Source organism: Collinsella sp. Sow4_E3, assembly GCF_052116285.1.
Taxonomy (GTDB): domain Bacteria; phylum Actinomycetota; class Coriobacteriia; order Coriobacteriales; family Coriobacteriaceae; genus Collinsella.
This window is the reverse complement of the sequence record NZ_JBQKLJ010000008.1, coordinates 1-57,671: the sequence shown is the minus strand read 5'-3', so window position 1 is coordinate 57,671 and position 57,671 is coordinate 1. Positions and strand designations below refer to the sequence as shown.

Here is a 57,671-nt window from a genome sequence, read left to right as displayed (position 1 = left end):
GCCAAGCGTTTTAAAACGAAAAACACGACGACCGTCTGCGGCACGCTCAAGGGCATCGGATCGGACAATGGTCCGCTCCGCAGCTGCCCCGGCTGCATCGACGACGCCATCGAGATCGCCTGCGATGTGCTAAAGCAGCTCGCCGAGTAAACGGCGGCAACAGAAAACGACGGCCGGCGTGCTTGGGATTCATCCAAAAGCACGCCGGCCGTCGCCGTTAGAACTCGGCAAATTTGGGAGCGCCGACCTCAATCTCCTCGCGCCCCGCCATAAGCTCGCGCATCTTAGCGCAAAACGGCTCCTGCTCCCCCGCCTTAAACACCAAATGAATCGTCACGGCATCCGCGTAATCGGTATCCGAAACCTTGGCACCCAAATCCTGCGCCAAACGAAGCACCTGCTCATACTGCGGATAGGCCACGTGCACGTCAACAGGCACGACGCTCGTCATCTCAACAACCTGCCCTGCCTCCTGAGCAGCTGCCACCGCCGCCTGCGTCGCCGCGGTATAGGCGCGCACCAAGCCACCGGGCCCCAACAGCGTGCCGCCAAAATAGCGCGTCACCACGCAGCAAACATTTTTGAGCCCAGCGCCGCGCAACACCTCGAGCGTCGGCATGCCGCTCGTGCGGCTCGGCTCACCGTCATCACTCTGACGCTCGCGTCCATCGACCAAAATCCACGCGGGAACATTGTGTCGAGCGTCGTAATGACGCTTGCGAACCATCTCGATGAAGGCATTCGCCTCATCCTCGGATTCAATATGGACCAGCTGGGCAATAAACCGGCTCTTGCGATCCACAAACTCGCCAGAAGCCTCAATATTCGATCGCAGAGTAAAATAGCTGTCCAACAAAGCCCCTCAACAAAACTAAGCGCGGCAACAAACAGCCTCAATAATACGGCAAAGGCCGTACCGATAATCCCGGTAAATAGAACGGCAACGCCAATGACCAGGCAAAAACAGCGAGATGCCAAAAACGGAACCGCCGATGATTCCGCCAACGAAAGCAAGAACCCGTCAGCGCGAGCAAGGTGCCTTGAAAGACGAGATTACAACAAAAAAGAGGGCGTTTATGACCAGGCAAAGAAAGCGAGACGGCGTCAGCTGAGTCGATTTGGCCCGAAAGAGGAGGGAGCACGCCTTATGGCGGCGACCGACGAATGAGCGCCAAATCGGCCAGCTGACGCCGTCGCAGCGTCGACAAGAAAGCTGAGTGGGCCTATAAGCCGGGTTCTGTCATGAACGGTCATTTATCTTGTCTGCACGTTACCGTGCAGCTCCACGCACGCTACCCGAACGCGGACCGGGCCGGCCCATAGCGTTCCTATTCGCGCTTGCTCCGGATGGGGCTTGCCAAGCCGCCGTGTTGCCACGACGCTGGTGGTCTCTTACACCACCGTTTCAGCTTTTCCCTTTACGCCTTGCGGCGCAGGTGGGAGTCTTCTTTTCTGCGGCGCTTTCCGTCGGATCACTCCGCCCGGCCGTTAGCCGGCATCCCGCCCTCTGGAGCCCGGACTTTCCTCACGCGTGCCGCAAGCAGCACATCGCGCGACCGTCTGGCCCACTCAGCAGTGCAAGAGTGTAACACACCGTTGCCGCAGGCAAAGGCACAACACAAGCGTTCGACACGATATACCAAGAACCATGCCATGCGGTACAATAGGGTCGTCGATGGGCAACGTCGCCAGTCGAGACGCGACCGCGCTCCGCACCCCTCCGTCTACTCGGTGCGTTCCCGCCTCCTCCCCGAGGCGGGATGTCGGCATTTTCATGCACCGACAACCCAATAGCCCCCGTGAACAGCCCGGACAGCATTGCGCACGAGTAGCATTGCGCACCTCACCGGCAAACGCAAAAAGGGACCCGTCCATTGCGGACGGATCCCTTAAAGCAAGTGATCGTCAAACCGATTTACTCGGCGTCGGTCTCCTCGTCCTTCTTCTCGGAAGGCAGCGGGGTAACCTCGATCTCGACGCCCAGAGTCTCTGCAGCGGACTTCATAGACAGGGAGATACGACGACGGTCGAGGTCGATCTCCATGACCTTGACCTGAACCTTGTCGCCCACGTGGGTGACCTGAGAAGGCTGGTCGACGTGCTTGTTGGCCATCTCGGAGATGTGCACCAGGCCCTCGATGCCCTCGCCCAGATCGACGAAAGCGCCAAACGGGACAAGCTTGGTCACAGTGCCCTCGACGATAGCGCCGACGGGGTACTTCTTGACCAGTGCGCGCCACGGATCCTCGGTGGTCTGCTTGAGACCCAGGGAGATGCGCTCGCGGTTGAGATCGACGTCGAGAACCTCGACCTCGACCTCCTGGCCGACCTTGACAACCTCGGAAGGATGGTTGACGTGGTTCCAGGAGAGCTCGGAGATGTGGATGAGACCGTCGATACCGCCGAGGTCGACGAAGGCGCCGAAGTCGACGATGGAGGAAACGGTGCCCTGGAGACGCATGCCAGACTTGAGCTTGGACAGGATCTCGGAACGCTCGGCCTTACGGGACTCCTCAAGCACGACGCGACGGGAGAGAACGACGTTGTTGCGGTTGCGGTCCATCTCGATGACGCGGGCCTCGATGCGGGTGCCCATGTAGGAGGTGAGGTCCTTGACGCGACGGAGGTCGACGAGGGAAGCGGGCAGGAAGCCACGCAGGCCGATGTCGAGGATCAGGCCGCCCTTGACAACCTCGATAACCTCGCCCTCGACGTTCTCGCCGGAGTTGAACTTCTCCTCGATGCGGTTCCAAGCACGCTCGTACTCGGCACGCTTCTTGGAAAGGACCAGACGACCGTCCTTGTCCTCCTTCTGGAGAACCAGGGCCTCGATGGAATCACCGAGTGCAACGATGTCTGCAGGGTTAGCGTCCTTGCGGATGGACAGCTCGCGGACCGGGATAACGCCCTCGGACTTGAATCCGATGTCAACGAGCACCTCGTCATGCTCGATCTTAACGACAGTACCGTTAACGAGATCGCCCTCATCAAAGTCGGTAATCGTACCGTCGATGAGGTTGTTCATCTCCTCCTCGTTGACATCGTCAAGAGAGAAAATGGACGAGTTCTGAATCTCACTCAAAGGTGGACCCCTTTCGAACTACGGGGCCCCGATTGCTAGGACCTACAGAAGGGTGCGACAAGCACACAACGTTTAGGAACACTCGGGAGCCGACAGATACTAATGTGACGCTTATGCAATCACGTTCGTATAGGTTACGTGGAAATCACTTCGATTTCAAGCGTGAACTGCGATTTTTTACTCGTATGGAGACTTTTTCGCAATCTTGTGAACGACCGTCTCCATAAGTTGACGATAAGCAGTTGAGTATACGGCTTTGGGGTAAAGTATCCGGAGCCAACGTTCTAAACGATTTTTCGAGAAAGGTGCCCGCGTGCTCAAAGCAGTCGTTTTCGATATGGACGAGACGCTTCTCAGCATCAATCTCAACGCGTTTATCCTTCGCTATTTTAAGGATGTCTCGTCAATGCTCGCGGATATCGGACGATGCAGCCGCGGTGGCACGATGGCACGCCTCGGCACCATCCTGGTCGACCTCAACGCCAATCGCCGAAGCGGCACGGACAATCGCACCAATCTTGAGTTTTACCGCACCGAGGTCGAGCGCAGGTGCGGCATCTGCCTCTCGGACCCACTCATCTACGAGGCTTTTACCTACTATGAACGCGAAGTTCTCCCGTACAAGAATGACGATGCCATCAATGCCCACGCCATGCCGGGTGCACATGCCGCACTCCAGGCTGTACGGGACGCAGGACTGCGTTGCGCACTCTTTACCAACCCCAGCTTTCCCCAGGGGGCCATCGAATGCCGCATGGGTTGGGGTGACCTGGCCGACGCCCCCTTTGAGCTCGTGACGCACATGGGAAACGCCACCCGTTGCAAGCCCGATGCCACCTATTACCTGGAGCAGCTGCAGGCCATGGGGCTCGAACCGCACGAGGTCCTTATGGTGGGCAACGACCCCAAGCGCGACTTCCCCAGCCCCGCCTGCGGTATTCAAACTGCCTATGTTGGCCAGGGAAAACCCAGTCGAGCCACCTGGCGCGGAACCATGGAAGACTTCGCCCGCGACTTTAACGCCGTAATCGATGCCTTCTACGAGCACCAAGTAGCCAACGAATTGTCCTAACAAACTTGGGTTTTGCCGATCATGATGTTGAGGATTTCGACGTCAGTGTCCTTCATACCCACGCGACCCACATAGCCCATGCTGGCGATCGTCTGCTCAACGGTATCTTGGATCAGGCCCTCGCCGGCGCGGAAGCCGCGGCCCTGCATGGCCATATCGTGGCCCAGAATCGCCGCATCAACGGCTGCGGAAATCTTGGCGGCACAGCTCGCCTTGGCGCCATCGCACACGATGCCGCCCACGTTGCCGAGCGTATTCGAGACCGTCGCGCCGATCTGATCACGCGTGCCACCGCACAGCCAGGTAATCGCAGCGCCGGCACCGCACGCGGCGCAAATAGCACCGCAAAACGCCGAAAGTGCACCAATATAGCTTTTGATATGCACGGCAATAAGATCGGACAGCATCACGGCGCGCACCAGGCGCTCGTGGTCGCAGCGCAGATACTCGGCATATTCCATAACGGGCAATGCACAGGTAATGCCCTGATTGCCCGAGCCGCACACAATGGCGACCGGCAGTGCGCAGCCGTTCATGCGGGCGTCGGACCCGGCGGCTGCACGGGCACGGGCACGGCAGGCGACGTCATCGGCACGAGCGCCCAGCAGCGTACGGCCCACCTCGGCACCCCAAGCGTGCGCCAAGCCCTCTGCGCTAATGGCGCCGTTCAGCTCGATCTGACGCTCAACGGCAGCGCGAGCACCCTCAACATCGCCGTCCTCAATAAAGTCGATGATGGTCTCGATCGACATGGGCGTGTCGGCGCTATCTGCCGCGCGCTCGGCCACCACGCGCTCGGCGCAGGCGGCACACTCCCCCACCGACTTGCCGCATACCGGAATACCGTCGAGTGTATGGCACGTGACATTGGTGTGGTGGTCGGTAATCTCGACGACCGCGGTATGCCCCCCGGCCGTGGCAGTCACCTTGATGTAGAGGTTGGGCACGCCCTCGACAAGCGACACATCGCAGTAGCCGGCATCGGCGAGGAGCTCGGCCACGCGAGCACGGTCTTTATCGTCAACACTCTCGAGCACCTCGAGCGCGCTCTTGGCGTCGCCGCCCACGGCACCCAGCACGGCCGCGGCTTCAATACCATGCATACCGCCCGAGTTAGGCACGGTCACGCTCTTTACGTTCTTGATGATGTTGCCCGAGCAGGCAACATCCATATGATTGGGTTCGCAACCGAGCGTCTGGCTCGCCAGCGCCGCTGCATAGGCAACGGCAATGGGCTCGGTGCAGCCGAGCGCACAGACAAGCTCACGGTTCAAAACATCGCAAAACGCGGTATCACGAAGGGAATCGGCAGGCATAGGTATCTCCTACTTGTATAACGGCTGGGCTCTCAAAATAGTTCGCTATTGTATTTGATAACAATGCATCAAAAACCACAACCATGGTTCCGGCGGACGGCGCTCGAACACAAATTGGCGGCATTATTCATGAGAAGCCGGTCTTATTGCATGCTAAAGCGTTTGAGCAAAAAACGCCCGAGCGTTTACACAAAAGTCGCGCTATCATGCAGTCGAACGCGGTAAAACCTTTAGCAATCTCGCCGCACAGACCAGAGAGGAAGCATCCATGAAGATCGGTATCGGTAACGACCACGCCGCCGTCGAGCTCAAGAACATCATCTCCGAGCACCTGAAGGAGCGCGGCTGCGAGGTCGTGAACTTTGGCACCGACACCTCCGAGAGCTTTGACTACCCCATCGCCGGCTACAAGGTGGGTAAGGCCGTTGCCAACGGCGACGTCGACCTGGGCATCCTCATCTGTGGCACCGGCGTCGGGATTAGCCTGGCTGCCAACAAGGTCGAGGGCGTACGCGCCGTCGTGTGCTCCGAGCCCTTCAGCGCCAAGCTCTCCCGCATGCACAACAACACCAACGTGCTCGCCTTTGGTGCCCGCGTCGTGGGCTCCGAGCTCGCCAAGATGATTGTCGACGAGTGGCTCGACGCCGAGTTTGAGGGCGGCCGCCACGAGCGTCGCGTCAATCTCATCAACGAGATCGACCAAACCCGCGGACTCAAGGTCGTCGACGAGGCCTAAAGACTTACAACACCATACGTTAACGACAGCCCCCGTCCGGAACACACATCCGGACGGGGGCTGTTTAGTAGATTTTTGGGATATACCTAGAAATCTACTGGAATAAAAAGGGCGCCACGGATGGAATTCCGCGGCGCCAAAGCCACACGCTAACAGCTTTGAGGAGTCAAAGCTGGTTTAGCCAAAGAAGCGCTTGATCTCGATCTCGGCGTTCTCCAGGCAGTCGGAGCCGTGGATCACGTTGGCGTTGACATCGACAGCGAAGTCGCCGCGGATGGTGCCGGGGGCAGCGTCAAGCGGGTTGGTAGCGCCCATAAGGGTGCGCATCTTGGAGACGGCGGAGAGACCGGAAACGACCATCTTGACGACCGGACCGCTCGTCATAAAGTCGCAGAGACCGCCAAAGAAGGGCTTGTCCGCCAGATGGGCGTAGTGCTCCTCGACGGTAGCACGCTCGAGCGTGGTCATCTCCATGCGCTCGATGACAAGGCCGCTACGCTCAATGCGAGCAACGATCTCGCCAATCTTGCGATCGCGCACAGCGTCGGGCTTAATCATGATGAAGGTCTTCTCGATAGCCATAAGGTAGCCTTTCAAGTAGGTTCGCGCGTGCCCAAGTCCCATTCCGGCACCCGCCTGGACTGCATCGTAACAGAGTTTTAGCTGCAGTTAAACAAAAAACTGTTTATTGAAACACTACAATTAATTAAAACGTTCCATATGTGTCACTTCTGTTTCGAAGCCCGATTAGAGTACCATCCGACCGCGCATCAACCGCACCGAACCGAGCGGACGGTCGGTTGCCGCCCGTGAACGTAGCCCCTTCACAACCTGCCCAAAGGTCCTACAGAAGTTATCGACAAGCCCCTTCCCCATTGCAACAAAATACGGGCGTCCGCTGCAGCGGACGCCCGTAAAAGCAAAAACGATTTATCAATAAATGGCCAAAGCCGCTTCAACTAAACCCTTACTTTGCCCCGTGGCCCATCTCGACGACCTTGGTCAGCGATCCAAGCACACCTTCGTCGGCAACGAGTTGTGCCTGGGCACGCTGCAGCTGCACGGCAACGGAGGCAGGGGCGGTACCGCCCTCGGTCGTGCGTGCAGCGACAATCGACGGGATGTCGAGCGCCTCGGTAATGTCGTGCTCAAAGAGCGGGCTTGCCTCTTGGAACACCTCAAACGGCAGGTCCTCAAGATTGCAGCCGCGCTTCTCGCACATCAGGACCAAATGGCCCACCACGGCGTGGGCCTCGCGGAACGGCAGGCCACGCTTGGCCAGGTAATCGGCAACATCGGTGGCGGCAAGGTGCCCCACGCCGCACTCGCGCGCCATGGCATCCTCGTTGACGGTCCAGGTCGAAATCATACCGGCCATAACGGACAGGCACTGCATGAGCGTATGGGCGGTATCGAGCGCGCCCTCCTTGTCCTCCTGCAAGTCCTTGTTATAAGCGAGCGGCAGGCCCTTCATGGTCACGAGCAGCTGCACCAGGTTGCCATAGACTCGGCCGCTCTTGCCGCGGATAAGCTCGGCAAAATCGGGGTTCTTCTTCTGCGGCATGATGGACGAGCCAGTGGAATACGAGTCGGAAAGCGTGATAAAGCCAAATTCGGAGCTCGACCACAGCACGATCTCCTCGGAAAGACGCGACAGGTGCATCGCCATGACGGAGCCGGCGTAATGCAGATCGAGGAGGAAATCACGGTCGGAAACCGCATCGAGCGAGTTGGGAATCACGCCCGCAAAGCCAAGTTCGGCGGCCGTCATCTGACGATCGAGCGGATAGCTCGTACCGGCAAGCGCGGCAGCGCCCAGCGGGCAGTTGTCGGCAGCATCAAAGGCGGCCTTCAGGCGTGTAAAGTCGCGCGCGAACATCCAAGAATACGCCAGCAGATGATGCGACAGCAGCACGGGCTGAGCATGCTGCATGTGCGTGTAACCCGGCAGAATCACCTTGTTGTACTGTTTGGCCGCATCCACCAGCACGTGGCGCAGCTCAAGATTGGCCTCCATGAGCTCCTTGGCCAGCGCCTTGACGCCCAGGCGCGTATCGGTCGCCACCTGGTCGTTGCGCGAACGCCCGGTATGCAGGCGCTTGCCCGCCTCGCCGATGCGACGGGTCAGCTCGCTCTCGATGGACATATGAATGTCCTCGTCGTTGATATCGAAGGTGAAGTTGCCGGCATCGATATCCTGTTCGATTGCGGTCAGACCCTCGGCAATCGCCTGCTCGTCCTTTGCACTGATAATGCCCTGGGCCGCCAGCATCTTGGCATGTGCCTTAGAGCCAGCGATATCCTGCTTATAGAGATGTTTGTCGACCGGCAGCGACGCGCCAAACTCCTGCGTGACCTTGGCCACGCCTGCCTCAAAACGACCGCCCCAAAGAGCCATGGAACCGTCCCCTTTCTCTAAATACCAAAACAAGCGCCCAAAGCAAAGCGCCATGTCGCTAAAGCGATTTATCAACCGCTAGTTTTGCACATTCCCCACCGAGCGCGAGACCATGTGGCTAATTTGCAAAGAAGTGACGCACCAGGCACTTGGCGCCCATCGACTCCCGCCAGCCGTTGCTTGCCGAGCCGTCAATCCATGCCTTCGGGCTCATAGGGACATCCTCGACCTTTGCAGCATCGAACTCGAGCGCGAGGGCAAGTAAAGCATGCGCGATAGCATTGAACATAATGGATACTCCTCATATAAATAGGCGCAGAGCCGCCAAATTGATAGAAGGAGCCCCGCCGGACAACCCCGGCGGGGCTCGGACTCAGCCGCAGGCGCGGCATCATATATGCGGGCGGAATGTAGGGGCCACCGATGTTAAGAAGTGTCAGCAAGCATAACGAAAGGTAGGGACCCCATGCGCCCGTTATGTATCACGCGGATGGGCCGCGCGGATACCAAGGGAGAAAGACTTAAGCCTGGGCGGCAGCAGAGCTGGGACCCTGGACCTTGGCCCACGTCTTGAGCGACAGCGTGTCGATCTCGATAAAGCCGGCGCTGGCCTTCTCGTCAAACGTGGTGTCGCGGTCGTAGGTGGCCAGACCGTAGTCATAGAGGCTGAAGGGGCTCTTGCGGCCGACAACATGGCAGTTGCCCTTAAAGAACTTCAGGCGGACGGTACCGGTCACGAACTTCTGGGTATCGGCCATAAAGGCGTCGAGTGCGTTTTTGAGCGGGCTGTACCACTGGCCGTTGTACACGGCGGTGGCCCAATCCTGCTCGAGCTTAATCTTGGTCTTGAGCAGATCGCCCTCGACACAAATATCCTCGAGCGCCTTGTGGGCGGTGATAAGCGTCAGGGCGCCGGGAACCTCATAGCACTCGCGGCTCTTGAGGCCCACCAGACGATCCTCGACCAGGTCGAGACGACCAAAGCCGTTATCGCCCGAAATCTTGTTAAGGGCGATGACGATCTCGGAGAGCTTCATCTTCTTGCCGTCGACGGCGACGGGCTTGCCGGCCTCAAACTCAATCTCGGTGTAGGTCGGGGTGTCGGGCGTGTCCTCGGGATTCTTGGTCATAACCCAGGCGTCGTCGAGCGGCTCGTTCCAGGGATCCTCCAGGTGGCCGCACTCAATGGCACGACCCCACAGGTTGTCGTCGATGGAATAGGGGTTGTCGTTGGCACCCTCGGGAACCGGCACGTTGTGGGCGTGAGCATAGGCGACCTCGTCGGGACGGCACTTCAGATCCCACTCGCGAACCGGGGCGATAACCTTAAGCTCGGGGTCGAGGGCCTTGACGGCAGCCTCAAAACGAACCTGGTCGTTACCCTTGCCGGTGCAGCCGTGGGCGACGTAGGTCGCGCCAAACTCGTGGGCGACCTCGACAAGCTTCTTGGCGAGCAGCGGGCGAGACAGAGCGGAAAGCAGCGGGTACTTGTTCTCGTACATGGAATTTGCGGCGATGGCCTTGGTCAGGAACTCATCGGAGAACTCATCGCGCAGGTCGAGCACCTGGCAATCAAGAACGCCCAGGTCGAGCGCTTTCTGTTTCTTGGCATCCAGGCCGGTCTCCTCCTGGCCCACGTTGCCGCAGACGCAAACGACATCGAGATTCTTCTCGTCCTGGAGCCACTTGACACATACGGATGTATCAAGACCACCGGAATATGCGAGAACGACTTTTTCCTTGCTCATGGCTGTTTCCTTTCGCCCTTGGTAGCTAGTTAGAACATCGGTCAGTTGCAAGTCATTTCAAGGTCACATGTCGTGCAATATCAGGTTAAATAGCAAAAATCAGCACATACATGCCCTAGAAACATGCAGCAATGTCGTGCTAAAACCCAACGACCTTAAAATGACTCTGTTGAGGCAATTCGCCCCATGCGGACAGAGACGATTGTTATCGTCGTCGGGAAATTGCGCGCTGGCGTCGGATGGCATTGTCTGCAGTGGTGATGATCTGTACGAACTGCATCTGCCTCTCCTTTCACCTATCGCCGGGCGCAATTCTAATATCGCAAACGGTACCTTTTCCTCGGTAAGCGGCTCTTTTGCCGTCTCCGTTTTCGATGGTCGCTATATTACGCTAAAGTGCCTGCTGCACAAGCGACAAATTCAAATTTCTGAAAAGTTTTTTCATTAGTTTGTGAAATGCAGTGCAAATACGCTCCGTTCCTGCGAAAATACGCCTGGTTACGAGTTGTTGGTTATAACGTCTGAAACAATTTCGAAACGAAAGGCTCGCTTTTATGCAAACTTACGAATCGGACGCCAATATCGGAAACATTAAGCTCATCGCCGTCGACATGGACAAGACGCTGCTGACCGACGAGCGCGTGCTGCCGCAAGGCCTTGACGAACGCCTGGACAAGCTCGCCGAAGCCGGCATCGTATTCTGCCCCGCCAGCGGACGTCCCGCCCCCAAGCTCGAGGAGATGTTCGAGGGCATCAAGAACCGCCTCGCCTTTTGTCCCGACAACGGAGCCTGCGTCATCTATCGCGGCAACTATATCTATAAGAGCAACATCGATGTGGCGCTGTATCACAAGGTCCTGGCACATGCCGTGGAGGACCCGCGCGCCGTTCCCGTCCTGTGCTGCTATGACGATGCTTACGTTTTGGCGCGCGACCACAAGTACCACGACGAGATCAGCATCTACTATTCTGCCATCAACTACGTCGACACCTTTGAGGGTCTTGACGTCGAATCCAACAAGATTTCGATCTTCTTCCCCGCCTACGACGCCGAGCCCGCGTTCCGCGAGACCTATAACCCCGCGTTCTCGGACAAGCTCTACGTCACCAACGCCGGGCGCGAGTGGATCGACTTTATGAACCTGGGCGTCGACAAGGGCGCCGGCGTCGCGCACCTGTGCGAGCACTTGGGCATCGATATCGCCGATGCCGCCGCCGTGGGCGACACCTACAACGACATCCCCATGCTCGAGCGCGTCGGGCATAGCTTTATCGTGGACAATGCCGAAGAGCATATGAATGCGCACGCCAAGTGGCGCATTCCGAGCAACAACGACGGGGGCGTACTGACGCTCATCGACGCCATCTTGGCGGCTCGGTAATCTATCTCGCCGCCACGCCCGGGGCCGGCCGTTTGATTTTTGCTCGGTCAGGTCCTGGGCTCGCTCGGAAAGCACATTAAGTGCTTTCCGGCTCGTGCGGAATCTACAAAAATCAAACGGCCGGCCCCGGGCATGGCTATGTTGACTTGCTTGCCGCCTAGATGGCGTCTTGGGTGTCTAGATACTTGGCTGATTTTTTGGAATGAAGGGGGCTCCTTGTTGGCAAGGAGCCCCCTTCTGCCTTTAGTTACTTTGGAATTGTGGGCGCTTTCCTATTTCGCATCGGCCCAGGTTATGCCGGTGCTGGCTTCGGCGATGAGGGGTACGCGGAGGTCTACGACGTGTTCCATGACGTCTTGGACCATGGCGGTCAGGCGCTCGACTTCGTCGACGGGGCACTCAAAGTCCAGTTCGTCGTGCACTTGCAAGATCATGTGGGCGGCAAAGCCCTCTTCTTCCAGGCGGCGGCTTACGCGGGCCATGGCGATCTTGATGATGTCGGCGGCGGTGCCCTGCATGGGGTGGTTCATGGCCGTACGCTCACCAAAGCCACGGAGTTGCGGGTTTTTGGCCTTGAGCTCTGGAATATGGCGACGACGGCCATACATGGTCTCGGCATAGCCCGTCTGCTTGGCGCGCGCCACCACGTTGTCGAGGAACGTGCGCACGCCCGGGTAGGCCTCGTAGTAGCGATCGATCATGTCGCGCGCCTCGGCCATCGAGATATGTAGCGACTGCGACAGACCGTACGCCTGCTGACCATACACAATGCCAAAGTTCACGGCCTTGGCGCGACTGCGCAGGTCGGGCGTTACCTCGGACACGGAAACGCCAAACACGCGCGCGGCCGTCTCGGCATGGAAGTCCTCGCCCTCGTTAAAGGCGCGCACCAGGTGCTCGTCACCCGAGAGATGCGCGAGCAGACGCAGCTCGATCTGCGAGTAGTCCACCGCCAAAAAGACGCTGCCCTCGCCTGCCGAAAACGCCGTCTTAACGGTACGGCCCAGCTCAGAGCGCGTCGGGATGTTCTGCAGGTTCGGGTCGCTCGAGGACAGGCGACCCGTTGCCGTGATGGTCTGGTTGTACGTGGTGTGCACGCGACCGTCACCACGGCGCAGCGGACCTAGCGTGTCCAGATAGGTCGACTTAATCTTGGACTTCTCACGCCAGTCCAAAATCAGGCGCACGATTTCGTGGTCACGGGCAAGGTCGCTCAGCACCTTGGCGTTGGTCGAATAGTACCCGCGCTTGGTCTTTTTGAGGCCCTTGGTCGGAAGCCCCATAACGTCAAAGAGCACGTGCGAGAGCTGCATGGGACTGCCGATGTTAAACGTCTCATCACCTGCCAGGTCGCGAATGCAGCGCTCGACCTCGGTGATCTGGGTCGCCAGGCCCTCGGACAGGCTGCGCAGCCGGTCGGAATCTACGAGCATGCCCGCGCGCTCCATCTTGGCAAGCACCGGCACGAGTGGCATCTCAATGCCATCGAACACGTTGGCGGCGTTCTCGCGGGCCATGCGGTCGCGAAGCGGCGCCACGAGTGCCAGCGTCAACGCCGCGGTACGGGCAGCAGGAGCAGGAGCGTCCTCGCCAGCACCATCCGCACCGCGCGCCGCAGGCAGCGCCATCTGCAGATAGGTATCGGCCAGATATGCCTCGTCAAACTCGGAACGGTCGGAATCCAACAGGTACGCGGCAACCACGGTATCAAAGATGCGCACGGAATCGACTGCCAGCGGGTCCATGAGCTCGGGCTCAGAAGAATCGATGGGCGAAAGCTCATGCAGCAACGCCTTCATGTCCGGGCTCGCCACGCGGCCCTCCATAAACAGGCGCGCGAGCACGCCAGCGATCACGCCGTGGGCAGAATTGAAGCCCTCGACAGCGGCAGGCGTGCCGTCATCGGCTTCCTCGAGCGCAAAGAGCCCCTTGGGCGTCGCCAGCCACAGCGTACGCGTCAGACCAAAGAGCGCACCCTCCTCCTTGTCATCGTCCACCACGGCGGCGACCCACTCGCCCGCATCAATCGCGCGAGAGATCTCGGCCGCCACAGCAGCAAGTGCCTCAGCATCGCCGGCGGCGGCACGCGAAACCGCGGGTATCTCGAACGCGCTGGCAGCGGGCACGACCCCGCCCTCGCCGCCAATCAGCGCCAGGAAGCGGTTCTGCATGGCCGTAATGCCAAGTGCGCCCAGCGCCGCGGACACCTCATCGGCAGAAAACGATGGGAAGGACGTCGCGTCAAAGTCGAGCTCGACAGGTGCATCGGTGCGGATGGTCGCAACCTTGCGGCTCAGCAGCGCATCGTCGATGTGTGCACGCAGGTTCTCGCCCATCTTGCCCTTGACCTCGTCAGCATGCGCAATGACCTCGTCCAAGCTGCCGTACTGCGCGATGAGCGCGCTCGCCTTTTTGGGGCCGATGCCCGGTACGCCGGGAATGTTGTCCGACGTATCGCCCTTCAGACCGTAAAAATCGGGCACGAGCGCCGGCGTAATGCCGTGATACAGGTCGTCCACGCTCTCGGGCGTCATGATCGCCACGTCGGACAGGCCCTTGCGAGTCGAGACCACGTTGACGTGCTCGGTCACAAGCTGATACATGTCACGGTCGCCGGTCACCAGCAGCATGTCGCAGCCGGCCTCCTCACCCAGGCGCGCCATGGTTCCCAGGATATCGTCGCCTTCCCAGCCCTCAGACTGCAGAATTGGCACGTTGATCGCCGTGAGCAGCTCCTTAATCATGGGAAACTGCGCATGCAGATCGGGGTCCATGGGCGGGCGCTGCGCCTTATACTGCGGCAGCATCTCCATGCGCACGCGCGGCTTGCCCTTGTCAAACGCCACGACCACACCGTCGGGGCTAAAGGCATCGATCATCTTAAGAAACATGTTCAGAAAGCCAAAGATCGCGTTGGTGGGACGACCATCCGGCGCGTTCATGGTCGGCGGCACGGCGTGGAAGGCGCGGTGCATGAGCGAGTTGCCGTCGATAACGGCAAAGGTGCGGCGCTTGTCAGACATATTGAATACCTCGCTTTGGACTGGGCACGGCTTGCTCACTCCAGTTTACACGCTCCCCGCCCCGCGGCCACCGCGCATCAAGCTCCCCCGCCACCGTGAGCCCGCGCGTGATACGATGGCTCACGGTACAACAACCAGCACGATCGATCCGAAAGGAGCCTGCGTCATGGAGCGTCCCTGCGCATGGAAAAAGTACACGCCACAGCAAATCGAGGAGCTCGAGGAGCTTTGCCGCGGCTATAAGCAGTTTTTGAGCGAGAACAAGACCGAGCGCCTGTGCGTCAAGACCGGCATCAAGATGGCCGAGGAGGCGGGATACGTCGACCTGGAGACCGTGATCGCCGAAGGCCGCGCGCTCAAGGCAGGCGACAAGGTGTACGCCGCCAACCACGGCAAGGATCTTATGCTCGTCAACCTGGGCACCGCCCCGCTCGAGCAGGGCTTTAACATCCTGGGCGCCCACGTGGACTCGCCGCGCCTGGACCTCAAGCAGAATCCCGCGTTCGAGGCCGGCGACATGGCCTACCTCGACACGCACTACTACGGTGGTGTCAAGAGCTACCACTGGGTGGCCTCCCCGCTCGCACTCGTGGGCGTCATCTGCAAAAAGGACGGCACCACCGTCGACATCAACATCGGCGACAAGGCCGACGATCCGGTCTTTACCATCTCCGACCTGCTGATCCACCTCTCGAGCGAGCAGATGTCCAAGCCCGCCAAGGACGCCGTCGACGCCGAGATCCTCGACGTGATCGTGGGCGGCCGTCCCGTAAAATTTGACGAGGACGACAAGGACGCTCCCACCGAGCCCGTCAAGCAGATGTTCCTGGATATCCTCAAGGAGCAGTACGACGTCGAGGAGGAGGACTTCCTCTCCGCCGAAATCGAGGTCGTGCCCGCCGGCCCCGCCCGCGACATGGGCCTCGACCGCTCCATGATTTTGGGCTATGGCCACGACGACCGCGTCTGCGCCTACCCCTCCATGCTCGCCCAGATCAATGTGGCCAACGTGGAGCGCACGAGCATCACGCTCATCGTCGACAAGGAGGAGATTGGCTCCGTGGGCGCCACCGGCATGACAAGCCGCTTCTTCGAGAACACCGTCGCCGAGATCATGACGCTCGCCGGCGAGGGCAGCCCGCTGGCCCTGCGCCGCGCACTCGCCCGCAGCCGCATGCTCTCCTCTGACGTATCCGCCGGCTTCGACCCAGGCTACGCCGGCAAGTTCGAGACCAAGAATGCAGCCTTTATGGGTCGCGGCCTGTGCTTTAACAAGTACACGGGCAGCCGCGGCAAGGGCGGTTCCAACGACGCCGACGCCGAGTATATGGCCCTCATCCGCGACATTATGGACGAGGCCGGCGTGGACTTCCAGACCTGCGAGCTCGGTCGCGTCAACGCGGGCGGCGGCGGCACCATCGCCTACATCATGGCCAAGTACGGCATGAACGTCATCGACTCCGGCGTTGCCGTCCTGTCCATGCACGCCCTGTGGGAGGTCGCCAACAAGGCCGATATCTACGAGGCCTATCGCGGCTACAAGGCCTTCATCGAGCGCGCCTAATCAACCCTTCATCAGTTGCGGTGAGATACGGACTAAACTGGCCCATAAACGGCCAAAACAGACCGTATTACACCGCAACTTCCTTTTTGGCAGAGGAGAGTCCATGCTGCAGGTCATCATTTCGCCCGCCAAGCAGATGCGCGCGGCCCAAGATGCTTTTGAAGTCCTGGGCATTCCACCCTTTGTGCGCGAGACGGCTCGCCTCCACCGCGCACTGCTAGATATCGAGCGGAATGAAGGCAGCGGCAGCCTGCAGGCGCTGTGGAACGTGAGTGACAAACTGCTGGGGCCCTGCCTCAACACCCTGCATGAGTTCGAGCCCATCTTGCAAAGTGGCGATCTCGACAATCCCGCACTCGCCCGTCACCTCTCCCCTGCCGTCATGTCCTATCACGGCATTCAATACCAAAGCATGGCGCCCGAGGTGATGGATTCCGCACAGCTCGCATGGCTGCAAGACCATCTGTGGATCCTCTCGGGCCTTTACGGATGCGTACGCCCCTTTCATGCCGTTGAACCGTATCGGCTGGAGATGGGCGCGAAGCTTGCCGTCGACGACGCCCGAGACCTCTACGCGTTTTGGGGCGACAAGCTCGCACGGGTCATCGCTCCGGCAGGCTCCAACGCCACGATCGTCAACCTCGCCAGCGCGGAATACGCCAAAGCCGTTCTGACCCGCCTCACCACCGACGCCACGGTCGTCACATGCCTCTTTGGCGAAGGCATCCGCAACGGCAAGCCCATCCAACGCTCGACCGCCAGCAAAAAAGCGCGCGGCTCCATGGTGCGCTGGATGGCAGAAAACAAGTTCGAGGATGTAAGCGGGCTCACCGCGTTCGACGTTGGTTATCGTTACTTTCCCGAGCTTTCAAATAAAAACACTTTGGTCTTCCTGAACGAACAGGCCTTGTAGGACTACCGCTACTTTTGAATGTGCTGCCTAGGCACGGCCTCTATTCCGCCAGGCCGTCGGCTTTTGCAATCTCGGTCGTCGAGCCATCTTGGTAGGTAACCTTAACGTGCTCCACCTCGGACGCCTCAACACCCGACGGAGGCTCCAGGCGCCATTCCGTCAGGGCTATATCCATGGTCGTGGGTACATCCCCCTGATCTTTGAGCTCGACCGACAGCGTCCTAAGCGACGCATCGAAGGTCACACGCTCGATCTCTTCACCAGGAATGGAACCACCGCTCAGCTGCAGTTGCACAAACTTGTCGCGCGGATACCAATAGTCGCCCGGCGCGGCAACGGTATTGCCACCCGCGACCTTCGCCGTCATAATCGGCAGGCTATCGTCCGCCTCAAACGTCCAGGAAACTCCCCCACGCCCGCCAAATGTCCAGATACAACAGGCAATCACCATCACGACAAGAATCGCGAAACCAATTGCGACCAGCCCATGATGGGCGCGGCTCTCCTCGGCCGACACATCCCACTGCGTCTCTCGATACAGATGCTTGTCTTCCATGTTCGCCTCCCCGCGGGCATGCTCGTCGCGTCAATCGTACCCATTCGAGCTATACTTGAGCCCACCACATAAACGGGGAGCTTGCAGGACAAGACGGCAGGCTGAGACTGGGCGCGCCCGCCCTGACCCGCAAACCTGATATGGGTAATGCCAACGAAGGGAGCCGTGCCAATGAGCACACAGACCGAGCCCAAGCTCGTCACGCAAATCGACTTCGCCCGCGCCGGGCAAATCACACCGCAGATGAAGGAGGTTGCCGAGCGCGAGCATCGCGACCCCGAGTACATCCGCGAGCGCGTGGCCGACGGCCGCATCGCCATTCCCGCCAACATCGTGCATATCAAAAAGGGCATGCGTGCCTTTGGCGTCGGCGAGGGCCTGTCTACCAAGGTCAACGTCAACCTGGGCATCTCGGGCGACAAGGCCGATGCCGCCGAGGAATGGAAGAAGGTCAAGATCGCCGAGGACTTTGGCGCCGACGCCATCATGGACCTCTCCAACTCGGGCAAGACGCGCCAATTCCGACAGCAGCTCATCGACGAGACGCCGCTCATGGTGGGCACCGTCCCCATGTACGACGCCATCGGCTACATGGAAAAGCCGCTTGTCAAGCTTACCAAGGACGACCTGTTCGAGGTCGTGCGCGCGCACGCCGAGGACGGCGTGGACTTTATGACCATCCACTGCGGCATCAATAAGTCGGTCACCAAAACCTTTAAGGAGACCGGCCGTCTCATGAACATCGTCAGCCGCGGCGGCTCACTGCTGTTTGGCTGGATGGAGGTCACCGGCAACGAGAACCCCTTCTACGAGTACTTTGACGAGCTGCTCGAGATCTGCCACGAGTACGACGTGACGATTTCGCTCGGCGACTCCTGCCGCCCGGGCTGCCTCTACGACTCCAACGACGCCACCGAGACCGCCGAGATGATCGAGCTGGGCAAGCTGTGCAAGCGCGCTTGGGCCGCCGGCGTCCAGGTCATGGTCGAGGGCCCGGGGCACATGGCGCTCGACGAGATCGCCGCCAACATGAAACTGCAGAAGCGCCTGTGCCACAACGCCCCGTTCTACGTGCTCGGGCCGCTGGTGACCGATATCGGCGTGGGCTACGACCACATCACCGCAGCCATCGGTGGCGCCATCTCCGCGAGCTCGGGTGCCGACTTTTTGTGCTACGTGACACCGGCAGAGCACCTATGCCTGCCTAACGCCCAGGATGTGCTCGACGGCCTCATGGCCACCAAGATTGCCGCACACGCCGCCGACATCGCCAAAAAGGTGCCCCACGCCCGCGACATGGACGACAAGATGGGCCAGGCACGCCGCAAGCTCGACTGGGACGCCATGTGGACGTGCGCGCTCGACCCGGTCACCGGCAAGAAGCGCTACGAGGAATCCCCTGCTGCCACCGAGGGCACCTGCACCATGTGCGGCAAGATGTGCGCCGTCCGCACCGTCAACAAGGTATTCGAGGGCACGACGATCGACCTCGGCATGGAGGACTAACTCGTCACCGGACCCATAATCGGCCACAAGGCGTTCGTCAATTGTTGACGTGTGAACATTTTCTTACATTTACGTAAAGATTGCGCCACCCGCCCGGGATCGGCATACAGCCGGCCCGGGCAACTTTATAATGCGGGCAGGAGACCCATTTGAATCCGACCGAACAAGGGAGCGAACATGGATCGTAGTAAGGTACCTGCCGTCCTGTCCATCGCAGGATCCGATTCCAGCGGCGGTGCCGGCATTCAGGCCGACATCAAGACCATCACGGCGCACCGCCTGTATGCCGAGACGGTCATCACGGCCATCACCGCACAGAACACCCTAGGCGTCACCGCCGTGCAGAACATCTCCCCGGATATTGTCGCGGCGCAGATCGATGCCGTTTTTGACGATATCCGCCCCAGTGCCGTCAAGATCGGCATGGTTTCTTCTGCCGAGATTATCGAAGTCATAGCCGACCGCCTGAGCGCCTGGGACGCACAAAATATCGTCGTCGACCCCGTCATGGTCGCCACTTCGGGCGCTCGTCTCATCGCCGAGGACGCCGCCGAAGCGCTTACACGCCGCCTGTTCCCGCTGGCGACCGTCATCACGCCCAATATTCCCGAGGCCATGGCGCTGCTCGACTACGAGGTCGATTCCGAGCGCACACAGCAAAACGCTGCTATGCTCCTCACCCGCCGCTTTGGCTGCGCGTCCCTCGTTAAGGGCGGGCATTTTGTCAACGAGGCCAACGATGTGCTAGCAGAGCCCGCGCCGCTCGATGACGAGGGCAACCACCTGGGCGATCCGCTCACCACGTGGTTCCGTCACAAACGCATCGAGACCGACAACACGCATGGTACCGGCTGCACGCTCTCGTCCGCCATCGCCTGCGCGCTGGCCCAGGGCATGGATCTTGCCGATGCCGTCAACGCCGGCAAGGCCTACCTAACAGGAGCTCTCGCCGCCGGCCTGAACATGGGCAAGGGCTCCGGCCCCGTCAACCACATGTGGCAGTACTAAAAAGCCAGCAGCCAAAACCACCGCCCAAACCACCACAAAGGCGCCTGTCCCTTTGTGGTGGTTTGGGGTCGCGCTACTGACCGAGCATCTCTTGGAGCTTGGCTGCCACGGCGTGGCCCAGGCTCTCGTGGCTTTCGGGCATCATGTGCAGATAATCGATATCGCCCAGGTCGCGCTGGGCCACGCCGCACCAGCGCACATCGTGCGCATAGCGCACCGCGGTGCCATCGCGCATGCCCGCCGGATCGTAGCCATAGGTATAGGTCAGTTTACAAGGAACTACACGCAGACCGTGAAACGGGCTGCTGACAACAAACGGCGCTATGCTCCCGGCTGGGTGCATAGCGCCGTTTGTTGCGGGGGTTTCCAAGGGGGGCAGCGCCCCATTTGGCACACGACTTTGCGGAGCAAAGTGTAGTGTGTTATACGCTCTGTCGGCGTTGCCCTGAAAATACCGTTGCCGCCGGGGAGGGCAAGGGCATTTGACGCGGCAGGAAAGCAGGGCTTTGTTTGGGGCTGGTAAGCCGGAAACAAAGGGCTGATTTCAGCAGCAGACAGGGCGTATTATGAAAGCCCCCGTCCCTCGTCCTCCGCCCCCGGCCTATGGGACAAAAAGTCCCAAAGCTCTGGACACCGTGACCAGATGTGTGGCCACACTCCGGGAAAAGTAGCAGGACGGCAGGAAACCGTCAAGGCTGAAATGAATGGGCTGACGCCCGGCCTTGACCGTTCCCCGCCGCCCCGCTGGATGGGTGGACAAGGTGGCCAATCCCTAAAAGTGTTTGGCCGCACTCGTTCATTTTGGGGCCTTTCTTCTCCCAAAATTGAAATGGGCGGGAAAGCCCTAAAATGGCTTTCCCGCCTTGATTACCCATTAGCAAAGACGGGCGAGACTGTCAACGGCGGCGCTGAAAGCGCCGTTCATCTTGACCGTTGACTGGCTCGCCTGGCTTTGCTACTGCCCGTAAGAGATGGAAAAACAAGATGGAAAACAAGGTTAAAAATGGTTGACAAGTCTATCGGATGTGTGTTGTACTGTGCGACAGTTTGAGATTGGAAGGAGGCTTACGTGTGTTAATTTGTGTACGCTAATAAGCAATAAAAAGTAGAAGTACCTTTCCACATGATGGTGGGCTTTTTTTGCGTGCGTATGCAAAGGAACACGTAGGTTTGACACGAGCAGTCTTTGAACTGTATCGTGGTGTTTTTTCGTGCTTTGTTGTTATGCAGGCGTCTGCCCTCTCTGTGGGACAACGCCTGCTTTTTATTGCAGAAACAAAGGAACAATGCAATAAAAAAGGAGGTTCGCATTATGACCCAAAACAACAATTCATGGAGAAAAACTTATTTTACACTTCTTGCCGGACAAGCAATATCCTTTATTAGCAGCGGTATTTTGCAAATGGCCATTATCTTTTATTTGGTTGCGAAAACTAATTCTGCAATCATATTGACGGCGGCAACACTGATTGGATTTTTGCCGCAAGCCTGTTTAGGCCCGTTTGCAGGTGCTTTTGTTGACCGGCACAGCCGTAAAAGCGTAATGATTGGTGCGGATTTGATAATTGCCGCCGCTGGCGGTATTCTGGCGCTGGTGGCGTTTTACATGGAATTGCCCGTATGGTCTATTATGGTTGTCCTGTTAATCCGAAGTGCGGGAACTGCTTTTCATTCTCCAGCATTCAGCGCAGCAACACCTATGATTGTGCCAAAAGAGGAACTTACAAAATGCGCTGGTTACACGCAGACCATGCAAGCAGTAAGTGCGATTATCAGTCCAGCTGCCGCAGCGTTTTTATATGCTGTTTGGCCTCTTAATGCAATTATATTGTTAGATATTGTGGGTGCAATCCTTGCCTGTGTGACTGTTGCGATTTCGTCCATACCAACGCCTGAACTATGTCCAGAAACGAAAAGACAACAGTTTTTACAGGATATGAAAGAGGGGTATGTGGTATTAAAGCAAAACAGGGGCCTCTTTGCTCTGCTCTGGATTGGTGTAATTTATATGTTCTTTTATATGCCAATCAGTACGCTTTTTCCTCTCATCTGTATGTCATACTTCAAAGGAACACCGGCCCATGCCTCTGCCGCTGAAATTGCTTTTGCGGTTGGTATGCTGCTTGGCGGAGTCATTCTGAGCATTTGGGGCGGTTTTAAGAAACGGCGGTACACCATCGGTCTTTCCGTTCTCCTGATGGGCGTTAGCAATATGCTCTCCGGGCTTTTGCCGCCAGACGCATTTCTTGTCTTTGTTGTGTGCTGTACTGTTATGGGAATTTCCGCTCCATTTTACGGTGTGCAAAATGCGATTTTTCAAGAAACGGTCAAACCAGAATATCTGGGGAGAGTTTTTTCTCTACTGACAAGCGCCGCTTCCCTCGCCATGCCGTTTGGCCTTGTCATTTCCGGGCCTCTGGCGGAGCGGCTGGGAGTTGAGAAATGGTTTGTCATTTGCGGAATTGGCATTATCATCGTTGCGCTTGCCGTATTTTTACTACCCGGTTTGAGAGAGATTGACAATACGCAATAATCAACTGCACCTTTTTCTATTACTAAACAAAATGCCTGGATGGCGGTTCTGAAAAACCAGAACCGCCGTTCAGGCATTTTTTATCTTCGTCCTCTCTGCGGTTTTGGATTCTTCAGCAAGTCGGATTTTTCCGCAATCTTTTTCAGCCACTTCCGTTCTTCTACTGACAGCTTCCTAAAATTCAGCTTGAGCCGTTTGCAGATAAACGCCAAGTACGCTTGTTCCGTGTCGCTGTCCTGGCTGACGATTTCACCAGCAGTTTTGCTGTCACCAAAGCACAGGACGTTTTTCATCGCAAACCCCTCCTTCAGCAAAAAGCCGACGGGAGCAGCCCCTCCCGCCGGCTCGACCTATCTGTCAGCGCGCACCGATTACAGATACTTGCGCCAGTCGTCATCATCCTCGTCGTCCTCGGCAGCGGCATGAGCCTGCTCGGCGGCACGGGCGGCCGCGGCACGGGCGGCAACCTGGGCATAGGACTCCTCGTTGCGCTCGGGGAAGCTTGCCAGCACGTGCTCGAACTTGGCAAAATCCTCGTCCCAGCGCGTAGAGGGCACGGCAAAGAAGACCTGCTTGACCTTAAAGTCGCCCGATGAGAGCTCCTTGCGGAAGAGCTCGGCCACGGCCTCGGCGTCAAAGCCGTTGTTGTCACAGCCCCAGGCGCCCAGCACGAGCTTCTCGCGACCAAGCTCGTCGCAGATGGCCAGCACAAAGCGGATACGATCGCGCAGGGCGTCCAGCAGGGCATCGTCACCCACGCGATACTCCTGGCGAGCGCGCTTGGCGTTGGGCGCAGCGGCAACGATCACGTCGGCATACGCATGCACGTGGTTGCGGTCGAAGCGCACCGCAGGCACCACCAGCGCACGGTTGCGGTACAGCTCACAGTTGATGTTGCGGCGACGGTTCTCGCCGTACCATTTGCGCTGTTTATCGAGCACATTGTACAGATACGAATCGGCACAGAGCGTGGCCTCCTGACCCAGATAGCCCTGGATGTAGCCACCGCCCGGGTTGGTGAACGAGGCAAAGGCGAGCACGGCCATGTCGCAGAACTGCGCGTAGCCTCGGCCGTTATCCAGAATGGCCTGCGTGGCAGAGGCGTCGAGCACGGTGACCTCGGGCAGGACCGGAGCGGGCTCCTCGGCAGCAGGCGCGGGCTCGGTCTCCGTGGCTTCCTCTGCGGGCACAGGCTCGGCCACGACCTCGGTCTCGGCAGGCGCAACCTCGGCGGCCTCAGACTCATCGGCAACCTGCTCTTCGGCAGCAGCCACCTGGGCCTTAGCCTTCATCGCCGCGACAAATCCGGCAGGCATGCCCTCGAACTCGCGCACGCCGGCAAGCGAGCGCTCGATATCCTTTGCGCACGCTTCGGACACAGTCGCCACGTGACGCTCGGCGGCCTTGGCACGGGCCTCGCGCTTGGGATTGGGCTGTCCCGTGCGGTTGGGCCTACGGTTACGGTTCCTGTTGTCGACGTCTGCCATAAGTGGTCACCTTTCTCGGTCGCTGCCGCTATCGGCTTTTCCCATCCATGATACCCCGCCGCGTACAAAAAAGGCGGCCCCGAAGGACCGCCTTTCGCATCGATTTGCGCGCGGCAAGCACCGCTGCAATCTGGCACTAGTCGCGACGACCAAGGATGTTCAGGATGCGCAGGAACACGTTGATAATGTCCACGAACAGGTTGGACGCCATGAGCACGGCGTTGGGCAGCGTGGGCGGCACCGTCGTGGCCACATAGGTGTCGTAGCCAATAAAGCCGGCGAACACCACAATCACGATCAGGTCGGTGATGGTCTGCGAGACGCCCATGAACATCAGCACGATCTCGACCAGAATCGTGGCAAGCAGAATGCCAAAACCAATGCCATACACACGCTGGAAGAATTTGGGGAAGGTCACGCCCAGTGCGCCAAAGACAAAGGTGATGGCGGCAGTGGCGATAAAGGCGGTGTTGATGGTGGGCAGGTCGTAGTTGGCAAGGCCAAACGACGCGGTCAGACCAAAGGTGCTCGCAAAGATCGCGTAACCCGCGAGCGACAGGCCCACGGACTGCTTGCTGGCGGCGGCCGACATCATGACGATGCCGACAATGGTCAGGATAAACGAGCCAAAGACCAGCGGCAGGGCGGCGCCACTCATCATCATGCGCGCAAACGACATGGTGCCCGTAAAGTAGGCGCCAGCGCCCATAGCGCAAAAACCCAAAAAGATCAGGGCAGACATGGCAAGGTTGTACGCGCGCGGCGACATCTCCTTGGCACGGCTTGCTCCGGTCTCGATGGGGCCGTTCTGATAGCCCTGGATATCGTTCATAATTTCGTCCTTTCAAAAAGCGCCGCGACAGCGCCGTAGGTGACAAGATTCCTGCCATTGTACCCGAATGGCGCGCGCTCTTACCCGCGGCGCTCACTCTCGAGTGTGCGGTCGAACGCCCACACCCACCACCGCATCAGATGAGCCTGCGAGCCATCCGGTCGCTCACGCGCCTGGTCTTCCAGATACAGCTCGGTCGTATGTCCGCCAAAACGAACCTTATAGGTTGCCGTACGAATGCCGTGAACCGTCAGGCCAAAACCGGTAGACGAGACAATCTCGTCAATCGTAAAGCAGCGACCGTCGACCCAGCAGACGGTAACCGGCACAACTTGTCCGCCCGCGAGGATGCGGGCCACGACGTCCACATACTGCTTGTGCACGCGCCGAGTTTTGCCATCTGTCTGTCGATATTCCATGCCCCTATTATCGAACGCATGTTTGCATATTGTAAAGCGAACAGACTGTGGTTTTGGGGTGTCGAAGCGAGCACACGTGTCCTCACGGCGTGTTAGCAAAAAGAACACCCGCGGTCAACAGGGCTAATATTCAATTTTAGTGCCAAAAAATTCACTTCTCCCGTCAGAACTCGGTAAAGAAACCCGCAGGAGGTGATACGATTTATCATGTTTTTGTAACGTTTCTGCAAACTTCGAGAAAGCCCATATATGGACGTAACGTTCTCAGCCTTCCTCGGCCAACTTGTTTCGAACCCAGTCCTTGCCGTCACCGTGTTCCTCGCGCTCGGCGCCATCTTCGTCAACGGATGGACCGACGCGCCCAACGCCATCGCGACCTGTGTCACCACGCGTTGCATGCCCGCCCGCGCCGCCATTCTCATGAGTGCCGCGTTCAACTTTTTGGGCGTGCTCATCATGACGCACTTTAATGCCAGCGTTGCCAACACCATCTCCCATATCGTCGACTTTGGCGGAAACAGCACCATGGCGCTCGCGTGCCTCTGCGCGGCCCTGTTCTCCATCGTCGTCTACGGCGCCACGGCATCGCGTTTTGGCATCCCCACCTCGCAGAGCCACAGCCTCATCGCCGGTCTGACCGGCGCTGCCATCGCCCTCGGCGGCGCCAGCAGCGTCAATGTCCACGAGTGGATGAAGGTCATCTACGGCCTGGCGCTCTCCATCGGTCTGGGCTTTGTCATGGGCTGGGTCCTGTGCAAGCTCGTCTCGATTCTTTTCGCTGCCGCCAACAGGCGACGTGCCAACGTCTTCTTTAAATATGCTCAGATCGCGAGCGCCGCGGCCATGAGCTTTATGCACGGTGCGCAGGATGGACAAAAGTTCATCGGCGTGCTCTTTTTAGGTGTCGCCTTTGCCAACGGACAGACCGGCGTCGGCGACGCCGGCATCCCCATCTGGATCATGCTGCTGTGCTCGGCCACCATGGGCATCGGCACCAGCGTGGGCGGTGAGCGTATCATCAAGTCCGTCGGCCAGAGCATGGTTAAGCTCGAAAAGTATCAGGGCTTCTCTGCCGACCTGGCAGGAGCCGCAAACCTGCTGCTTGCCACGCTCACCGGTATCCCCGTGTCCTCCACGCACATCAAGACCTGCGCCATCATGGGCGTCGGCGCCGTCAAGCGCCTCTCGGCCATCAACTTCGGCGTGGTCAAGGACATGATGTTCACGTGGTTCTTCACCTTCCCCGCCTGTGGACTCATCAGCTTTGTCATGGCCAGGCTGTTCATGATGTTCCTCTAGTCAAACCGAACGTCCATCCGGACCGCATTACCTCGCCCACCCGTCTTCGCCCCGAAAGGATCACTCATGGCAAAGAAACCCGATTCGTTCTACTTTGACAACTACGTCGCCTGCGCCGACTTCGCCGTTCAGGCAGCCGAGCTGCTCACCAAGATTTTTGAGAACTTTGACCCCGCGCAGATCCACGACATGCTCGAGAAGATGCATGCGATTGAGCATGCAGCAGACAAGAAGCACCATGAGCTCGAAGACGCCCTGCTCACGGCCTTTATTACCCCGCTTGAGCGCGAGGACCTTAACCTAATGAGCTGCTCGCTCGATACCGTGCTCGACCGTATTGAGGGCGTCGTGCAGCGCCTCTACTTCACCAACATCCAGAGCATCCACCCCGATGCCATCGTGATCGCCCACAAGGTGACCGACGCCTGCCGCGCCATGAAGGACCTGATGGTCGAGTTGCCCAACTACCGCAAGTCCAAAACGCTGCGCGAGCTCGTCATCCAGATCAACACCATCGAGTCTGAGGCCGACGAACTCTACATCAACGCCATGCGTAACCTGCACGTCAACGGCAAGGACCCGCTCGAGGTCATCGCCTGGCGTGACGTGTACGCCTTCTTGGAGTACTGCGCCGACTGCTGCGAGAATGTGGCCGATGTCGTGGATTCGATTGTCATGAAGAACAGTTAATTGGGGGTACGCGTCCCGGCGGCGAAGGGCCGGCACCTGTTTGCTTTCTCACTCCGGCTGCGTAGCAGAGTCGTTCGAAAGTAAACAGGTGCCGGCCCTTCGCCTTACGTATCACCATTGGAACTTTGGCTGATAGTTTTAGCGCAATGGGGGTTTGGCTGAAGGGACCTTTGGTACCCGCTCGGACACTTTGGCCCTTGGTGAGCGTTTGACTGATTGCTGCTTTGGGTACTCTTTGGGTTACTTTGGGTTTGTTTGATTTTTAATTGTTGGAGGGCTTGTATGTCGTATATGGATCTGGCTCGGTCTCGGTATTCTTGTCGTTTGTTTGAGAATCGTTCTGTTGAGCAGGCTGTGGTGGATACCATTGTTGAGGCTGGGCGCATTGCTCCTTCTGCTTGCAATAATCATCCGACCCGTGTGATGGTGTTGGATACGCCTGAGCTTCTGGAAAAGGCAGCTGCTTGTCAGCCTCGGTTTGCTCGCGATGGGTCCATCTTTGGCGCTCCGCTCATCTTCCTCGTTTGCAGCGTTACCAACAATGCTTGGGTGCGTCCCTATGACCAGATGAACTCCAGCGCTATCGACACCTCGATTGTTTGCGATCAGATGATGATGGAGGCCGAGGAACAGGGCCTGGGAACGTGCTGGGTATGCCATTTTAAGCCCGAGCTAGCCCACGAGCAGTTCAACCTGCCCGAGGGCGTTTATCCCTACCACATGCTCGTCTGCGGCTATCCCGCCGACCATATCGCCGACCCCGAGCATCGCGAGGCCCGCACCATTCCCCTATCCAATTTCCTCCTCAAGTAGTTTTTTGGCCCATGCCCTAAAATCTACCTTTTACCGCTCAAACGTTCGCCGAGTTCTGCCCTATCGCACGCAGAGCTCGGCGTTATGTTTCCCAACCCGTATACAGCTAAAAAAAGGAGCTCGCAAGCGCGAGCTCCTTTTAAGAGCTAGATTGTAGTTTTGGCGCTAGTCCAGGTCGTCCGCGGCAAAGTTGTCAATCGGGGCGAAGGGGTCGGCCACGGGGACAACCGGATCAGCGACAGGCAGCGGCTCGGCGGCAGGCATGGTCACGGCAGGAGAAGCCGCGGAACCGACCGGCGTAGAAGCCAGCAGATCGGCCGGGAAGGAATTCTGAGCATCGTCCATAAAGTGCTGAATGAGCTTGAGATACTCGGCCTTGAACTCCTCGCGGGAAGCCTTCAGACGGTCAATCTCCTCGAGCTCGGCCTGCTTCTCGGTCAGGGCCTGACGGATGACCTCGCGGGCCTTGGCGTCGGCCTCGTTGCGGATGCGGTCAGCATTCTCGTTAGCGTCGTTGACAATCGCCTCGGCGGTCTGCTGAGCCGCAATGAGAGCGGCGGAAATCTGACGCTCCTGAGCGGAGAAATCGGGAGCGGGAGTGGCGACAGGGGCAGCCTGAGCGGCAGAATCCTGGGCCTGCGCAAGCTGAGCCTGCGTATCGGCAAGCTGCTGCTCGGTGGCGGTCAGGCGACCCTTAAGATCAACGATCTTGGCAAGCATAGCGTCGACCTCGGAGGACAGGGTCTCCAGGAAGACGTCGACCTCGGCGGGATCGTAGCCGCGCTTGGCCTCAGAGAAGGTCTGAGCCTGGATGTCAGCAGGGGTAATAGCCATAACAAGTTCTCCTTTATCATCGCCTTGGCGCTAAGCGCCCGACATAGGTTACTGAGCCAGTCCTATACGAGTATACCTATAAGTAGCTGCAGAATGAGCTTCTGCACCAACTGCAACGCAATAATCGCAACGACCGGTGAAAAATCGATACCGCCCATCGGCGGCATAAACCGGCGAAACAGGTTGAGCCAAGGGCCGCAAACGCTGTCGAGCACCGCCGCGATATCCTGTAGCAAACCACCCTGCTTCATGGGAATCCACGTCATAAAGCAGTAGACCACAATCAACGTGGAATAAAAATTAAACAGCGTGTTGACAAGCTGAACGATGGTGTAGATGTTGATGGGAATCTCCTCGTCTTGTCTTTACTTAAGGTAGCCGTCGGCACGGAGCTTCTTGAGGTCGGAATCCTTGACCTCGCAGCCGGCGGGCAGCACCATAAACACGCGGTCGCCCACTTCTTTGACCGAAGCGCCCAGGCCGCAGGCAAAGCCATAGCTAAAGTCCAGGACGCGTTTGGCGACCTCGGTGCGAACGCCCACAAAGATCAGCGCGACAGGCTGCTTGGTACGCACGCGGCGCACGACCGTCTCCACGTCGTCATAACTCTCCGGACGAAGAACGTAGGCCGGCAACTGAGGCGTGGCGTTGATGATATTGCTCGCATAGGCAGAGGCATCGCTCGGCGTTGAAGCAGGAGCGGGCACAGCGGCAGCGCGGACCCGAGCGTTCTCGGCGTAGCTTGACGGCGTGTCATAGGCGCCGGGACGATAACCGCCCGCAGCGGCATCCTGAGAGCGCGAAGGCGGATTGTACGTCGTAGCGTGACGGGAGTCGTCACCGATCAGTTGACCGGAACGCGTGTACACAGCAACCGACTCAGCCTCTCCGCGGCGTGTCTGCCCCAGCAGTCCATTGCTCGGTTCATCTTGCGTGTAGAAGCCCTCGCCCGAAGCACCGCTGTAGCCGTTGTTCTGATAGCCGTCGTCATAGCCGTCATCGTAACCGTAGTCATCATCCTGGCCATAACCCTGGTCATAACCCTGCTGGCCGCCTAGGTGCATTTTATTTTTAATTTCGTCAAGGAAACCCATGGTTGTGTCCTCTCACGGTCTAATGCAGGCGCTCTGACAATCAGCGCGCACTTCAGGCTCTTATTTTACTTCAAACTCCGGGCTGAATACTACCCTGCCCAGGCGAACAAGCGTCGAGCCTTCCTCAAGGGCAGGCTCAAAGTCCTCGCTCATGCCGCAAGAAAGCTCAGGCAGGCACAGATCGGGGTGTGCCGTCTCCAGCTCATCCCTCAACTCACGCAGCCCGGCAAAGGTGCGGCGCGCCACATCCTTATTCCCCCGGGGCGCCATGGTCATAAGCCCCTGCACACAAATTCCCTCAAGCTCCGCAAGCTCGCCGGCGGAGACACGAACCTCATCGGGCGAAAAGCCGCCCTTGGACTCCTCGCCGCTTACATTGACCTCGATCAGCACATGCTGAGGACCGGCAAGCTCGCCCGCCTCAATCTTGCGGACGGCACGGCTCGAGATAGCCTGCGCCAAATGAAGCGACCCCACCGAATGAATCAGCTCGGCCGCACCCAGCACCGCATTGATCTTGTTGGTCTGAAGATTACCGATCATATCGAAGCGCACCTCGGGCAGCTCCGGATGCTCCGCCAGCCCCGCAAGCTTGCGAACAAGCTCCTGCGGACGGTTCTCGGCAAAATGACGATACCCTGCCTGGATGGCGGCAACGGTCTCATCGACGCCAACGGTCTTGGAGACGGCAATCAGGCGGGCGGCATCGTGAGAACGCCCCGCGCGATCGAGTGCGGCATAAAAGCGTTCGAGAATCTGCTCGCGGCGAGCGCGCATCAAGTCCAAATAATTATCCATTGCCAATCGCCTCCGCTAACAGCCATACAAGTAGTCCCATGCTAACGCAAGAGCGCGGCCCTGCATGTGCAAGGCCGCGCTCACTTAGGTATTTACAATCTTTCGACGAACGGAGCTACCCTACTCCTCGTCATCCTCGGTATCGTCCTCGTCCTCGAGGTGCTCGAGCAGGTAGCGAAGACCCTCGCTCACCTCGTTAGCGGGCACCTTGGCAACAAAGCGCGCATCGACAGCTGGCCTCATGATGACGCCCTCGCCCGAAGGCACGCGCATGCTCTCGAGCTCATCCTCGTCCGTACGGGCGATATCGCCGGCGTTCATGCGCTGGCCGGTCAAAAGGAAGGTCAGACGGCAGGCGGCATCGATGGAAATCGAGGCGATGCGATCGAGGTAGCGCGAAACCATGATGGCGCGGCGCAGATCGTCATAGTTGCTGTCGTCGTCCATAAACTCTCCCGCGTCCATGCGGTTGAAGGTACGGAAGAACTTCTCATAGGCCGCATGCACCGGCTCGTCCTCGACGGCCAGGTTGCAGATGATGGACATGTCGTTGGTGACGAGCGCGGAAAGCGACGAGCCCAGCACCTGGTATACGGCTTCGGCCTCGGCCTCAACCGTACCGACGAGCTCCTGGGGCAGCGAGATATCGGCCTTGACCATATGACGCGTGGCGCGGCAGATCTGGCGAACCTTATCGGTCATGCGCTGCAGGTTAAAGTCGACGTAGATGATTGTCTGCAGCAAGCGGAAGTCGGAGGCGACCGGCGACTGCGTAGCGATCAGGTTGTAGCACACGGCCTCCAGGTTGGCGCAGCGCGCGTCAATCGAAAGCGTGCGCTTCTTGGTCTTGGTGGCGAGCTTGCGGTCGTCGGTCACATAGGCCTTCACGGCGTCGTGAAGAGCCAGGTCTACAGCCTCGTAGATGCTCAACATCTCGTGACGAGCCTCGACGAGCTGACGGGAAAACAGTTTGCGCATGGTTCACTCCAATCAGTTGGGTGCGGTCATGCCGCCCGCACAGTGAATACGCACCGGACCAGGTCCGATCGGCTTGGGACTAGTCGCACCGATCAGCCAAAGCGGCCGGTGATATAGTCTTCCGTCCGCGAATCCACCGGGCTGGTGAAGATCGCGTCGGTTTGACCATACTCGATGAGCGTGGCGGGCTCGCCGGCAACCTCCTGCAAGAAGAAGGCGGTGTAGTCGCTAATGCGAGCTGCCTGCTGCATTGAATGTGTGACGATGATGATCGTCATCTCGGGCGCCAGCTCGGCCATCAGATCCTCGACCTTGGAGACGGACGTGGGGTCGATGGCGGAGCAGGGCTCGTCCATCAGAAGGACATCGGGCTGCACCGCGAGCACACGCGCGATGCACAGACGCTGCTGCTGACCGCCCGAAAGCGCCAAACCATCCTTGTTGAGCTGATTGGATACCTCTTTCCAGAGGTTGGCGCGCTTGAGCGATTCTTCCACGATGTCATCGAGGTCGCTTTTGCTAGTCACGCCCTGCAGACGAGGGCCAAAAGCAACATTCTCGTAGATGGATTTAGGGAACGGGTTGGGCTGCTGAAAAATCATGCCCACGCGGCGGCGAAGGTCGACCGGGTCGACGCCCTCGGCATAGATATCGTTGCCGTCGAGCGTCATGGTGCCCTCGACGCGCGTGCCCTCGATAAGGTCGTTCATACGGTTGATACAGCGCAAAAACGTCGATTTGCCGCAGCCCGAAGGGCCGATAAACGAGGTAATGGCGTTTTTGGCGATGTTGAGGTCGAGCCCCGTCAGCGCATGAAAGTCACCGTACCAAAAGTTGAAATCCTTGGCCGTGATGGCCGCTTGCTCCAGCGTGGGAGCGGACTGATAGACGGACATGGGACTCCTTAACTAGCGGCGTTTGCGCGACAGATAACGCGCAAACAGGTTGAAGGCCAGAATAATCGCCATCAGCAAAAGCGCGGTGCCGTAGGCTGCGTTCATGTTGATGCCGTCATTGGCAAGCAGATAAAGGTGAACGGTCATGGGGCGACCGGAATCGAGCGGCGAAATAGGCAGGTTGATGGCCTGGCCCATGGTGTAGAGCACCACGGCGGTCTCGCCGATGGCGCGGCCGATGGCAAGTACGATGCCGGTGGCGATGCGGCCAAAAGCCGAAGGAAGCACGATCTTGGAGACGACCTGCCACTTGGTGGCACCCAGGCCATATGCGCCCCAACGGATATAGCGCGGAACGGCGCGGATTGCCTCCTCGGTGGTACGCATGACAATGGGCAGCATCAGAAGTGCGAGCGCCAGGGCGGCCGAAACCATCGAAAGACCCAGGCCCATGGCCTCGACAAACAAGGCGTAGCCAAAAAGGCCCATAACAATGGAGGGCACCGAGGCCAGGGCATCGGCAGCATAGCGAATGATGTCGACAACCTTGCCCTGCTTGGCATATTCAGCCAGATAGACAGCAGCCAAGACGGCAACCGGCGTGCAGATGAGCATGGCGAGCGCCGTCACGTAGACGGTCGAGACGATAGTGGGCCAAATGCCGCCCTCGGCGTTTACTCCCTGCGGCCAGCCAAAGATAAAGTCGAGCGAGATGTGCGGCAGACCGTTGATAACTACATAGGCGATGATGGCGACCAGCACCAGCGTGGTGATATAGGCCGCGGCACGAAACACGCCGAGCATAATCTTGTTGGACAGATCCTTGTTGATGCGGCCCTTCTTACCATGGGAAAGGGCACGCTTGATGCGTTCGCGCGACGAGGTCGTATCGACCGTCGTGTCAACGGAATCGGACATAGCCTACCCCCTCTTCTTCTTGGAAATCAGACGGACGATGCCCACCAATGCGGCGGAAATGATAAACAGGACCACGCCCATGCCAAACAGAGCCGAGCGGTGCAGGCCCGAGGAATAGCTCATGTCGAGCGCGATCTGGCTCGTGAGCGTCGAGATGGGGCTCGAGATGCTGTCCGGGATGACCGGAGCGTTGCCAACGACCATGAGCACGGCCATGGTCTCACCGATGGCACGACCCATGCCCAAGACAATCGCATCGACGATGCCCAACTTGGCTGCAGGCAGCACGACCTTGTAGATGGTCTGCCACTTGGTGGCACCCATGGCATAGGATGCCTCGCGAATGCCCATGGGAATGGAATTGAGGGCATCGATGGTGAGCGTGGTGATGGTGGGAACGATCATGATGGCGAGCACGAACCACGCCGTCAGCGCACCAAAGCCAAGACCGCCGGTCAGCTGCGCGATAAACGGACGGATGATGACCATGCCAAAGAAACCGTAGATGATGGAGGGGATACCCGCCAGCAGGTCGACGGCGGGGCTGATGAGACTGCGCACGCGCTTGCCGGCGATCTCGACCAGATACACGGCCGTGCCCACACCCAGGGGCACACCCATGGCGAGCGCACCGACCGTCACCAGACCAGAGCCCGCCAGCAGCGACATGATGCCGTAGTGGCCCTCGGAGGGCGCCCACGTAAAGCTAAAGAAGTCCGCCAGACCGATGTCGGTAAAGACGGGCAACGCCGAGTACGTGGTAAAGACAAAAATCAGGATGACGGTAACGACCGCCAAGAACGCGCAAGCAAAGAAGATCCACTGCAGCGCCTTCTCTTTGAGATAGGTGCTGCGCGACACCAACGCCAACTCACGCTTTTTTGGCGCCTGAGCCTCTCGCTCAATCTGGGGGGTTTCCTGTGCTTCCATGCTACTCACTCCCCTTTCCGTCGTTGGTGACGGGAATAAAGCCCGCCTCGCGAATCTGCTTGTCCATCTTCTCCGACGTCACATAGTCAATGTAGTCCTGTGCACGCTGCGAAGGCGTACCCTTCACAAAGAAGTAAAGGTCGCGCGAGATGGGGTAGCCGCCACTTGCGACCGTCTTCTCGGATGCCTCGACATGGTTGACCGAAACAGCCTTAACCGAAGTCTTAGCGTTGAGGCTCTCGACAAAACCCAGCGAGATGTAGCCAATGGCACCACGCGAACGGGACACGACATCGCGCACCTGGCCCGTGCCCGAAAGAACGGCAGAGCGACGATCGAACGGCGTGCCGTCCATCACGATGGTACGGAAGGCCTCGCGCGTACCGGACGCCTCATCGCGGTTAATAACCTGAATCTTCAGGTCCTCTCCGCCGACTTCCTTCCAGTTGGTAATCTTACCGGCGTATATGTCGCGAAGCTGCTCGGTCGAGAGGTTGTCGACCGGATTATCGTCGTTCACGATGACTGCGATGCCGTCGTGCGCGATTACAATCGGGGTCAGGCCCAGGTTCTGCTCGTCGGCATTGAGGCCACGAGACGAGCTGGCGATGTCAGCCGTGCCGTTGCTGACGGCCTCGATACCGGCAGAAGAGCCAAGGCCAGAGACGAGCACGTCGGTGCCGGTCTCCTCCTTAAAGCCCTCGGCCGCAATCTCGGCAATGGGAAGGCAGGTGGTCGAGCCGGCCACGGTGATAGAAGACGTGGAAGATCCCGAGGAGCAGGCACACAGCGTAAGCGTGAGCACTGCCGCGCTTAGGACCGATGCGATCTTTCTCATAGCATCACGCCGATCGCAGCATGGCGCCCACAGGTGCCGCCCTCGTTGCGGTAGGAATAAAAGCGGTCGTTATGACGAACGGTGGAGAGCTTGGCGTCCACAATGCCGTTCGCTTCGACGCCGGCGTCCATCAGCGCCTCGCGAATGGCGGCGGAAAGATCGAGCATACGAGAAGCGGCAGCATCGATGCACGCGAACTCGGAGGCAAAGCGGTCCATAAGTTCTTGGGACACCTCGTACTCGTCACCCAGGATATGAGGCCCAATATAGGCAGAGATGTCGTCTGGCTTGCAGCCAGCCGCCTCGCAGAGCGCTTGGCACGCCTTGGCGGAAATGCGCGCAATCGTGCCCTTCCAGCCAGAATGCACCACGGCAAAGCCGCCGGGAGCCACCAGCACAACGGGAACACAATCGGCAAAGCAAAGCATCACGGGCACCTCATGCGCCGTGCAGACGAGGGCATCGCAGCCCTCGGCAATCTGCTCGCGAATGTTCTCGAGATCATCGGCGCCGTTCGAGGTCACCGTCACGACATTGTCACCGTGTACCTGATTGGGGACAAGCAGGTTGTGCTCGCACTCGGCGGCACCCATGGCCTCGAGTACGCGGCGACGATTTTCTTGAACGGCAAAGGGGCCATCGCCAACATGCGAGCCCAGATTGAGTGAGGAGTACGCATCTTCGGAAACACCGCCAGTGCGTTCGGTGAAGGCAAAGCGGACATCGTGCGTCGCGCCCTCTACCAACGTAACTCCATCATGGTCGACACGCGAAACGTTGTCCGCACGTGCTGCCATACTAAAGCCTCCTAATAACACAAGTATCGCGGCCAAGCCGCAGCAGTCCGTGCCATACGGCTGCCATACTTCTACAAAAGGATACCCGCAGCGGTAGGGACCAAACGTAAGGGGAACGTAAAGAGATTGGAGGCTTTCGTTTACAAACGAGAAACAAAACGGGGTGCATCCAAATGGATACACCCCGTGCAGGTCGTTGAGAAAAACGAACTAGAAGCTACCACGCTTAAGGAAGTCGGGAAGCTCGAACTGGTCGTTACCAAAATTGGGAAGTTCCGTACCGCCGACGTTGCGGGTCGGGGCAGACTGAGCCGAGTTTGCAGCGGGAGCGGTACGCTGAGGCTCGGCAACGGAAGCCTTGCTCTGGGACTGCTGGGCAGCGAAGAGCTCGTCCTGACGGTTGACATTAGAGTCGGAGAAGCCCGTAGCGATAACGGTGATGCGCACCTGATCGCCCAGGGACTCGTCAACAACGGTACCAAAGATGATGTTGGCCTCGGGATCGACGGCGTTGGCGACAACGTCGGCAGCGTCGCTGATCTCTTGGATGCCCAGATCCTTGGAGCCGGCGATGGAGAGCAGGACGCGCGTAGCACCATCGATAGAGCTCTCGAGCAGCGGGCTGGAAATAGCCTGCTGGGCGGCGTCGACGGCACGGGTGTCCCCAGAAGAAGTACCGATACCCATCATGGCGGTGCCGGCCTGCTTCATGATGGTCTTAACATCAGCGAAGTCCAGGTTGATGATGCCCGGGACGGTGATGAGGTCGGTAATGCCCTGGGTGCCCTGGGAAAGGACGCCATCGGCAATCGCGAAGGCCTCGAGCATGGTGGTCTTCTTCTCGGCGATGTCGAGCAGCTTGTCGTTAGGGATAACGATCATGGTGTCGACGCAATCGGAAAGGGTCTTAATGCCCTCTTCGGCGCTCTTCTTACGCTTGCGGCCCTCGAAGGTGAAGGGCTTGGTCACGACGGCGACGGTCAGCGCACCGACCTCGTTCATCGCGATATCGGCAACGATGGGAGCGGCGCCGGTGCCGGTGCCACCGCCCTCACCGCAGGTGATGAACACCATGTCGGCGCCAGCGAGTGCCTCGGCAATGTCATCGCGGGACTCATCGGCAGCCTTGCGACCAACCTCGGGGTTGGCGCCAGCGCCCAGGCCGCGGGTAAGGTCGGTGCCGATGTGGACCTTGATATCGGCATCAGAGATCGCGAGCGCCTGAGCATCGGTGTTGATGGCAACAAACTCGACGCCACGAATGCCCTCTTCGATCATTCGATTGACCGCGTTGGTACCGCCGCCGCCGACGCCGACCACCTTAATGACGGCAAGGTAGTTGTTGATCTCTGTCTCGTGCATGTCGGTCCTCCGAACAAAGGTTATAGCCATAGCATGGGTTGACCCCTGCGCACATTAACCTTCAGGTTGAAAGTAAATGCAAAGGTAAACCGTATTATGTTTGCACATTATGAACGTATCAGTCAAATAATTGACCGTGAAAACCAAACAAACCAGATAAACGGCGTGGTATGGCCCCTCAACAAAGCCACGCACCGACGCTAAGCGGTCGGTGCGTTTCTAAACGTATAGTTGCCGGGAGACCGAACGTTAATGTAGGTTACGCCCTCTACCTGCGACAGAAGCTTGGTCACGACGCGTTCCTTCTTGGCGATATCATCAGAATCGCCCAGCGAGACCTCAACGCCATTATCAAGATTCGCCGAGATGGCCTCGACCGAAGGTATAGAAATATCCTTGATCTGCGCCAAGAATTCGCCGGAAAAACCACGCACGTAATCCAGGCCCGCTTTAACGGCCTTGGAAGAAACAGCCCGCCCCGAGACCGGCTCGACATCAGCCGAGACATCGGTAAGCAGCACGGCCCCGTAGTGCTTGGCCAGCGCCAACGCAGCATCGATACCGCTCAACGTGTTGGCGCCCTCACCCGAAGTGACGACATTTCCCTGGTCGTCCACCTCCACAGAGGTCGAAAGCGGTGCGATCCAGGTGTCATCGTCTCCGATGGCCCAGGCAAGATCGTCGGAACTTATATAAGCGATCGCGGTGACCTTGCGCTCCGTCGGCGTAATGACGAGCGTGTGGGGAAACTGCCGTTGAACGTCCACGCCCGAAACCCACGGGTTCTGCTTGAGATCTTCGGTAATCTGGTCGGGATTTACGTTGAAGAGCGATGTGTTCTCGGGCAGACTGATCAGCTGCATGGCATCGTGCTTGGTCACATGCTCGCTGCCCTCGATCTGAATATCGGTAGCGGCAAACAGGCCGGAATTGATAACGACGATGGCAACGACGGCAAGCACGGCCACAGCCGCCAAGATACCGCCCACGATTTTGCCCTTGCCCTTAACGGCAGAGGCGGCCTCGGACGTCTTACTCGCCATGGCGCCAAGCGACGACAGCGGATTGATACCCTTATTGGTCGCAGGTGCCTTAGTGGCGGGCACCGACGTCAACGAGCGCGGCTTGGCAGCGCCCAACGTACGACCGGGATGCGTCGCTTTAGCCCCCAGCGAGGGCTTGGGCGTCACTATGGGGCGAGAGGGCTTGGCACCCATCGCCGACTTAGACGTCACCGAGGGGCGCGGAGCCGGGTGAACCGTCTTTTTTGCGGCAGGGCGTCCACCAAGTTGCGAGCCGACGACCGGACGTTTGGCGGACCGTACGGATCCAGCGGGCTTGGGGGACACAGGGGGCTTGCGTTGAGGCTGGACGGGTGCGCCGGAACGCCCTCCGGCGCGGCGGAAGGTAGGTTTCGATGCTCTAGAAGCCGAGGAATTTGACTTCCGGTCTGAGCTCGATGCCATACGCCTCCCTTACCTTTCCGTGCACATGCCTGATAACCGCGGCCACGTCATCGGCCGAGGCGGTACCGTTATTAACGATAAAATTAGCGTGTACGGGCGAAACTTCCGCACCGCCAACCGAAAAACCCTTTAATCCACAATCCTCAATCAGCTTGCCAACGCTCGCGTCGGGTGGATTGCGAAAGACCGACCCGCAAGAAGCGCGACCCATGGGCTGCGTGCGTTTGCGCCTCGTCAGGTACCGCTCCATACGCTCGCGAATGTCGGCCTTAGGCGCAGGCTTGAGCTTAAGCACGCACTCGAGAATAATCTCGTTGCGCGGCAGGCTGCACTCACGGTAGCCCCAGGCAATCTCGGACCCCGCATAATGCTTAATGCCGGATGCCGGGTCAAACGTGACCACATCCTCGACAAGCGAACCTATCCACTCGGTACGCGTACCGGCGTTCATAGATACGGCGCCGCCGACCGAGCCGGGGATGCCAACCGCAAACTCAAGGCCCGAAAGCCCGCGCGACAGGGCATCGTTGACCAAACGTGCGAACATAACGCCCGCGCCAACGGTCAGCGTGCAACCGTCCTCGGCAACAACGGTGCGCTGAAACTCACGCCCCAGCGAAATGACGGCGCCGCGATAGCCCGCATCGGCAACGAGCAGATTAGATCCCTTGCCGATAATGACCCACGGCACCTGCTCACGGTCGAGTACTGCCACGGCACGACGAAGGGCATGATAGCTATGGCACGTCACGAAGAGGTCGGCCTTGCCGCCGATACGATAACTCGTATGACGCGCAAGGCGTTCATCCTCGACTACATCCGTGTCAATCATGCCCGAAAGCGCCATGACGGCGTTAAACAGACCCATAGGGGCTAAGCGTCTTTCTTGGCAGTCAGATACTCGATGAACTCAGGGCCAACGGTCGTAACGTCGCCGGCGCCCATAGTAAGCAGCAGATCGCCCTCACCTACCATCTTCTCGAGCTCACGATTGAGCTCGAGACGGCTGGAGCAGTACACGACCTCCTTGCCAGGGTGCTTGGCGCGCACAGTATCAGCGAGCATCTTGGAGGTAACGCCCGGAATCGGCATCTCGCCGGCAGAGAACACATCGATGAGCAGCAGCTTATCGGCATTGGCGAAGGCATCGGCAAAATCATCGCACAGCGCCTGCAAACGCGAATAGCGGTGCGGCTGGAACACGACGTCAACATGCTTATAGCCCAGCGACGAGGCGGCGGCAAGCGTCGCCTTGATCTCGGTGGGATGATGGCCGTAGTCATCGACCACGGTGATGCCGTCAATATCGCCCACATGGGTAAAGCGGCGGCGGACGCCCTCAAAGCTCGAAAGCGCCTCGGCTGCGGCGTCGACGTCGAGACCCAGGACATGGGCAACGGTTAGCACTGCCGTTGCGTTGAGCATGTTGTGGCGACCGGGGTTGCTCTTGATCTCGACAGCATGCTCGGTCCCATCCTCAAAGCGAACGATAAAGTCGCTCTGAATGCCCTTGACATCCGGATGCACGCAGACGACGTCGTTGGTTTCGGCAAAGCCATAGGAAAGCACGTGGCGGCCCGTCGACTTGGCGAGTTCGACCAGATGCGGGTCCTCACCGCAAACGATGACGGTACCGCTCTCTCCAACCAGGCCCATAAACTTGGCAAAGGTGGCCTCGATCTCCTCGATGCCCGAGTAGTGGTCGAGATGGTCGGCCTCGACGTTGGTCACGATGACCACGTTGGGGTTCAGGAACAGGAACGAGCTGTCGGACTCATCGGCCTCGGCGACAAAGTAGTCACCCGAGCCGTTCTTTCCGTTGGTATCGTAACCCTCGACGATACCGCCGATCAAAAAGCTGGGATCCAGACCCATGCGGTCGAGCATGGTGGCACACATCGAGGACGTCGTGGTCTTGCCGTGCGTACCGGCAACAGCGATGGTGGTGTAGCCGTGGCCCAGAGCCGAGAGCATCTTGGCACGGGGCCACACAGGAATACCGAGCTCGCGAGCACGCACAAGCTCGGGGTTGGACTCGGGAATAGCGGTAGAGACCACGACCACGTCAGGCTTGACCTCATCGATCGTGGCGGCCTCGTGGCCCACATGAACCTTCACGCCAGCACGGGTAAGCTGACGAATGTAGCGCGAGGTCTTAAGGTCGGAACCGGTAACGGCATAGCCGCGCTCGTGCAAAACGAGAGCAATGCCGCTCATGCCGGCGCCACCGATACCGATAAAGTGGGCGCTCTTGAACTCGGGCGCGGAGGTTGCAGTCTGGGAATCAGCCATGTGCTCGTGTACTCCTTGCGTAAACACTGCCTGTAACCCGTTAACTGTACCGCACCTACCTCATCCGCGCGAGCGCAAGCTCGATATCCCGTCCAACTAACGCAAACCCTCTACCGCATCGGCCAAAAGTGCGGCGGCGCGGTCCTGAGCCAACCCGCGCGCCGCCTGACGCATGGCATCGCGCGCTGCGGCGTCATCGACCAGATGCAGCAGCTCCTCGGCAAACGCCGGAGCATCGATATCGGCATCGGCACAAAGCACGCCGGCACCGGCATCGACCAGATAACGCGCATTGGTCGTCTGGTGGTCGGCCGTGGCATGCGGATACGGCACGAGTACCGAAGGCACGGCGAGGGCGGCAATCTCGGCCACGCTCGAGGCGCCGGAGCGCGAGAGCACCAGGTCAGCTGCAGCTAGCATGTCGCCCATGTTGTCAATGTAGGGCTGGACGCGATAGCGCTTCATCTCATCGGACGTCAGCGCCAAAGCACGCTCGGTGTCCTCAAAGCCGTCGGCTCCCGTCGAATGCAAAATGTAGAGATTCTCGCGGGTCAGCAGCTCACTCTTGAGCGAGGCTACGCGCTCGTTGAGATGCTGGGCACCGAGCGAACCGCCAAAGACGAGCAGCAGCACAGCGTCCTCGGGCACGCCAAGTGCCTCGCGGCCGCGGGCGCGATCGCCCTCAATGACCGAGCGGCGCACCGGATTACCGGTCATGAGCACATGCTCGGGGTCGCCCCCGCGCTCAAAGACAGAGCGCGCAGCCGGCACCGAGATACACACGCGGGCAGCATGGGAGCTCATCATCTTATTGGCCAGGCCCGGAACAGAGTTCTGCTCGTGCAGCAGATACGGAACGCCCGCATCCTTGCACCAGCCCAGCAGCGGGACCTCGACGTAGGCACCAAAACCGATAGCAGCATCGGGCTTGCCAACCTTTGAGAAATGGCTGGCGAGCGAGCGCTTGGCCTTATTGACGCGCCACAGCGAGCTCAGCGCGGTCCAAGGACGGGAGCGGTCGAAGCCCGTGACCGTGATAGGTACAAAATCGAACCCGGCCTCGGGAACCAAACGGCCCTCGAGCTTGTGCGACTGGCCCACGAACACAACATGATGTCCGCGGTCGCGCAACTCCTCAGCCAAGGCAAGCGCAGGGTTGATATGTCCCGCCGTGCCGCCGGCTGCGATAGCAACGGTCATCCTATCGGTCATGATAATCCCTTCGTACGCGCGGTCCCTGATCGTCGGTGCGCAGACGCGCCGACGGGTCCGAATTCAAATTGATTCGATTATATCCGCCGCCCGAGCTTCGGGGGTTCGGGCGTTGGGGACGCCCCTGCGGAGCCGTTCGCGGGCGCGGACGAGCCGCCGGCTCGGACGCAGAGCCATCCAAGACGGTAAAACCGTTGCGCGAAGGGCGATCGCCGCGCACATGGGGCACGCCGGCGGTGCTCTCGTCCATAACGGCAAAGCTCTCGCGGCGACGGTCGTACTCATCACGACGGGCGCTCTCGTGCGAGACGCGCAAGATCAGCCCCGCAAGCATAAGCGATACGATAATCGACGAACCGCCGTAGCTGATAAACGGCAGCGGTTTGCCCGTCATGGGAAACACGTTGAGGATGCCCAGCGCATTGATCAAAAACTGTACCGCGAGAATGACTGCGGAACCCGATGCCATGAGCGCTCCGCGACGGTCCGCAGCCTGCTCGGCAATGCGAAACGCTGAGTAAATCAGCATCGCAAAGACCAGGAAGAGCAGCGCGGTCCCGACAAAACCGACCTCCTCGCCGATAATGGCCAGAATATAGTCGTTGTGTGCCTCGGGCAGATACGAATACTTCATGGTGGAGTTACCGATGCCGCGGCCGAACAAGCCGCCCGAAGCAAACGCCATGATGGCAAGCGTTGCCTGATAGCCATCGCCATACTCGTCGGCCCAAGGGTTCAGGGCAACCTGAACACGCACCATGCGGTACGGCTCTGCAACAAGCGCAAACACACTCACGACAATGACGAGAATGATCACGCCGATGATAAACTTGGGGTCTAGGCCCGCAAATAACGCCATACACATGAGGGTCAGCGAGATGATCAAGACGGTGCCATAATCGGGCTGGATAAAGATCAAAAAGAGCGAAATGCCCAAGTAGACGACCATCTTACGAAGGAACTCGTTGATGTTGCCACCGGGCGAAAAGAAACGGTCGAGTATGATGGCCGAATACGCGATGGCAAACGGCTTTAAAAACTCAGACGGCTGGAACTGAATACCGGCGATGTTGAGCCAGCGCGTGGCGCCACGGCTGCCACTGCCGACAAGAAATACCGCAAACAGCAAGAGAATCATGCCGATAAGGAAGATCCTAAGTACATTTTCCCCAAACCAGCTGTCCGGCAAGACGCGAACGATCGCAACCATGGCAAGCACGCCAACCCCGGCAAAGGTAGCCTGTCGAACCAGGAAATACGTCGCCGAGCCGTTCTCGTGCAATGCCTCGACCGATGACGCCGAGTACACCATCAGCAGACCAAAGCACACTAAAGTAAACAGGCACGCCATGAATATCAAACGAGGGCGCATGATGCGGGCGGGGACGCCGGCAATATAGCGTTCGCTGAGCGTCTGCCCGCCGCGACCGGAACGCGGCGTACTGCGCTGCGAGGAAGCACGGTCCGAGTCGGGCCTCCTCATATCTTGTCGGGGGCTCTCCTCTCTCACCGGCGGCCCCTATTCCATTTGCGATTTCGCTGCGGCGGCAAGCTGGGCCACGTAGTCCTTAAACACGCGGCCGCGCTCCTCGTAGCCCGAGAACTCATCGAACGAAGAACAGGCGGGAGAAAGCAGGATCACATCGCCTCGGCTCGACAGCGAACGGGCAACGTCGACGGCGTCGCGCAGGTCGTCAGCCTGAGCGATATCAACGTCACCATCGACATCGGCCTCGTCCATAGCGGCGGTAAAGCGCTCTCGCGCATCGCCAAAACAGACGACCGATCGCACGTTGTCCATGACAACGCGGGCGAAGGACTCGAGTGGCGTGCCCTTATCGTGACCACCGAGCAGCAAGATCACGTCGTCGTCGGGAAACGCCGTCAGGGCCTTTTCGACCGCATCGGTGTTCGTTGCCTTGGAATCGTTGACGTAGCGCACGCCATCGATCTCGCCACAGGGCTCAACGCGGTGCTCCAGCGGCTGGAATGAGGCCAGGCCGCGACACACACCGTCGACATCGGCACCGACGGCCAGGGCAGCCGTGGCAGCGCACAGGGCATTGATGACATTGTGATGTCCGGAGATTTTGAGCTCGGACGTGGCGATGAGCGGGGTCTCGACGCCCTTCAGGCGAATGACCATCTTGCCATCGCGCACAAATGCGGCGTCCTCGCCCGCAGGCTCGTCAAAGGCGACCTTGCAGATGCGACGACCCGGCGTGTAGACATACTCATCGAATTCATGGATACCGGCATCCTCGACGTCGATAACCACAAGGTCATCATCGACCATATTCTCGAAGAGCTTAATCTTGGCGAGCGCATAGTTCTTATGGCTCTTGTGCCAGCCCAGATGGTCGGGGGTAATGTTGAGCAGCACCGCCACACGGGGGTGAAGCTCGGTCGTCGTTGCGATCTGATAGCTCGAAAGCTCAGCTACAAACCACTCGTTATGCGCGCGGTCGTCGATTTCGTTCACCGGAGGCTCACCGATATTACCGACAGCAACGCTCGCCTCGCCCGCTGCCTTAAGCAGGTAGTCGGTCAGCGACGTGGTGGTTGTCTTGCCGTTGGTGCCCGTAATGGCGATCCAATTTTGGGGAGACAGGCGGTAGGCAAACTCGGGCTCACCCATGATCTGGACAGCGTGATCGCGGCCAGCCTTAAAGAATGACGAGAACTCCGAGATGCCCGGACACGTCACACATACATCAAACGCGCCCTCGACCTGCTCGGTTCCGTAGACAAACGATACCCCGCGCGCCTCGAGCGAGCGCGTGGCATCATTGGGCTCGGACGTGCCGCCACCGTACACGGTAACGGTACTCACGCGCTCGGGGTGCGCAAGCGCCCAGCGAGCGACATCAAGACCGGACTTACCCTGGCCCAAGACGAGCAGGCTAAAGGAATCTGCAAGAGGCATGAAAGACCACTATCCCAACTGGAAAAACAGGGCAAGGCCCAGAGCGCCAAAAGCGGCAGCGACAATCCAAAAACGGATGACGACCTTAGTCTCGGCCCATCCCTTCTTCTCGAAATGATGATGAATGGGCGCCATAAGGAAGACGCGCTTATGCGTAAAGTGGAAGTAGACGACCTGAATCATGACCGACAGGGTCTCGACGATAAACAGGCCGCCGATGATGAGCGAGACGACCTCGGTGTTGGTCATAATGGACGTGCAGGCAAAGGCCGCACCCAAGGCAAGAGAGCCGGTATCACCCATAAAGATGCTCGCCGGATAGCAGTTGAACCAAAGGAAGCCCAGGCAAGCACCAGCACATGCGGTACAGAAGATAGACAGGTTTACGTCACCGTGCAAAAACGCCATGGCAGCCATGGCAAGCATGGCAATCATGGAGGTGCCACCGGCAAGGCCGTCCAGGCCATCGGTCAGGTTCACGGCATTAGAAAGACCGGCGATCATCAGCCAGCAAAAGACGATATAGAGCCACGGAAAGGTAAGGCCACCAATGGTGGTCGAGAAGATACCGAGGTCAATCGTCAGACCGCCGGGAAAACGAATCTCGGGGGCAACGCCGCACCAGCTGACGGCAAGCACGGTAAACGTAACGCAGATGATGGTGAGACCGATCATCTTGGCGTGGGGCGTCAGGCCGAGCGAACGACCGTGCGTGACAGAGGTCAAATCGTCGATAAGGCCCAGAACGCCGGTTGCAAGCGTGGCAAGCAGCACGAGCACAAGCTCGGTGGTGAGCTTGCCCATCAAAAGGCACGTCAGCGAAACGGCTACGAGAATGACAACGCCGCCCATGGTGGGCGTGCCCTGCTTAATCAGGTGGCGTTTGGGTCCATCGGCGCGGACCTGCTGGCCGATACCCTCGACCTTAAGAAGCTTGATCCACCACGGCATGAGCAGCAGCGCAATGGCGGCGGCGATGCCAAGTCCCAAAAAGGCCTGGTATGTAGGATACGCGGGGTTCCCGAACATGGGCTAGCACACACCTTCCACAAAGCGGTCGAGCTCGACAAAGCGAGAGCCCTTGACCAGCACAACGTCATGTTTCTCAAGTGCGCCGGCCATACGGTCGAGCACCTGCTGATAATCGGAGAACACCTGGATGCGGTCCTCGTCCATGCCCATCATGCGCGCGGCTTCGGCCATACGAGCGGCCAGCTCACCGCCCACGCACGCCAGCATATCGAGCTTCTTAGCCGCGGCATAGGCGCCCACCAGCTCATGCATGCGGGGGGCCTCGTCGCCCATTTCGCCCATCTCGCCCAGAATCGCCATTCGGGAGCCAGAACACGAAAGCGAGCACAGCAGGTCAAGGCCAGCAGCCATGGATTCGGCGCTGGCGTTATACGAGTCGTCGATAATGCGGGCACCGCCCTTGGCGTGTTTGATCTCCTGACGATGACCGGTAATCGCGATACCCCTAAAGGCAGCATCGATCTGCTCGGGGGTCACACCCAAACGATAGGCAACTGCGGCGGCCTTAACGGCATTGGGAACGGACTGGACGCCGGGAATGGCGAGCATGGTGTCAACGGACTCACCCATACCAAAGTCAAGCGTAAAGACCGGGCGGCCCTCGTCATCAATGTGAATGCCGCGGGCGCAAACCTCATCAACATCCGAAACACCCGCCAGCATCACGTCGATACCCGCGGGCTCGGCAAACGTCTCACGAATGAACGGGGTGAAGTCGTCTTCGCCGCCCAAAACCAGCAACGGGAGAAGGTCGTCAGCGGCACACATCCCCCCAACAATCTCGGACTTAGCGCGGGCGATATTCTCGCGACTTCCCAGGATTCCAATATGAGAGGTGCCGATCTTGGTCACGATGGCAAGGTTGGGATTGGCGGACCGAGAAAGGCGCTCGATCTCGTGAAAATGGTTCATACCCATCTCGAGAACCAGCACCTCGGTGTCGGCAGGAGCGGCCAAAACCGTGAGCGGCATACCGATCAGATTGTTGAAATTACCCTTGGTGGCCCAAACGCGATAGCGCTTGGCAAGCACTGCCGCAAGGACATCCTTGGTCGTCGTCTTACCGATAGAGCCGGTAATGCCAACCACGAGGCAGCCAAGCTGCGTGCGATAGGCATGTGCCAGGCGCAGCAAAAATTCCTCGGGATCATCGGTGTGTAGGATGGCGCAGCCCTTACGCTGAGCCAGCGATACAAGCTCGGCATTGGGCTCGCGCGTCATCACAACAGCGCCGGCGCCCGATTCGATGGCGCGGGAAGCAAAGTCGTTGCCGTCGACTTTTTCACCCGGAAAGGCAACAAAAATCGTGCCTTCCTCAACCTGGCGCGAGTCGATAACGCACCCACGGCATACCCGATCGGCTTCTCCCGTCACGGTCCGGGCCCCTGTTGCGGCCGCGAGGTTGTTGACGGCGATCTCTATCATTGCAGCTCCCCTGTAAACCTAATAATGCTATCGGCGTATTGTATCCCAGCGCCGCGCATGCGTGGTGCAGGGCATGTGAACACCCTCCAGATTAATCGACAGCCCTTTTCAGGATTGTAACCCCCTACTTGGTGCGTGGGATACCCAACACATCGAGCGCGTTAGCCATAATGACCTGGAACGGCACGGCGGCGGCATCCGAACCGCTCGGCGTTCCGTCGAGCGTGATATAGCACAAAACCTTGGGTGCTTGCGCCGGGGCAAACCCCATAAAGGACGACATGTAGCTCGCTTTGAGGTAGCCGCCTTTTTCATCGGCGCGCTCGGCCGTACCGGTCTTACCCGCCACGTCGTAACCATCGACGGCGCCCCCGACACCCGTGCCCTCGGAAACGACCGTCTGCATGCACGATGTCACCTGGGCGGCGGCATCCTCAGAAATCGCCTGCTCGCCCTCACCCCAGTCCTTCTCCTCTCCTTTGCTGGATTTATAAAAGTGCGGCGTCATCATCACGCCGTCGTTGGCAATGCCGCCCACGGCGCGCGCAATCTCGATCGGCGAGACAGACAGCGCTTGGCCAAAACTCATCGAGCCCAACGTGGCACCGTCATACTGGTCACGCTCCTTGACAATGCCAAGGCTCTCGCCGGGAAAATCGATGCCCGAACTGTGTCCAACGCCCCATTTGTCCACGTACGCGGCAAAATCGTCCGCGCCGATCTTATGCCCGACCAATACAAAGCCAACATTGGATGAGCGGCGCATCATCTCGCGCACATCCATGGTCATGGCGTAGTCACGCTTATCGGCATCGGTGACGGTATCGTCGCCGACCTTAATGCTCGCCGGCACCTCAAACGACGTACTCGAGCGCACGACGCCCAAGTCGAAACCCGCACCTGCAACGAGCGTCTTAAAGACCGAACCGGGTTCATACGCATCGGTGACCAAGCGCAAGTTCATATCCTCGGTCTTGGCGTTCTCCAAATTGGTCGGGTCGTAGGTCGGATACGAACAGGCGGCCAGAATCTCGCCGGTAGTAGGGTCTGTCACCAAAGCCGAACCGTTCTTGGCTTTGGTCTTCTCGACCGCCTCCGCCAGAGCGTCCTCTGCTGCACGCTGGATATTGACATCCAGCGTCGTCACGATGTCAACGCCATCGATGGCGGCAACCTTTTTATAGGCGCCACCCGCAATATAGCTATCGTCCCTCGCACGCTCTCGTACCAGCGTGCCGTTTGTTCCGGTCAGCAATTTGTCATATTGCTTTTCAAGTCCCGTTAGGCCCACGTTGTCAACGCTCACCACGCCTAGAACCTGCGAAGCCAGATTGCCGTATGGATACACCCGCTTCATCGCCTGCTCAAAGAGCACGCCGGGCAGATTTTTCTTCTTCAATGCCGCGGCATCGTCCTCGTCCACCTGGCGCTTGATATACACCCAGGTGCCATCGGACTGAACCAGCTTGCGGCAAGTCTTCTTATCGATTCCAGTCGCCTTAACCAAGGCCGATACCGTTTTATCGACATCCTCGATCAACTGTGGATTCACGGCGACATTGCTGCACTCGACCGACGACGTCAGCACGTTGCCGTTTCGGTCGTAGATCGTGCCGCGTTTGGCGTAAAGCGTCTCCGCAAGCAGGCGTCGAGCATCGGCGCGCCCGCGCAACTCATCGGCATTTACGATCTGGTAGTCGGTAAGGCGGATGGCGCCCGCAGCCAGGCCCAAACCGATACAACCCATGACGACATTACGGCGAGGCAATGGCGTCCCCGTAAGCCATTCGGTCGAAGATCGTCTATTCGATCTGCTATTGCGTACTTGAGGGTCATCCGAGCCGCGAAGGCGCGACGTTGGGTCGTTGCCACGATTCGACCCCAAGTTGTAAGATGACCGACCCGATCCTTGATAACCAGAACGTCCCTGCGAAGAGGGACGTCCCTGCCCGCGACTCCCGTCTGGACCGCGGCGATAATCATTTGTCATACTCAGCTACCGTCTTATTACTGGACAGCCGCAACCGAGCTAGCGCCCGCGGCTGCATCCTGCGAAAAATCAAGTGTAACGCTCTCGCTGGGCTCCACCATGCCATAAGCGCCCGCAAGATCGCGAATGCGTGTATCGGCACCATAAACAGAGTGCATGACCTCAAGGTCAGAGCTCTCATCGGTCGCCTTCTCGAGCGTGTTGGTAAGCTCGGCGTTGCTGTTGAGCACCTGGGCCGTAACGCTTGCAAGCGCCACGCGGGCGACGCCAATCGTCATGAAGATAGCCGCAATGATGCAAAACGTTTTAAGAACGCTCATGAAAACCGGGCTTACCGCCTGGTTTGCCTGACGGCCCGCGCCCGTGTAGACATCAAAGCGCGGTGTGCGCTGCTCACGAGGAGCAGCGGGCGCCTGCGGTGCCTCGCGGTAGGCGGGCATGGCGTTCATATCATAGGCGAGTGCTGCGTTTGAGGTGTTGTAGCCCATGATATGCCGCCTCCCATCCCGAGTACGTTGGTAGTGTGTTTAAGCTTCGTTTATGGTGCGAGCGGGAGGTCCAATATCGCGCGCGTAACGCTACAAGCGCTCCGCCACGCGGATTTTGGCTGATCTCGCCCGAGGGTTGCGCGCAACCTCATCGGGTTGGGCAACCAAGGGTTTGCGGGTGATGACCTTGAGTATCGGCACGTTGCCGCACACGCACACCGGAATCTCCGGCGGACACGTGCACCCCTGGCTCATCTCCTTAAAGTGGTTCTTTACGATACGGTCCTCGAGCGAGTGATACGAGATGACGCAGATGCGTCCGCCCGGGTTGAGCCACCTGGTGGCGGCGTCAAGTCCTCTCTCGAGCACATCGAGTTCATGATTGACCTCGATGCGAATGGCCTGGAAACTTTTCTTGGCCGGGTGTCCGCCATGCCGACGAGCGGCAGCCGGAATGCCAGCCTTGATGATCTCGACAAACTGACCGGTGGTTTCAATCGGTTCGGACTCGCGTCGACGCACGATCTCGCGTGCGATCTGCGAGGCGAACTTCTCTTCGCCATAGACGCGTAGAATCCGGGCGAGGTCGTGTTCGTTATAGGTGTTGATGACCTCAGCTGCGTTTAGGGTGTTGTTACCCGGATCCATCCGCATGTCCAATGGGGCATCTTCGTTATACGAAAAGCCCCTGCCAGGGATATCGAGTTGCGGTGACGAAACGCCCAAGTCGAACAGGAAGCCATCGACCCCGGGCACCTCGGCCGAGCAAAGCAGCTCGTCCAAGTCGCCAAAGTTGCCCTTCAGCAGCTGATGCGGGACGCCGGGGACCTCGCGGTCCAGACGGGCACCAGCGGCCTCGAGGGCCATGTCGTCCTGATCGACGCCAAGCAAAAGACCCGTCTCCCCCACCTGCGCGGCCATCTTTACCGAATGACCGGCACCGCCAAGGGTGCAATCGCAGACGACAGATCCGGTCTTTAGCTGCAGCGACTCAAGCACTTCGCCGAGCATGACAGGTTCATGCCGATATTCTTGTGTCAAGATCCCACGCTCCATCCGTTACTCATGCCTTGCCCTTACGAGAAGAAGAGGTCCAGCAGAGCCTCATCGTCATCGTCCTCATCGGCCGTAGCACGGTCCCAAACCTCGAGGTGGTCGTAGTTGCCCACAACCGTGACCTCGCGGTCGAGGTTCGCCTGCTTGCGGAGAGACTCAGAAAGACCGATACGACCGGCGCTGTCCACATCCATCGAGGTGGTGCGCTTGTTGATCGCCCTCATGAGTTTCTGGTCGTTGATGTCACGCGGGTTAAAACCCTCGTGGCCCTCACGACCCGCGAAGAGTCCTTCGACCCACTTATCGAAGGCCTCGGCAGAGAACACGTACAGAGCATCGACATCCAGGGCTTTGAACACGCGAACATGCTCTCCAAGCTCCTCGCGAAGGGGTGCAGGCAGGGACAGACGACCTTTTGCATCGAGATTGCGCTCGTATGCACCCGTCATTCCCATGTGCGCCCTCCCCTCGGTTACTCAGATGGCACGTACGCGGGGAACCACCCCGCCTGTCGACGTCATTAATAATATGGGGAACTGCCCCATTTTTCAACATCTTTCCCCACACCTTCCCCCACAATACCCCACCACTCCACCCTCTATATCCTGTAAAACACCCTCGTTCATATGTTCGAAAACACAATATGTTGTGTTTACAGCAAAGCCGGGATGCCATCTGTAGCAGCCCGGCTTTCAACCTCAACCTTCAAGTTGACCTTGAGGCGAATTTTGTGTCCCTTTGCGCGCCGTTCACATCGCCCCCCAAACTTCCCCACCAACGTCACGCGCGACCCACCGGCGCATCGGCGCAAGACAAAAGATGGGGCGGACCCCAGATTGCCGATACGCGCACAAAACCGCGTCACGACAACCTGGGGTCCGTCCCCCATTAGTTGTAAATATGCAGGTCAAAGAGTCGCTAGCGATGCGCCAACGGATGAGCCGCCAGGTAGACCTCGGTCAGCTGCGTGCGGTCGACATGCGTGTAGACCTGTGTGGTCGAAATGTCGGCATGTCCCAAAATCTCCTGTAGCACGCGCAGGTCGGCACCGCCCGCAAGCATATGGGTCGCAAAGGAGTGACGCAAGGTATGAGGATGAAGTCCCACCAGTCCCACCTGACGCCCGTATCGCTCGCATATGACATGAACACTCTGACGCGACAGGCGACCACCGTTCTTATTTAAAAAGACTGCCGGCGTCTTTGACCCGCGGGCATGAGCGGCCAGGCGCCGACGCCCATCAGCAATATATTGAGCCATAGCCCGTGCGGCACTTCCCACGAGTGGGGCAAGCCGCTCCTTCGAGCCCTTGCCGCGCACCAGCACAAAGCCGTCGTCAAAATGGACGTCGCCCACATCGAGCCCCACCAACTCGCTCACGCGCAGGCCACATCCATAGAGCACTTCCAAAATGGCATGGTCCCGAAAACCCATCTCCCCTTCCGGGAAATCTTGGTCGAGGAGCGCCGAGACATCCCCTACCGAGAGACACTCCGGAAGGCGCTCCGCCTTTTTGGGCAGGCGCAGTGCAGCCGTCGGGTTTTGGGCGACGATTCCATCGCGAACCAAAAAGGCATGCAAACCTTTCACGGCCGCAACTGCACGCTCCACCGAGGCATCGGAGTAGCCCCCGTCGCGCCGATCACCGACAAAACCCTCTATTATCTGACGGTTCACGCCTTCAAAGGACTCAACACCGGCCCGCTCCAGGTAGGAACAGTAAGTCGTCAAGTCACGACGATATGCCGCGATCGTATTGCGCGCCAAGCCTCGCTCGACCGCAAGGTAATCAAGATACTCCCCCGTCACCGTATCGAGCAACGAGGGAGTATCTTCGGTATGTCTTTCGTTCGCTGACACCCTTAGTCCGTCGCGAGGTTCATGGGCGTCACCTGCAGGCGATCGACACCCTCGTGCTGGCCAATCGAGGCGCGCACGAACTCGCGGAACAGAGGCTGCGGCTTGGTCGGACGGCTCTTAAACTCGGGGTGGGCCTGGGTGGCCACATACCACGGATGCACGTCACGCGGCAGCTCGACCATCTCGACCAGACGCTCGTCAGGCGAAAGACCCGAGATAACCAAACCCGCGTCCTCGAGCTGGTCGCGGAAGGCATTGTTGAACTCAAAGCGATGACGGTGGCGCTCATAGACAAGCTCCTCGCCATAGGCCTCGCGCGCAAGGGTATCGGCAGCGAGCTTGCACGGATAGGCGCCCAGGCGCATGGTGCCGCCCTTCTCGGTCACGTCCTCCTGCGAGCTCATCAGGTCAATTACGCTAAACGGACCGTCCGGATCGAACTCGGAGGAGCTAGCGCCGACAAGGCCGACCACGTTGCGGGCAAACTCGCACACGGCGACCTGCATGCCCAGACAAATGCCCAGATACGGAATCTTATGCTCGCGAGCAAACTCGGCAGCAAGAATCTTGCCCTCCAGGGCACGCTTGCCAAAGCCGCCGGGCACCAAAATGCCCGATGCGTCGCCCAGCACCTCGGAGACGTTCTGCTCGTCGAGGCTCTCGCCGTCGACCAGCTGCACGTCCACATGACGATCATAGAAAACGCCTGCATGATGCAGGGCCTCGATGACCGACAGGTAGGCATCGGGGAGCTGGGTGTACTTGCCCACAACGGCGATCTTGACCTTGTCGGCATGGTGGTTGGCATGATTCTGTTTGCGCAGGAACTCGTTCCACTCGCTCATGTCGCGCTCGCGCGGGTCCAAGCCCAGGCGCTCGCAAATGCGCAGGTCAAAGTCCTGCTCGGCGAGCAGCTGCGGCACGTCGTAAATACTCGCGCAATCTTCGTTGGTAAAGACGCAGTCGGTATCGACGTCGCAGAAGCTTGCGATCTTGCCACGGATGGCATCGTCGATATGGTGATCAGAACGCAGCACAATGATGTCGGGCTGAATGCCAAAGCTGCGAAGCTCCTTGACCGAATGCTGCGTGGGCTTGGTCTTGACCTCATGCGCGGCGGCGATATAGGGAACGAGCGACACGTGGATGTAGCAGACGTTCTCGGGGCCGGCCTCTTTACGGTACTGGCGGATGGCCTCCACGAACGGCTGCGACTCGATATCGCCAATCGTGCCGCCCAGCTCGGTGATGACCACGTCGGAACCGGTCTGCTCCTCGATGCGGCGGAACTTATCCTTAATGGCGTTGGTGACGTGCGGAATCACCTGAACGGTGCCGCCTAAAAAGTCACCGCGACGCTCGCGGGCAATCAGGCTCTTGTAAATAGCGCCGGTCGTAAAGTTGGAATCACGGGTAAGATTCTCGTCAATAAAGCGCTCATAATGGCCCAGGTCCAGGTCGGACTCGTAGCCATCCTCGGTCACGAAGACCTCACCATGCTGAAACGGGCTCATGGTGCCGGGGTCGACGTTCAGATACGGGTCGGCCTTCTGCATCGTCACCTTGTAGCCGCGTGACTTGAGCAGACGGCCCAACGAGGCCGCGGTGATGCCCTTACCCAAGGACGAAACTACGCCGCCGGTTACAAACACATGCTTGGTCATATTGAATTACCTGCGCTTCCCGTAGAAGTTTTCCATTCACATCTTACGGGTCTTCATTGTAATACTCGAAAAGCAAGCCGCTCGCTATTTTTCACCCGCATGCCCGCATTTCTCCATCTCGAAACAAAACACCGCCCAAGTAGCCTTGGGCGGTGCAGGCTCGTCGAAACTACCGTGTTGTTACCGATCGGCAGTCTCATCCTTCAACATATCTTGAACAAGCATGCCGGCACGAACACCCTTAAGGTACCACTCGCCTCGCCCGGTCAGGCATATGCCGTTTGCAAGCTGGCCGCCATCATCGTTATAACGAGAAACGACCTCGATAAGGCCATCAGAATCCAAACGGTCGATTGCAGCGCGGGCACGATACGGCGAAACCCCTACGCACTCGGAGAGTGTCTTGCGCGAGAAACCGTACGGCACACCGTTTCCCTTAGATTGCCGAGCGATCTCCATCAGCACCAGCACCTCGACACGCTTCATATCGTTGACACTCGCACGACCCTTGCCCGCCATGGCAGCCTCCTCAAACCGAGCACGAGCATCAAAAGCACCGCGCATGACCGGCGCATCCCTCGATGGCCGGCAACATCCATCATGGGTAGCCCCGCAAAGGATGTATCCACTGAGGTAATTGTATACCGCGCAAATCGCTTTTGGGCAGGTAAACGGCCTAAATTTCGGCAAATATAGCCCTAAAACCCCCTAAGCGCCGCATCGGGTGCGCACTCCGATGCGGCGTCTCATCTCAATCTTAGCGATGGAAGAAGCCGCGGCGCTCAAACTTGGGCTCACAGCACACGTTAATGCCCAGCTTGCGCAGCACCGTCTCGTCCGTAGGCGAGATAATCACGCTAAAGAAGGCGTCGCAGCCGCGCAGCTGCTCAAGACCCGAAAGAACACGAGTAGCCGTCTCGCTCGTGGCCGAGGTGATAGAGAGCGCCATGAGCGTCTCGTCGGTGTGGAGACGCGGGTTTTTGCTGCCAAGGAAATGCGTCTTGAGCTTGCTGATAGGCTCAATCGCCTCATCGCTGATGACCTCGAGCTCAAGATCGACGCCCGAAACATGCTTAAGCGCGTTCATGATGAGCGAGCTCGCGGCACCCAGACGCGTTGAGGTCTTTCCGGTCACTACCGAACCGTCCGGCATCACCATGGCACCCACGGGACCGCCCGTCAGTTGCTCCCTGGTGAGAGCAGCCGAGCGTGCCGGCGAATAGTTCTTGTCGATGCCGGCTTTTTTCATAATGAGTTTGAGACGGTCGACCTGCTCATCGCCCACGCCAGTACGGCGCACGCTTTCAACCGCGGCAAAATAGCGGCGCACGATCTCCATCTTGGAGGCATCTCGGCATGCATCGTCATCGGTAATGGCAAAACCGACCATATTGACGCCCATGTCCGTGGGGCTCTGATAGGGGCTCTCGCCCAAGATCTTTTCCATGAGGGCGCGAACAACCGGGAACGCCTCAACGTCTCGGTTGTAGTTGACCGTGGTCTTGTTATATGCCTCAAGGTGGAACGAGTCGATGATGTTGGCGTCATCGAGGTCTGCCGTGGCAGCCTCATAGGCAATGTTCACCGGATGCGTGAGGGGGAGATTCCAGACCGGGAAGGTCTCAAACTTGGCATAGCCGGCAGCGGTGCCATGCTTGTGCTCGTGATACAGCTGCGACAGGCAGGTGGCGAGCTTACCCGAGCCAGGGCCGGGCGCCGTCACGACAACGAGCGGACGCGTGGTCTCGACAAACTCGTTCTTGCCGTAGCCTTCATCAGAAACGATCAGGTCGACATCGTGCGGATAGCCCTCGATGGGATAGTGCAGCTTGGCGGGAATGCCGAGCGCGTTTAGACGATTGCGGAAGACGTCGGCAGCGGGCTGACCGGCATACTGCGTGATGACCACGGCGGCAACGGCAAATCCGTTCCCGCGGAACAGATCGACCAGACGCAGGACGTCCTCGTCATAGGTAATGCCCAAGTCGCCACGGGCTTTGTTCTTCTCGATATGGTTCGCATTGATTGCGATGATGACCTCGACGTCGTCGGCAATGCTCTTGAGCATGCGGAACTTGCTGTCCGGTTCAAAACCCGGCAGCACGCGGCTCGCATGATAGTCATCGAACAGCTTGCCGCCAAACTCCAAATACAGCTTGCCGCCAAACTGCGAGATGCGCTCCTTAATGTGAGCAGCCTGCAGCTCGATATACTTCGCGTTGTCGAAACCCTGGCGCATGTATGGCTCCCGTCCCGTTTCCATTTAATGTCCTAGGCGATTATAGCGGAGCAGACCCTCCCCCACGCCCAGGCCGGGGCAGCTAATTTGAACTGCACCCCAAAACCTGGACGGCTTAAATAAGAACTACGCCGCAAGGGACTGTCTCCGGAACTCCTCCGGGGTCAGTCCCTTCAGTTTAACCTGGCGCCTCCTCGTG

General features: G+C 58.9%; 54 protein-coding genes and 1 other RNA gene (1 of these 55 running past the window's edge). 12 read left to right on the top strand and 43 right to left on the bottom strand.

Annotated elements, in window-relative coordinates:
- Positions 1-150: the 3' end of a C-GCAxxG-C-C family protein gene (locus ACTQ48_RS06435; protein ID WP_441570404.1), read on the top strand. It extends 369 nt beyond the left edge of the window; the window shows 150 of its 519 coding nt (coding positions 370-519); its start codon lies off the left edge, out of view; the stop codon is at positions 148-150.
- 67 nt (positions 151-217) lie between these two features.
- Here the strand turns inward: ACTQ48_RS06435 and ACTQ48_RS06430 are convergent, their stop codons facing one another.
- The 3 genes from ACTQ48_RS06430 to rpsA all read right to left on the bottom strand — a co-directional run bounded on the left by ACTQ48_RS06430 (position 218) and on the right by rpsA (position 3,082).
- Positions 218-856 (bottom strand): YigZ family protein, encoded by a 639-nt coding sequence (locus ACTQ48_RS06430; protein ID WP_441570403.1) that lies wholly within the window; start codon positions 854-856, stop codon positions 218-220.
- Positions 857-1,210: 354 nt separating this feature from the next.
- An RNA gene (gene rnpB / locus ACTQ48_RS06425) (RNase P RNA component class A) lies at positions 1,211-1,572 on the bottom strand.
- Positions 1,573-1,915: 343 nt separating this feature from the next.
- Positions 1,916-3,082 carry a 30S ribosomal protein S1 gene (gene rpsA / locus ACTQ48_RS06420; RefSeq protein ID WP_154515317.1) on the bottom strand — a complete coding sequence of 389 codons (1,167 nt, stop codon included), beginning with the start codon at positions 3,080-3,082 and terminating at the stop codon, positions 1,916-1,918.
- 313 nt (positions 3,083-3,395) lie between these two features.
- On the opposite strand from rpsA, the gene ACTQ48_RS06415 reads away from it, so the two are divergent.
- On the top strand, positions 3,396-4,154 hold the full coding sequence (locus ACTQ48_RS06415; RefSeq protein WP_427719687.1) for an HAD family hydrolase: 759 nt from the start codon (positions 3,396-3,398) through the stop codon (positions 4,152-4,154).
- Here the strand turns inward: ACTQ48_RS06415 and ACTQ48_RS06410 are convergent.
- The gene (locus ACTQ48_RS06410) at positions 4,151-5,470 is read right to left on the bottom strand and encodes an L-cysteine desulfidase family protein (protein WP_441570402.1); all 1,320 of its coding nucleotides are present in this window, start codon (positions 5,468-5,470) and stop codon (positions 4,151-4,153) included. The two genes, ACTQ48_RS06415 and ACTQ48_RS06410, sit on opposite strands and share 4 nt — an antisense overlap.
- Before the next feature lie 268 nt (positions 5,471-5,738).
- On the opposite strand from ACTQ48_RS06410, the gene rpiB reads away from it, so the two are divergent.
- On the top strand, positions 5,739-6,206 hold the full coding sequence (gene rpiB, locus ACTQ48_RS06405) for a ribose 5-phosphate isomerase B (RefSeq protein WP_427719257.1): 468 nt from the start codon (positions 5,739-5,741) through the stop codon (positions 6,204-6,206).
- A gap of 177 nt (positions 6,207-6,383) precedes the next feature.
- Here rpiB and ndk read toward each other — a convergent pair whose 3' ends face one another.
- The 4 genes from ndk to ACTQ48_RS06385 form a co-directional block, all read right to left on the bottom strand.
- Positions 6,384-6,788 (bottom strand): nucleoside-diphosphate kinase, encoded by a 405-nt coding sequence (gene ndk / locus ACTQ48_RS06400; RefSeq protein WP_055251725.1) that lies wholly within the window; start codon positions 6,786-6,788, stop codon positions 6,384-6,386.
- 385 nt (positions 6,789-7,173) lie between these two features.
- Complete coding sequence (gene argH / locus ACTQ48_RS06395) at positions 7,174-8,604, bottom strand: argininosuccinate lyase (RefSeq protein ID WP_441570401.1); 1,431 nt, start codon at positions 8,602-8,604, stop codon at positions 7,174-7,176.
- A 118-nt stretch (positions 8,605-8,722) separates the two neighbouring features.
- Positions 8,723-8,893 carry a hypothetical protein gene (locus tag ACTQ48_RS06390; protein WP_441570400.1) on the bottom strand — a complete coding sequence of 57 codons (171 nt, stop codon included), beginning with the start codon at positions 8,891-8,893 and terminating at the stop codon, positions 8,723-8,725.
- 232 nt (positions 8,894-9,125) lie between these two features.
- Positions 9,126-10,352 carry an argininosuccinate synthase gene (locus ACTQ48_RS06385; protein WP_035138001.1) on the bottom strand — a complete coding sequence of 409 codons (1,227 nt, stop codon included), beginning with the start codon at positions 10,350-10,352 and terminating at the stop codon, positions 9,126-9,128.
- 554 nt (positions 10,353-10,906) lie between these two features.
- Here ACTQ48_RS06385 and ACTQ48_RS06380 point away from each other — a divergent pair.
- On the top strand, positions 10,907-11,734 hold the full coding sequence (locus tag ACTQ48_RS06380; protein ID WP_441570399.1) for an HAD family hydrolase: 828 nt from the start codon (positions 10,907-10,909) through the stop codon (positions 11,732-11,734).
- Between the two features lie 272 nt (positions 11,735-12,006).
- Here ACTQ48_RS06380 and polA read toward each other — a convergent pair whose 3' ends face one another.
- Positions 12,007-14,757, bottom strand: a complete 2,751-nt coding sequence (polA, locus tag ACTQ48_RS06375) for a DNA polymerase I (RefSeq protein ID WP_441570398.1) — start codon at positions 14,755-14,757, stop codon at positions 12,007-12,009.
- Between the two features lie 166 nt (positions 14,758-14,923).
- On the opposite strand from polA, the gene ACTQ48_RS06370 reads away from it, so the two are divergent.
- A complete protein-coding gene (locus tag ACTQ48_RS06370; protein ID WP_441536913.1) occupies positions 14,924-16,321 on the top strand; it encodes an aminopeptidase in 1,398 nt (465 codons plus the stop codon).
- A gap of 103 nt (positions 16,322-16,424) precedes the next feature.
- A complete protein-coding gene (locus ACTQ48_RS06365) occupies positions 16,425-17,234 on the top strand; it encodes a YaaA family protein (RefSeq protein WP_427795802.1) in 810 nt (269 codons plus the stop codon).
- A 40-nt stretch (positions 17,235-17,274) separates the two neighbouring features.
- Here the strand turns inward: ACTQ48_RS06365 and ACTQ48_RS06360 are convergent, their stop codons facing one another.
- A complete protein-coding gene (locus tag ACTQ48_RS06360) occupies positions 17,275-17,790 on the bottom strand; it encodes a hypothetical protein (RefSeq protein WP_427747772.1) in 516 nt (171 codons plus the stop codon).
- Between the two features lie 171 nt (positions 17,791-17,961).
- On the opposite strand from ACTQ48_RS06360, the gene thiC reads away from it, so the two are divergent.
- Complete coding sequence (gene thiC, locus ACTQ48_RS06355; RefSeq protein ID WP_441554562.1) at positions 17,962-19,296, top strand: phosphomethylpyrimidine synthase ThiC; 1,335 nt, start codon at positions 17,962-17,964, stop codon at positions 19,294-19,296.
- A gap of 177 nt (positions 19,297-19,473) precedes the next feature.
- Complete coding sequence (gene thiD / locus ACTQ48_RS06350; RefSeq protein ID WP_427719233.1) at positions 19,474-20,304, top strand: bifunctional hydroxymethylpyrimidine kinase/phosphomethylpyrimidine kinase; 831 nt, start codon at positions 19,474-19,476, stop codon at positions 20,302-20,304.
- A gap of 73 nt (positions 20,305-20,377) precedes the next feature.
- Here thiD and ACTQ48_RS06345 read toward each other — a convergent pair whose 3' ends face one another.
- Entirely contained in the window at positions 20,378-20,674 is a 297-nt protein-coding gene (locus tag ACTQ48_RS06345; protein ID WP_441570397.1) for a hypothetical protein, read from the bottom strand.
- Positions 20,675-21,616: 942 nt separating this feature from the next.
- Between ACTQ48_RS06345 and ACTQ48_RS06340 the strand changes: the two genes are divergently transcribed.
- Entirely contained in the window at positions 21,617-22,837 is a 1,221-nt protein-coding gene (locus ACTQ48_RS06340; protein WP_002584949.1) for an MFS transporter, read from the top strand.
- Positions 22,838-22,917: 80 nt separating this feature from the next.
- Here the strand turns inward: ACTQ48_RS06340 and ACTQ48_RS06335 are convergent, their stop codons facing one another.
- The 4 genes from ACTQ48_RS06335 to ACTQ48_RS06320 all read right to left on the bottom strand — a co-directional run bounded on the left by ACTQ48_RS06335 (position 22,918) and on the right by ACTQ48_RS06320 (position 25,575).
- A complete protein-coding gene (locus tag ACTQ48_RS06335) occupies positions 22,918-23,130 on the bottom strand; it encodes a hypothetical protein (RefSeq protein WP_441540647.1) in 213 nt (70 codons plus the stop codon).
- 78 nt (positions 23,131-23,208) lie between these two features.
- On the bottom strand, positions 23,209-24,324 hold the full coding sequence (locus ACTQ48_RS06330; RefSeq protein ID WP_441570396.1) for a TIGR02452 family protein: 1,116 nt from the start codon (positions 24,322-24,324) through the stop codon (positions 23,209-23,211).
- A gap of 136 nt (positions 24,325-24,460) precedes the next feature.
- Positions 24,461-25,156 (bottom strand): Bax inhibitor-1 family protein, encoded by a 696-nt coding sequence (locus ACTQ48_RS06325; protein ID WP_154515280.1) that lies wholly within the window; start codon positions 25,154-25,156, stop codon positions 24,461-24,463.
- Between the two features lie 80 nt (positions 25,157-25,236).
- Positions 25,237-25,575, bottom strand: a complete 339-nt coding sequence (locus ACTQ48_RS06320; protein ID WP_154515278.1) for a hypothetical protein — start codon at positions 25,573-25,575, stop codon at positions 25,237-25,239.
- 249 nt (positions 25,576-25,824) lie between these two features.
- Here ACTQ48_RS06320 and ACTQ48_RS06315 point away from each other — a divergent pair, with 249 nt between their 5' ends.
- The 3 genes from ACTQ48_RS06315 to ACTQ48_RS06305 all read left to right on the top strand — a co-directional run bounded on the left by ACTQ48_RS06315 (position 25,825) and on the right by ACTQ48_RS06305 (position 28,377).
- Complete coding sequence (locus tag ACTQ48_RS06315) at positions 25,825-26,874, top strand: inorganic phosphate transporter (RefSeq protein ID WP_427719222.1); 1,050 nt, start codon at positions 25,825-25,827, stop codon at positions 26,872-26,874.
- Positions 26,875-26,940: 66 nt separating this feature from the next.
- The gene (locus ACTQ48_RS06310) at positions 26,941-27,564 is read left to right on the top strand and encodes a DUF47 domain-containing protein (RefSeq protein ID WP_427719219.1); all 624 of its coding nucleotides are present in this window, start codon (positions 26,941-26,943) and stop codon (positions 27,562-27,564) included.
- A 282-nt stretch (positions 27,565-27,846) separates the two neighbouring features.
- Entirely contained in the window at positions 27,847-28,377 is a 531-nt protein-coding gene (locus ACTQ48_RS06305) for a nitroreductase family protein (RefSeq protein WP_441570395.1), read from the top strand.
- A 165-nt stretch (positions 28,378-28,542) separates the two neighbouring features.
- Here ACTQ48_RS06305 and ACTQ48_RS06300 read toward each other — a convergent pair whose 3' ends face one another.
- From ACTQ48_RS06300 to ACTQ48_RS06165, 28 genes are all read right to left on the bottom strand, one after another.
- Positions 28,543-29,211, bottom strand: coding sequence for a DivIVA domain-containing protein (locus ACTQ48_RS06300; protein ID WP_154515270.1), 669 nt, complete (start codon positions 29,209-29,211; stop codon positions 28,543-28,545).
- 62 nt (positions 29,212-29,273) lie between these two features.
- On the bottom strand, positions 29,274-29,519 hold the full coding sequence (locus ACTQ48_RS06295) for a YggT family protein (protein WP_154515268.1): 246 nt from the start codon (positions 29,517-29,519) through the stop codon (positions 29,274-29,276).
- A gap of 57 nt (positions 29,520-29,576) precedes the next feature.
- Entirely contained in the window at positions 29,577-30,305 is a 729-nt protein-coding gene (sepF, locus tag ACTQ48_RS06290) for a cell division protein SepF (protein ID WP_154515266.1), read from the bottom strand.
- Positions 30,306-30,365: 60 nt separating this feature from the next.
- Positions 30,366-31,103 (bottom strand): YggS family pyridoxal phosphate-dependent enzyme, encoded by a 738-nt coding sequence (locus tag ACTQ48_RS06285; RefSeq protein ID WP_441554565.1) that lies wholly within the window; start codon positions 31,101-31,103, stop codon positions 30,366-30,368.
- 120 nt (positions 31,104-31,223) lie between these two features.
- The gene (locus ACTQ48_RS06280) at positions 31,224-32,081 is read right to left on the bottom strand and encodes a phosphate signaling complex PhoU family protein (RefSeq protein WP_427719211.1); all 858 of its coding nucleotides are present in this window, start codon (positions 32,079-32,081) and stop codon (positions 31,224-31,226) included.
- Between the two features lie 92 nt (positions 32,082-32,173).
- On the bottom strand, positions 32,174-32,977 hold the full coding sequence (gene pstB, locus ACTQ48_RS06275; RefSeq protein ID WP_089571588.1) for a phosphate ABC transporter ATP-binding protein PstB: 804 nt from the start codon (positions 32,975-32,977) through the stop codon (positions 32,174-32,176).
- Between the two features lie 12 nt (positions 32,978-32,989).
- Positions 32,990-33,895 (bottom strand): phosphate ABC transporter permease PstA, encoded by a 906-nt coding sequence (pstA, locus tag ACTQ48_RS06270; RefSeq protein ID WP_427727613.1) that lies wholly within the window; start codon positions 33,893-33,895, stop codon positions 32,990-32,992.
- Positions 33,896-33,898: 3 nt separating this feature from the next.
- Positions 33,899-34,825: a phosphate ABC transporter permease subunit PstC gene (pstC, locus tag ACTQ48_RS06265; RefSeq protein ID WP_427719203.1), complete on the bottom strand. Its 927-nt coding sequence runs from the start codon at positions 34,823-34,825 to the stop codon at positions 33,899-33,901.
- Position 34,826: 1 nt separating this feature from the next.
- Positions 34,827-35,663: a phosphate ABC transporter substrate-binding protein gene (locus tag ACTQ48_RS06260; RefSeq protein WP_154515256.1), complete on the bottom strand. Its 837-nt coding sequence runs from the start codon at positions 35,661-35,663 to the stop codon at positions 34,827-34,829.
- Positions 35,660-36,460 (bottom strand): polyphenol oxidase family protein, encoded by an 801-nt coding sequence (locus ACTQ48_RS06255; RefSeq protein ID WP_441570394.1) that lies wholly within the window; start codon positions 36,458-36,460, stop codon positions 35,660-35,662. Before ACTQ48_RS06255 ends, ACTQ48_RS06260 begins: the two co-directional genes overlap by 4 nt.
- 210 nt (positions 36,461-36,670) lie before the next feature.
- Complete coding sequence (gene ftsZ, locus ACTQ48_RS06250) at positions 36,671-37,822, bottom strand: cell division protein FtsZ (RefSeq protein WP_441016690.1); 1,152 nt, start codon at positions 37,820-37,822, stop codon at positions 36,671-36,673.
- Positions 37,823-38,022: 200 nt separating this feature from the next.
- Positions 38,023-39,039 carry a cell division protein FtsQ/DivIB gene (locus ACTQ48_RS06245; protein ID WP_427719196.1) on the bottom strand — a complete coding sequence of 339 codons (1,017 nt, stop codon included), beginning with the start codon at positions 39,037-39,039 and terminating at the stop codon, positions 38,023-38,025.
- Between the two features lie 205 nt (positions 39,040-39,244).
- Positions 39,245-40,156: a UDP-N-acetylmuramate dehydrogenase gene (murB, locus tag ACTQ48_RS06240; protein WP_154515248.1), complete on the bottom strand. Its 912-nt coding sequence runs from the start codon at positions 40,154-40,156 to the stop codon at positions 39,245-39,247.
- 5 nt (positions 40,157-40,161) lie between these two features.
- The gene (gene murC, locus ACTQ48_RS06235; protein WP_154515246.1) at positions 40,162-41,580 is read right to left on the bottom strand and encodes a UDP-N-acetylmuramate--L-alanine ligase; all 1,419 of its coding nucleotides are present in this window, start codon (positions 41,578-41,580) and stop codon (positions 40,162-40,164) included.
- 96 nt (positions 41,581-41,676) lie between these two features.
- Complete coding sequence (gene murG / locus ACTQ48_RS06230) at positions 41,677-42,792, bottom strand: undecaprenyldiphospho-muramoylpentapeptide beta-N-acetylglucosaminyltransferase (RefSeq protein ID WP_441570393.1); 1,116 nt, start codon at positions 42,790-42,792, stop codon at positions 41,677-41,679.
- On the bottom strand, positions 42,782-44,302 hold the full coding sequence (ftsW, locus tag ACTQ48_RS06225) for a putative lipid II flippase FtsW (RefSeq protein WP_441570392.1): 1,521 nt from the start codon (positions 44,300-44,302) through the stop codon (positions 42,782-42,784). Before ftsW ends, murG begins: the two co-directional genes overlap by 11 nt.
- Positions 44,303-44,311: 9 nt before the next feature.
- Entirely contained in the window at positions 44,312-45,718 is a 1,407-nt protein-coding gene (gene murD, locus ACTQ48_RS06220; RefSeq protein WP_441536845.1) for a UDP-N-acetylmuramoyl-L-alanine--D-glutamate ligase, read from the bottom strand.
- Positions 45,719-45,727: 9 nt separating this feature from the next.
- A complete protein-coding gene (gene mraY / locus ACTQ48_RS06215) occupies positions 45,728-46,747 on the bottom strand; it encodes a phospho-N-acetylmuramoyl-pentapeptide-transferase (protein ID WP_154515238.1) in 1,020 nt (339 codons plus the stop codon).
- A 3-nt stretch (positions 46,748-46,750) separates the two neighbouring features.
- Positions 46,751-48,175, bottom strand: a complete 1,425-nt coding sequence (locus tag ACTQ48_RS06210; protein ID WP_441570391.1) for a UDP-N-acetylmuramoyl-tripeptide--D-alanyl-D-alanine ligase — start codon at positions 48,173-48,175, stop codon at positions 46,751-46,753.
- A gap of 124 nt (positions 48,176-48,299) precedes the next feature.
- Positions 48,300-49,943, bottom strand: coding sequence for a peptidoglycan D,D-transpeptidase FtsI family protein (locus tag ACTQ48_RS06205; protein WP_441570390.1), 1,644 nt, complete (start codon positions 49,941-49,943; stop codon positions 48,300-48,302).
- Positions 49,944-50,182: 239 nt separating this feature from the next.
- The gene (locus ACTQ48_RS06200; RefSeq protein WP_427747787.1) at positions 50,183-50,653 is read right to left on the bottom strand and encodes a hypothetical protein; all 471 of its coding nucleotides are present in this window, start codon (positions 50,651-50,653) and stop codon (positions 50,183-50,185) included.
- 90 nt (positions 50,654-50,743) lie between these two features.
- Positions 50,744-51,709, bottom strand: coding sequence for a 16S rRNA (cytosine(1402)-N(4))-methyltransferase RsmH (rsmH, locus tag ACTQ48_RS06195; RefSeq protein ID WP_441570389.1), 966 nt, complete (start codon positions 51,707-51,709; stop codon positions 50,744-50,746).
- 20 nt (positions 51,710-51,729) lie between these two features.
- Complete coding sequence (locus ACTQ48_RS06190) at positions 51,730-52,164, bottom strand: division/cell wall cluster transcriptional repressor MraZ (protein ID WP_035137949.1); 435 nt, start codon at positions 52,162-52,164, stop codon at positions 51,730-51,732.
- Positions 52,165-52,627: 463 nt separating this feature from the next.
- Positions 52,628-53,569, bottom strand: a complete 942-nt coding sequence (locus ACTQ48_RS06185) for a site-specific tyrosine recombinase (RefSeq protein WP_441570388.1) — start codon at positions 53,567-53,569, stop codon at positions 52,628-52,630.
- Positions 53,570-53,571: 2 nt separating this feature from the next.
- A complete protein-coding gene (locus ACTQ48_RS06180) occupies positions 53,572-55,233 on the bottom strand; it encodes a CTP synthase (protein ID WP_441570387.1) in 1,662 nt (553 codons plus the stop codon).
- A gap of 180 nt (positions 55,234-55,413) precedes the next feature.
- Positions 55,414-55,797 carry a hypothetical protein gene (locus tag ACTQ48_RS06175; protein ID WP_154515229.1) on the bottom strand — a complete coding sequence of 128 codons (384 nt, stop codon included), beginning with the start codon at positions 55,795-55,797 and terminating at the stop codon, positions 55,414-55,416.
- 193 nt (positions 55,798-55,990) lie between these two features.
- On the bottom strand, positions 55,991-57,472 hold the full coding sequence (locus tag ACTQ48_RS06170) for a DUF1846 domain-containing protein (protein WP_154515227.1): 1,482 nt from the start codon (positions 57,470-57,472) through the stop codon (positions 55,991-55,993).
- Between the two features lie 126 nt (positions 57,473-57,598).
- A partial coding sequence (locus tag ACTQ48_RS06165; protein WP_441015707.1) for an IS3 family transposase occupies positions 57,599-57,671 on the bottom strand: 73 nt, incomplete at its 5' end.

What these genes read in the sequence shown, in the direction of transcription:
- ACTQ48_RS06320 (WP_154515278.1), bottom strand. Translation starts at nt 25,575, where the DNA reads ATGGAATATCGACAGACAGATGGCAAAACTCGGCGCGTGCACAAGCAG.
- ACTQ48_RS06310 (WP_427719219.1), top strand. Translation starts at nt 26,941, where the DNA reads ATGGCAAAGAAACCCGATTCGTTCTACTTTGACAACTACGTCGCCTGC.
- ACTQ48_RS06315 (WP_427719222.1), top strand. Translation starts at nt 25,825, where the DNA reads ATGGACGTAACGTTCTCAGCCTTCCTCGGCCAACTTGTTTCGAACCCA.
- ftsZ (WP_441016690.1), bottom strand. Translation starts at nt 37,822, where the DNA reads ATGCACGAGACAGAGATCAACAACTACCTTGCCGTCATTAAGGTGGTC.
- ACTQ48_RS06370 (WP_441536913.1), top strand. Translation starts at nt 14,924, where the DNA reads ATGGAGCGTCCCTGCGCATGGAAAAAGTACACGCCACAGCAAATCGAG.
- polA (WP_441570398.1), bottom strand. Translation starts at nt 14,757, where the DNA reads ATGTCTGACAAGCGCCGCACCTTTGCCGTTATCGACGGCAACTCGCTC.
- ACTQ48_RS06410 (WP_441570402.1), bottom strand. Translation starts at nt 5,470, where the DNA reads ATGCCTGCCGATTCCCTTCGTGATACCGCGTTTTGCGATGTTTTGAAC.
- ACTQ48_RS06190 (WP_035137949.1), bottom strand. Translation starts at nt 52,164, where the DNA reads ATGGGAATGACGGGTGCATACGAGCGCAATCTCGATGCAAAAGGTCGT.
- ACTQ48_RS06175 (WP_154515229.1), bottom strand. Translation starts at nt 55,797, where the DNA reads ATGCGCGGTGCTTTTGATGCTCGTGCTCGGTTTGAGGAGGCTGCCATG.
- sepF (WP_154515266.1), bottom strand. Translation starts at nt 30,305, where the DNA reads ATGGGTTTCCTTGACGAAATTAAAAATAAAATGCACCTAGGCGGCCAG.
- ACTQ48_RS06255 (WP_441570394.1), bottom strand. Translation starts at nt 36,460, where the DNA reads ATGGCAGCACGTGCGGACAACGTTTCGCGTGTCGACCATGATGGAGTT.
- pstA (WP_427727613.1), bottom strand. Translation starts at nt 33,895, where the DNA reads ATGTCCGATTCCGTTGACACGACGGTCGATACGACCTCGTCGCGCGAA.
- thiD (WP_427719233.1), top strand. Translation starts at nt 19,474, where the DNA reads ATGGATCGTAGTAAGGTACCTGCCGTCCTGTCCATCGCAGGATCCGAT.
- ACTQ48_RS06210 (WP_441570391.1), bottom strand. Translation starts at nt 48,175, where the DNA reads ATGATAGAGATCGCCGTCAACAACCTCGCGGCCGCAACAGGGGCCCGG.
- ACTQ48_RS06305 (WP_441570395.1), top strand. Translation starts at nt 27,847, where the DNA reads ATGTCGTATATGGATCTGGCTCGGTCTCGGTATTCTTGTCGTTTGTTT.
- argH (WP_441570401.1), bottom strand. Translation starts at nt 8,604, where the DNA reads ATGGCTCTTTGGGGCGGTCGTTTTGAGGCAGGCGTGGCCAAGGTCACG.
- ACTQ48_RS06325 (WP_154515280.1), bottom strand. Translation starts at nt 25,156, where the DNA reads ATGAACGATATCCAGGGCTATCAGAACGGCCCCATCGAGACCGGAGCA.
- ACTQ48_RS06385 (WP_035138001.1), bottom strand. Translation starts at nt 10,352, where the DNA reads ATGAGCAAGGAAAAAGTCGTTCTCGCATATTCCGGTGGTCTTGATACA.
- ACTQ48_RS06260 (WP_154515256.1), bottom strand. Translation starts at nt 35,663, where the DNA reads ATGAGAAAGATCGCATCGGTCCTAAGCGCGGCAGTGCTCACGCTTACG.
- ACTQ48_RS06200 (WP_427747787.1), bottom strand. Translation starts at nt 50,653, where the DNA reads ATGGGCTACAACACCTCAAACGCAGCACTCGCCTATGATATGAACGCC.
- ACTQ48_RS06245 (WP_427719196.1), bottom strand. Translation starts at nt 39,039, where the DNA reads ATGGGTGCCAAGCCCTCTCGCCCCATAGTGACGCCCAAGCCCTCGCTG.
- pstC (WP_427719203.1), bottom strand. Translation starts at nt 34,825, where the DNA reads ATGGAAGCACAGGAAACCCCCCAGATTGAGCGAGAGGCTCAGGCGCCA.
- rpiB (WP_427719257.1), top strand. Translation starts at nt 5,739, where the DNA reads ATGAAGATCGGTATCGGTAACGACCACGCCGCCGTCGAGCTCAAGAAC.
- ACTQ48_RS06330 (WP_441570396.1), bottom strand. Translation starts at nt 24,324, where the DNA reads ATGGCAGACGTCGACAACAGGAACCGTAACCGTAGGCCCAACCGCACG.
- ACTQ48_RS06285 (WP_441554565.1), bottom strand. Translation starts at nt 31,103, where the DNA reads ATGGATAATTATTTGGACTTGATGCGCGCTCGCCGCGAGCAGATTCTC.
- ACTQ48_RS06380 (WP_441570399.1), top strand. Translation starts at nt 10,907, where the DNA reads ATGCAAACTTACGAATCGGACGCCAATATCGGAAACATTAAGCTCATC.
- ACTQ48_RS06300 (WP_154515270.1), bottom strand. Translation starts at nt 29,211, where the DNA reads ATGGCTATTACCCCTGCTGACATCCAGGCTCAGACCTTCTCTGAGGCC.
- ACTQ48_RS06340 (WP_002584949.1), top strand. Translation starts at nt 21,617, where the DNA reads ATGACCCAAAACAACAATTCATGGAGAAAAACTTATTTTACACTTCTT.
- murB (WP_154515248.1), bottom strand. Translation starts at nt 40,156, where the DNA reads ATGGGTCTGTTTAACGCCGTCATGGCGCTTTCGGGCATGATTGACACG.
- ACTQ48_RS06280 (WP_427719211.1), bottom strand. Translation starts at nt 32,081, where the DNA reads ATGCGCAAACTGTTTTCCCGTCAGCTCGTCGAGGCTCGTCACGAGATG.
- ACTQ48_RS06170 (WP_154515227.1), bottom strand. Translation starts at nt 57,472, where the DNA reads ATGCGCCAGGGTTTCGACAACGCGAAGTATATCGAGCTGCAGGCTGCT.
- ACTQ48_RS06180 (WP_441570387.1), bottom strand. Translation starts at nt 55,233, where the DNA reads ATGACCAAGCATGTGTTTGTAACCGGCGGCGTAGTTTCGTCCTTGGGT.
- murC (WP_154515246.1), bottom strand. Translation starts at nt 41,580, where the DNA reads ATGGCTGATTCCCAGACTGCAACCTCCGCGCCCGAGTTCAAGAGCGCC.
- ACTQ48_RS06365 (WP_427795802.1), top strand. Translation starts at nt 16,425, where the DNA reads ATGCTGCAGGTCATCATTTCGCCCGCCAAGCAGATGCGCGCGGCCCAA.
- ACTQ48_RS06335 (WP_441540647.1), bottom strand. Translation starts at nt 23,130, where the DNA reads ATGAAAAACGTCCTGTGCTTTGGTGACAGCAAAACTGCTGGTGAAATC.
- murD (WP_441536845.1), bottom strand. Translation starts at nt 45,718, where the DNA reads ATGCCTCTTGCAGATTCCTTTAGCCTGCTCGTCTTGGGCCAGGGTAAG.
- mraY (WP_154515238.1), bottom strand. Translation starts at nt 46,747, where the DNA reads ATGTTCGGGAACCCCGCGTATCCTACATACCAGGCCTTTTTGGGACTT.
- ACTQ48_RS06390 (WP_441570400.1), bottom strand. Translation starts at nt 8,893, where the DNA reads ATGTTCAATGCTATCGCGCATGCTTTACTTGCCCTCGCGCTCGAGTTC.
- ndk (WP_055251725.1), bottom strand. Translation starts at nt 6,788, where the DNA reads ATGGCTATCGAGAAGACCTTCATCATGATTAAGCCCGACGCTGTGCGC.
- rsmH (WP_441570389.1), bottom strand. Translation starts at nt 51,709, where the DNA reads ATGGAGCGTGGGATCTTGACACAAGAATATCGGCATGAACCTGTCATG.
- murG (WP_441570393.1), bottom strand. Translation starts at nt 42,792, where the DNA reads ATGACCGATAGGATGACCGTTGCTATCGCAGCCGGCGGCACGGCGGGA.
- ACTQ48_RS06360 (WP_427747772.1), bottom strand. Translation starts at nt 17,790, where the DNA reads ATGGAAGACAAGCATCTGTATCGAGAGACGCAGTGGGATGTGTCGGCC.
- pstB (WP_089571588.1), bottom strand. Translation starts at nt 32,977, where the DNA reads ATGTCCGTCTATCAGTCCGCTCCCACGCTGGAGCAAGCGGCCATCACG.
- thiC (WP_441554562.1), top strand. Translation starts at nt 17,962, where the DNA reads ATGAGCACACAGACCGAGCCCAAGCTCGTCACGCAAATCGACTTCGCC.